This is a genomic window from Micrococcus sp. TCR-5 (assembly GCF_052220525.1).
Lineage (GTDB): Bacteria > Actinomycetota > Actinomycetes > Actinomycetales > Micrococcaceae > Micrococcus > Micrococcus luteus.
This window is the reverse complement of sequence record NZ_JBQPDO010000012.1, coordinates 1-56,347: the sequence shown is the minus strand read 5'-3', so window position 1 is coordinate 56,347 and position 56,347 is coordinate 1. Positions and strand designations below refer to the sequence as shown.

The following is a 56,347-nucleotide window of genomic DNA, read 5'->3' as shown; positions in this document are numbered from 1 at the left end:
CGCCCATGACCTGCTCGATGGTGCCGCCGCCGTCGGGCACCACGCGGTGGCCGTAGCGGACGCCGTCGAAGCGGGCCAGGTTGGAGGAGGCCTCCGAGGGCATGATCAGGTAGTACGCGCCGAGGGCGGCGTCGAAACTCGGGCAGGAGACCTCCACGATCTCCGCGCCGGCCTCCCGCAGGGCGGCGACGTGCTCGTCGAAGCCGGCCCGGATGCCCGGGTGGAACGCGTCCGCCGGCAGGTCCGTCACGACGCCGACGCGCAGCCCCGCCAGGTCGCGGCCGCGGGCCGCGGCGGTCAGGTCCGCCGGCGCGTCGGCCAGGGACGTGGAGTCCTGCGGGTCGTGGCCGCCGATGACCTGCTGCAGCGCCGCGGCGTCGGCCACGGTGCGGGCGGCGGGGCCGATCTGGTCCAGCGAGGAGGCCATGGCGATCAGGCCGTAGCGCGAGACGGCGCCATAGGTGGGCTTCACGCCGACCGTGCCGGTGAACGCGGCGGGCTCACGCACGGAGCCGCCGGTGTCCGAGCCGAGGGCGAAGGGGGCCAGGAAGGCGGCCACGGCGGCCGCCGACCCGCCGCCCGAGCCGCCGGGCACGCGGTCCCCGTCCCACGGGTTGCGGGTGATGCCGAACGCGGAGTGCTCGGTGGAACCGCCCATGGCGAACTCGTCGAGGTTGGTCTTGCCGAGGATCGGCAGGCGGGCCTCGCGGAGGCGGGCCACCACCGTGGCGTCGTACGGGCTGAGCCAGCCCTCGAGCATGCGGGAGGCGGCCGTGGTCGGCTGGCCGCGCGTGACGATGTTGTCCTTCACGGCCACGGGCACGCCGGCCAGCGGGTGCAGGGCGTCGGCCTCGGGGCCGCCGGCGGCGCGGATCGCGTCCACCTCGGCGGCGACGGCGAGGGCCTCGTCCGTGTTCACGTGGAGGTAGGCGCGCACGCCGCGGTCGCCGTCGGCGTCGGCGCGCACGTCGCCGTCGTGGGCCGCGATGCGGTCCAGGTGGGCCTGGACGAGCTCCACGGAGGTGGTGGTGCCGGCGCGCAGGCGCTCGGCCATCTGCAGCGCGGTGAGCCGGACGAGCTCGTCGGCGCCGAGGGTCGCGTTCACGTCGAACGTCTCGGTCATGGGGGTGATCACTCTCCGTCCAGGATGGCGGGGACCTTGAACTGGCCGTCCTCGGAGTCCGGCGCCTGGTCGAGGGCCTCCTCCTGCGTGAGCATGCCGGCGGGCACGTCCTCGCGGAACACGTTCTCCAACGCGATGGGGTGGGACGTCGGCGTCACGTCGTCGCCCGCGGCGGCCTGGACCGCGGAGACGTGCTCCAGGATCTTCTCCAGGTCGCCGGACATCGTGTCCAGCTCCTCGTCGGTCATCCGGATGTGGGCCAGGCGAGCCAGATGCTCCACCTGATCCCGGGTGATCTCAGGCATGGATCTCCTCGTGTGACGGGTCGGGGCGGGGTGGACGACGCCGGCGCGGCGGCGGCCACATCGGGGTCGAGTCTAGTGCCGGGGCCTGGACGGCCGCCGCCACCGCTTCGAGGCGGGAGATCCACCCCACCGCGGCGCTCCGGGCCCGCATGACAGGGATTTCCCGCCCCGAATGGGGTCCCGGTGCCGATGTCCCGCCCGGGGTCAGTCCAGCGCGAGCCGGTAGACGAGGAACGGGCCGGTCTCGTCGGCCGGGTCGAGGTCCGGCACCACGTCCGCGAGGAGCCAGTCCCGCTCCGGGACGCGCACGAAGCCGGCGCGCTCGTACATCCGGTGGGCGCCGGTCATGGAGGGCATGGTGGTCAGCACGACGGCGTCCACGCCCTCCTCGGCGCGGGCCCGCGCCACGATCTCGGCCAGCAGGGCGCCGCCCACCCCGCGGCGGTGGAACCGCGGGTGCACGGCGAGCATGCGGAACTCGTACTCCCCGTCGCCGGAGGTCTCGGCCAGGGGCGAGCCGGGCGGGGTGAGCACCACGGACCCGGCCACCTCGCCGTCGACCTCGGCCACGAGCACCTCCGCGCGGCCGGCCCGGTCGGCCACGTCCATGAGGGTCTTCACGTAGGCGTCGTCGGGGGCGATGTGGCCGCCGTCGACATAGGACGCCAGGGTGAGCTCGGCGACCGCCTCGTGGTCCTCGGGGCGCAGCGGGCGGACGAGGGCGCTCATGCGTCGCCTCCGGCGTGCTGGCGCAGCGTGTCCTTCAGGCGGGCGCGGGTCGCGTCCGTGGCCACGACGTAGTCGCGCCGGCGCAGCCAGGCGGTGGGCACGGCCTGGTGGGGGTGGCCGTCGCGCGACTCGTGCAGCCCTTCGAGGAACGTCGCGGCCGCCGGCTCCTGCCAGATGTTCACCCAGTAGGCGCGATCCCGCTCCTGCGCCGTCAGTTCCTTGACCAACCGCTTCGTGAACGGGCAGCCCGGCCGCCAGAACACGACGACGCCGCCGCCCTCGACGTGCGCCTGCGCGCCGGCGAACGGCCGCGAGCGGACCAGGACAGCCCACCGGTACGTGACCGCGTAGCCGGCCAGGACGAGCCCGGCCACGATCATCCCGACCTGCTGCAGACGCGTCCCCGCGATCATGAACGTCAGGCCGCCGGCCACGAACAGGACCGGGTAGAACCACGGGTCTCCGACGATCCGCCTCATGCCCTCGCCCCCGTCACGGCGGCCAGGGCGGCCGCGTCCACGTCGCCGGCCACCATCCAGTGGGGATGTGCCGTGCCGTCCGCCGAGGCGGGCCGCGTCACCGCGACGCCGGCCTCCTCCGCCACCAGCGCGCCGGCGGCCCAGTCGTACTCCTGCGTGCCGAACTCGGCATAGGCGTCCAGGGTGCCGTCCGCGACCATGCACAGGTCCAGCGCCGCCGAGCCGATCCGCCGCACGTCCCCGAACGCGGGCAGCAGGGCCGCGAGCGCCCGCACCTGCAGGGCCCGGCGGGCGGGGTCGTAGCCGAAGCCGGTGGCGAGCAGCCGCCCGGAGCGCCCCGCCACGGGGCCGGTGAGCTGCACGGGGGCGGCGTCCCGGTCGGGCACGTCCACGCCCGCCATCGTCGCGTCCGCGGTGCTGAAGGCGCCCCGGCCCGCGCTCGCGAACCAGGTGCGCCCCAGCGCGGGCGCCGCCACGACGCCGGCCAGCCAGCGTTCGGTGCCCTCGGCCACCCCCAGCAGGTCGGCGGTCTCGGCGTCCACCGGGCCGGTGACGGCCACCGAGGTGCAGAACTGCGGAAGCCCGCGCACGAAGTTCGTGGTGCCGTCCAGCGGGTCGATGGACCAGCGGTACCCGGACGGCTCGGCCGGAAGGGTGGCGCCGTACTCCTCGCCGGTGATCTCGTCCGAGGGGCGGTAGCCGGCGATGACCTCCCGGACGGCCTGCTCGGCGCGGCGGTCGTAGTCGGTGACCCAGTCGGAGCCGGAGGACTTCGTCTGCGCGCCGATCTCCTCGATGCCCAGCGGGACGGCCGGGTGGTGACCGGTCCAGCGCCGGGCCAGGACGTCCGCGCCGGCGCGCGCGGCGGCCTTGGCGACCACGAGCAGGCCCGGGACCGTGGTGCGCGCGCTCATGCCGAGGCCTCCCCGTCTGCGGCGCCGTCGGTGGCGTCGTCCGTGTCCGCCGGGCGCACCGCGTCCGGGCCGCCGGCCAGCAGCGCCGTGAACCCGGCCTCGTCCAGCACGGGCACACCGAGGGACTGCGCCTTGTCCAGCTTGGAGCCGGCGGCCTCGCCGGCCACCAGGAAGTCGGTCTTCTTGGACACGGACCCGGAGGCCTTGCCGCCGCGCACGAGGATCGCCTCCTTCGCGGAGTCACGGGAGAAGCCCTCGAGCGAGCCGGTGACCACCACGGTCAGGCCCTCGAGCGTGCGCGGGGTGGACTCGTCCTGCTCGTCCTCCATGACCACGCCCGCCGCGGCCCACCGGTCCACGATCTCCCGGTGCCAGTCCTCGGCGAACCACTCGATGAGCGCGTCCGCGATGATCGGGCCGACGCCGTCGATCTCGGCCAGCCGGTCCCGGTCGCCGGCCTCTGCCGCCGCGCGCAGCGCCGCCATCGAGCCGAACGCCGTGGCCAACGAGCGGGCCGCCGTCGGGCCCACGTGCCGGATGGACAGCGCCACGAGGGTGCGCCACAGCGGCTGGGACTTGGCCTTCTCGAGCTCGTCGAACAGGCGCAGCGTGTTGGCCGTGGGCGCGGACGGCCTCTTCGCGGTGCCGGCGGTGAAGAAGTACGGCTTGAGCGTGAACACGCCCGAGGGCACCATGCGGCCGTCCACTTTCGTGCGGCCCTCGCGCCACACGCGCACCGCGCCGAGGGAGCGCTGCAGGTCCGTCAGCCCGTCCTCGCCGCGGGGGCCCGTGATCTCCTCCGGCGTGCCGGAGGCGAGGTCGAAGATCTGCGCCTCCGCCGTGATGGGGCCCGGGCCCTCGGGCCGCACGTGTCCGTCGTGCTCGGCCGGGTCCTCGCCGGGGCCCTGGACGAGCCAGCGGGCTGCCTCCTCGCCGAGCGCCTCCACGTCGAACGCGCCGCGGCTGGCCAGGTGCTCGACGCGACCGGCCAGCTGGGCCGGGCAGGAGCGGGCGTTGGGGCAGCGCAGGTCCACGTCCCCCTCCTTGGCCGGGGCCAGCGGCGTGCCGCACGAGGGGCAGTGCGTGGGCATGACGAACTCGCGCAGCTCCCGGCCCGCCTCGATCGCCTTCTCGCGCAGCGGCAGCACGGGGCCCACGACCTCGGGGATCACGTCCCCGGCCTTGCGCACCACCACGGTGTCCCCGATCAGCACGCCCTTGGCCTTGACCACGTCCTGGTTGTGCAGGGTGGCCAGAGAGACGGTGGACCCGGCCACGGTGACCGGCTCCATCACCGCGAACGGGGTCACCCGTCCGGTGCGGCCCACCGAGACCGCGATGTCCCGCAGCAGCGTGTGCACCTCCTCCGGCGGGTACTTGTACGCCGCGGCCCAGCGGGGCACGCGGGAGGTGTGGCCGAGGTAGCGCTGGTCCGCGAACGCGTCCGCCTTCAGCACGATGCCGTCGATCTCGTGGATCAGCTCGTGCCGGCGCCGGCCGTACTCCTCGATCACCGCGACGACGGCGGCCAACGCCTCCTCGTCCGCACCCTCCACCACGCGGGTGTAGGGGCTCACGGGCAGGCCCCAGCCCGCGAGCGCGTCGTACACCTCGTGCTGGGACTCCAGTCCGAACGCCTCGACCGAGCCGATGCCGTGCACGAACATGGCCAGCGGGCGCTGCGCGGTGACGGCCGGGTCCTTCTGACGCAGGGCGCCGGCGGCGGCGTTGCGCGGGTTCGCGAACGGCGTCTGACCCTCCTCGGCACGACGCGCGTTGAGCTCGGCGAAGGCGGCGGAGGACATGAACACCTCGCCGCGCACCTCGAACTCGGCGGGCCAGCCCTCGCCGGAGAGCTCGTGCGGGATGTCCCCGATGGTGCGCACGTTGGCGGTGACGTCCTCGCCCGTGACGCCGTCGCCGCGGGTGGCGGCCTGCACGAGCCGCCCGTCCCGGTAGCGCAGGGCGACGGCGAGCCCGTCGATCTTCACCTCCACGAGCCAGCGGGGCGCCACGCCCGGTCGCACCTGCGTCAGGGCCTGCGCCGCGCGGCGGAACCAGACCTCGAGCTCCTCGACGGAGAACAGGTCCTCGAGCGAGTACATGCGGGCCCCGTGCCGGACGGGGGCGAACGCCTCCGAGACCTCGCCGCCGACCTCCTGGGTGGGCGAGTCGTTGGCCACGAGCTCGGGGTGCAGGGCCTCGAGGTCCTCGAGGCGGCGGTACAGCGCGTCGTACTCGGCGTCCGAGATCTCCGGGGCGTCCCGCTGGTAGTAGGCGGTCCGGGCGGCGCGGACCCGCTCCACGAGGTCCTCGTACTCCTCCCGCAGGTCCGCGGCGGGGATGTCCTGCGGATCGGGCTGGGCGGCGGATTCCTTGGGGGTGCTCACCCGGCCCAGCGTAGTCGGCGTCCCGGACGGCGCACCCGGGTCAGGGGATGCGCACGAGCACCGCCGTGATGTTGTCCCGGCCGCCGCGCCACAGGGCGGCGCCGATGAGCTTCTCGAGGGCGTCCTCGAGGGTGTCGGCGTCGTCGATCAGCGCGCGGATCTCCTCGTCCAGCAGCTCGCCGGTCAGGCCGTCGCTGCACAGCAGGACGAGGTCCCCGGAGGCGAGGGGGACCTCGGCCACGTCCACCGTGAGCGCCTCGCGCGAGCCGAGCGCGCGGGTGATGACGTTGCGGCGCGGGTGGACGCGGGCTTCGGCGGGGGTGAGCTCCCCCGCGTCGACGAGCATCTGGACCGCCGAGTGGTCCACCGTGAGCTGCTGGAGCACCGGCGAGCCGACGGGCCGCAGGTACACCCGGGAGTCGCCGACGTTGGCCACAGCCCAGCGGCCGCGCTCCGTGTCCAGGCAGGCCAGGACGGTCAGGGTGGTGCCGGAGCGCCCCAGCCCGGCCTCGACGACGGCGGCGTCCGCCTCGTGGATCAGGTGGCCGAGCTCCTGGGGCGTGTGGGCCGTGCCCGGGGCGAGCACCTCGGGGGCGCGGCGGCGCAGGGTCTCGATCGCGGCGGCCGAGGCCACCTCGCCGGCCTCGTGCCCGCCCATGCCGTCGGCCACGGCGGCGAGCACCAGCGGCTCCCCGACGAGGGTCCACGCGTCCTCGTTCAGGTCGCGGACGGCGCCCACGTGGGTGGCGCCCGCGGCCTGGGGCCGCGGCGCGGACGGGGTCTCGGGGCGGGGGTCCACGGGGTCCTCGATCAGTCGGCGAGCAGGGTCTGGGCCGACCCGTCCAAGAGCAGGGAGGGGCGGACCTCTCCGAACCCGCGGACGATCCTGGGCGGCTGCGGGACGAGCACGAAGCGCTCGTCCCGGGACAGGGCCGCAGCGGTCATGGCGTCCACGAGCACGGTACCCGGATCGGCCAGGGACGTCAGCCGCGCGGCGAGGTTCACGGTGGGCCCGTAGATGTCCCCCATGCGGGAGAGCACCCGTCCCCATGTCAGGGCGACGCGCGCCGAGGGCAGCTCCTCGTCCGCGGCGATGGTCTCGGCCAGGGAGAGCGCGATCGCGGCGCCGGCCTCGGGGGTCTCGGCGTTGAACATGACCTCGTCGCCGATGGTCTTCACGAGCCAGCCGCCGCCGGCCGAGATGGTCTCCGCGGCGAGGGACTCGAAGCGCAGCACCATGCGGGCCAGCGTCCGGTCGTCCATGGTCCGGGAGAGCGTCGTGTAGGAGACCATGTCCGCGAAGCCGACGGCGCGGGCCAGCGGCAGCGGCGCATCCGACTCGGAGCCGTCGCGGCCCCGGGCGCTGGCCGCCAGCCCGGCCTCCACGCGCACGGTCAGGCGCTGGACGGCGCGGTTGAGCTGGCGCCGATAGACGATCCGCATGGCCTTCTCGAGCGGTCCGACCATGTCCGGGAGCATGTCGACGACGGCCCGCCGTGCCTCCGGGTCCGTCAGGCCCTCGGAGGCGATCTTGTCCTCCACGAGCGCCTCGATCTGCCACACCACCATGCGGTCCGTCATCTGCCCGATCGAGCGGGCCAGCGAGATGGCGGTGTCCTCGTTCAGCGTCCCCGAGCGTACGAGCGTGAGCACGGACTCGAACGCCTCGATGTCCGCCTCGGTGAAGGCCTTGTGCCCCTCCGGCGACGTCGGATAGCCCAGCGCACGCCAGATCTTCCGGGCGGAGGCCATCGAGACGCCGAGGCGCTGCGCCACCTCCCGCGAGGTGTAGGCGCGCGGGCCCACCACCAAGCCGGCGTCGAGCGTGCGCATCGCGCTCGTCCAGCCGGCGGGCCGTGCCTCGGCGTCGCGGGCGGTCGTGTCCTCGGCCGGCGGGACGATCGGTAGCGGTGCGGTGTCCGGTGTCTCCGGACGGCTCATCGGAGGTCTCCTGTCGGGACGGGGGCGGGCCAGGTCGCGGCGCGGGCCTGGCGGGTCAGGTGAGCCAGGGCCTTCTCGAAGCGCGCGGCCTCGGGGACGTCACGCAGCCGCCAGTGGACCTGGCGGGCGGGCTCCTGGAAGAGGATGTGCAGGTCTCCGGCGCCCGAGCCGCGGCGGCGCCGCTGCACGTCGGCGATGGACACGAGCGGCATGGCGGCCCCGGACCCGCCGACGCCGGCGCGCTGGAGGATGCGGCGGTCGGTGACCACGGTGCGCCGGAAGACCCAGCGCCACAGCGGGCGGACGGTGCCGGGGAGCAGGACGAGCGCCGCGACCACCCACGCGACCGCCTCGAGCACGGCGCGGTTCGCGGCGACGATCCCGGGCAGGTCGGGGCGTGCGAGCACGCCGACGGCCAGGCCGAGCAGGAACGCGACGGCCACGAGGACCGCGGCGGGGCGCAGCAGCGCACGCGGGTGGGTGCGGGTGCGCACCATCACCTGCTCACCGGGCTCGAGTCGCACGGCGGTCACCTCCTGACCGGGACGGATGTGTCATGCGCCGCGATGGACGTCTCCGCGCAGGTGGGCCACGTCCCCCGCACTGACCTCGGTCTCGATTGTGCCATGATCCGGTGTGACGTGCCTCACGCGCAGGGTGCCGCCGGGGCCGAGGCCCACGGCCGTGCCCTCCAGCACGCCGCCGCCGGGCAGCTCGGCGCGCACCGCGCGGCCCAGCGTGGAGAGCCGGTCCGCCACGGCCGCCACGGCCGGGTGACGCCCGTCCACGGCCGCCGTCTGCCCCGCCACGCCCGCCGCGAAGCGGTCCACGGCCGCCACGACGGCGTCGCGCAGCTCGACCGCGAGGTCCCGGGGCGCGGGCACGGCGTCCGCGCCGATCCACTCCGCCAGGTCCGAGGCGGTGTCCACCGGGGCGGCCCCGCGGTGGTCCAGGTTCACGCCCATCCCGACGACGACGCCGGGCCCCTTGCCGTCCGAGGACAGCGCCACCGTGGCCAGCACGCCGCACAGCTTGCGCCCGTCGGTGGCGAGCACGTCGTTCGGCCACTTCACGTGCGTCGGGACGCCCCGGGCCGCGAGGCGCTCGGCGACCGTGGCGGAGGCGACGAGCGAGAGCCAGCTCAGGTGGGCCGGGGAGACCGGCACCCCGCCGGACTCGGGACGCAGGTACACGGACAGGGCGAGCGCCGCACCCGGCGCGGCGCTCCACACCCGGGAGTGCCGTCCCCGGCCGGCCCGCTGGTCCGCGGTGGCCACGGCCGCACCGTGCCGGTGTCCCTCGCGGTCCAGCCGCGCGAGGAGCTCATCCTGCGTGGAGCCGGCGGAGTCCAGCCAGGTCAGATCCGGTGTGGGGGCGTCGTCGGGGTGCATGCCCCTAGATATACACGGCGTCCCCGGGGGCGGGCTGGGCGGGCCGATCCGCTCCCGGGGCGCGCGGAGGGGCGGCCCGGGCCGACGTCCTCGTCGTTTGTGGGCTTCCTCCAACCGAGGGCGTCCGCGGCGGCCCGTAGACTGGCCGACTGAGCCTCCGCATCTGGCGGACCACCACAAGGAGGACGTGTGACCGATCCCGATCTGACCACCACGGCCGGCCGGCTGGCCGACCTGCATCGGCGGCTCGAGGCGACGGCCGCGCCCGGCGGCCCGGACGCCGTCGAGCGCCAGCACGCTCGCGGCAAGCACACCGCGCGCGAGCGGATCGACCTCCTCCTGGACGAGGGCTCCTTCGTGGAGCTGGACGCGCTGGCCGTGCACCGCACCACCGCGTTCGGCATGGACGCCAAGCACCCGGCCGGCGACGGCCTGGTGTCCGGCTTCGGCACCGTGGACGGACGCCAGGTGGCCGTCTACTCCCAGGACTTCACCGTGTTCGGCGGCTCGCTGTCCGAGCGCAACGGCCAGAAGATCGTGAAGGTCCAGGAGTTCGCCGCGCGCAACGGCTGCCCCGTGATCGGCATCCTCGACGGCGGCGGCGCGCGCATCCAGGAGGGCGTGGCCTCCCTCGCCCAGTTCGCGGACATCTTCCGGAACAACGTCCTGGCCTCGGGCATGATCCCGCAGATCTCGCTGATCATGGGCCCCTCCGCCGGCGGCGCGGCCTATTCGCCGGCGCTGACGGACGTCGTGGTGATGGTGGACCAGACCTCGCACATGTTCATCACCGGCCCGGACGTGATCAAGACCGTCACGGGCGAGGACGTGGACATGGAGACCCTCGGCGGCGCCCGCTCGCACAACGCCACCTCCGGCACCGCCCACTACATGGCCTCCTCGGAGGAGGACGCGATCGCCTACGTGCAGGAGCTGCTCGAGCTGCTGCCCTCCAACAACCTCGCGGAGGCCCCGACCTTCGAGGCCACGGACCCGGAGCCCACGGACGAGGACCTCGCCCTGGACGAGATCGTCCCGGACTCCGCCAACCAGCCCTACGACATGCTCGAGGTCATCGCCTCGATCGTGGACGAGGGCCACCTGCTGCAGCTGCAGGAGCTGTACGCGCCCAACGTGATCACCGGCCTGGCCCGCCTGGACGGCATGAGCGTGGGCGTCGTCGCGAACCAGCCGATGCAGTTCGCCGGCACCCTGGACATCGCCGCCTCGGAGAAGGCCGCGCGGTTCGTGCGCTTCTGCGACGCGTTCAACATCCCGATCATCACCCTCGTGGACGTGCCCGGGTTCCTGCCCGGCACGGACCAGGAGTTCAACGGCATCATCCGCCGCGGCGCCAAGCTGATCTACGCCTACGCCGAGGCCACCGTGCCGAAGCTGACCGTGATCACGCGCAAGGCCTTCGGCGGCGCATACATCGTGATGGGCTCCAAGAAGCTCGGCGCCGACCTGAACCTGGCCTGGCCGAGCGCGCAGATCGGCGTGATGGGCGCCCAGGGCGCCGTGAACATCCTGTACCGGCGCGACCTGAAGGCGACGGCGGAGGCGGGCGGCGACGTCGATGCGCGCCGGGCCGAGATCGTGGCCGACTACGAGGCCGAGCTGCTCAACCCGTACCAGGCCGCCGAGCTGGGCTACGTGGACGCCGTGGTGCCCCCGCACGCCACCCGCGGCCAGCTCATCCGCGCCCTGCGCGCCACCCTGCACAAGCGCGAGGCCCGCCCCGCCAAGAAGCACGGGAACATGCCGCTGTGAGCGCCCCGCTGGGTCCGGGCGCCCCGGACGAGAACGACGCGTCCACGCAGGCCACGCCGGCGTCGGCCGACCCGCTGCAGCTCAACGGCCCGGAGTTGGAGCCGGAGGAGATGGCCGCGCTGGCCGCCGTCCTCGAGGCGGCCGCCGCGGCCCGGGCCGAAGCCGCCCGGCTCGCCGCCGAGGCCGCCGACCCCCGCCCCCTGGACCGCACGCTCCGCCGTCGCGGCGACCTGGGCCTGTGGGCCCGGCCCGGCCGCGGCCAGTGGCGTCAGGGCGCGGGCCCGCAGTGAGCCGGGGGCGGGCGCCAGCGCCTAGAGTGCCGGTATGACCCAGCACACCTCCGAGGCCGCCGTCGACGGCGCCCGCACCCCGTCCGCCATCGACGCGCTCGCCGAGCGCTACGTGACCGACCTCCTCGCCCTGCACCCGGACACCGCCACCGAGCTCGGCTTCCCGGGCCGCGAGACCGAGTACACGGACTTCTCCCCCGCCGGCGCCCGCGCCGACGACGAGCTCAACGCCCGCCTGCTCGAGGAGCTGGCCGCGCTCGAGCCGCAGGACGAGACGGACCGCGTCACGAAGGCGGCCATGCAGGAGCGCATCGGCCTCGAGCGGGAGATCCACGCGACCGGCCGCACCGAGCTGAACAACATCGCCTCCCCCGCCCAGGGCATCCGCGCGGTCTTCGATCTCATGCCCACGGACACCGCGGAGCAGTGGGGCCACATCGCCGGCCGCCTCGAGAACCTGCCGGCCGCCCTGCGCGGCTACACGGAGTCCCTGCTCGCCTCCCGCGACGCCGGCCACGTGGCCGCGGTGCGCCAGGTGGACATCGTGGTGGAACAGGCCCGCGCCCACGGCGCCGCGGGCGGGTTCTTCCCGGGCCTGGTCGAGCGGGCCGAGGCGGCCGACGTCGTGGACGACGCCCTGGCCGCCCGCATCCGCTCCGGCGCGGACGCCGCCGCGCAGGCCTACCGCGACTTCGCGGACACGCTCGAGGCCGAGCTGCGCCCGCACGCCCCGGAGGCGGACGGCGTCGGGATCGAGTACTACCGGCTGGCCTCCCGCGTCTTCCTCGGCGCCGAGATCGACCTCGAGGAGACCTACCGCTGGGGCCAGGAGGAGCTGGCCCGCATCATCGCCGCGCAGCAGGCGGACGCCGAACGCATCCGGCCGGGCGCCACGATCGAGGAGGCGCGCGCGATCCTGGACGCGGACCCGGAGCGCACCCTGAAGGGCACCGAGGCCCTGCGCACGTGGATGCAGCGGCTCTCCGACGACGCGGTCGAGGCCATGAAGGAGCACTTCGAGATCCCGGCCCCGATGGACCGGCTCGAGTGCATGATCGCCCCCACCCAGGAGGGCGGCATCTACTACACCGGCCCCTCGGACGACTTCTCCCGGCCCGGCCGCATGTGGTGGTCCGTGCCCCCGGGCGAGGACGAGTTCACCACGTGGGCGGAGACCACCACGGTCTACCACGAGGGCGTGCCGGGCCATCACCTGCAGATCGCCACCGCCATGATGAACCGGGCGAACCTCAACCTGTGGCGCCGCAGCTTCTGCTGGACGTCCGGCCACGGCGAGGGCTGGGCGCTGTACGCGGAGAAGCTCATGGAGGAGCTCGGCTTCCTCGACGACCCGGGCGACCACCTCGGCATGCTGGACATGCAGCGCATGCGCGCGGCCCGCGTGGTGTTCGACATCGGCTACCACTGCGGCTTCGACGCCCCCGAGTCCGAGGGCGGCGGCGCGTGGACCCCGGAGAAGGGCTACGCGTTCCTGACCAAGCACCTGAGGATCTCCGAGGGCCAGCGCCGCTTCGAGTTCACGCGCTACCTCGGCTGGCCGGGGCAGGCGCCGGCGTACAAGGTGGGCCAGCGCATCTGGGAGCAGATCCGCGCCGAGCACGAGCAGGCCGAGGGCGCCGACTTCGACCTCAAGGCCTTCCACACCCGGGCCCTGCGCCTGGGCGGCATGGGCCTGGACACCCTGCGGGAGGCGCTCGCGTGATCCCGCACGACGACGGCGCGGCCGGCCTCGGCACGGGCCTGCGGCTGGTGCTCGGCTCGGCCTCCCCCGGCCGAGCGGAGGTCCTGACCCGGGCGCGGGTGCCGTTCCGCGTCGTCGTCTCGGGGGTGGACGAGGCGGCCGTGGGCGCGGCGGCGGGCGACCCGTCGCCGGCGGAGCTGGCGGGCCTGCTGGCGGAGGCCAAGGGCCGCGACGTGGCCGCCCGGGTGGCGGCCGCCGGCGTCGACGCGCCCACGCTCGTGCTCGGCTGCGACTCCGTGTTCGAGTTCGACGGCCGCGCCCACGGCAAGCCCTATGAGCCCGAGGTCGCCGTCGAGCGCTGGCGCGCCCAGGCCGGCCGGCAGGGCGTGCTGCATTCGGGCCACTGGCTGGGCCTGGTGCTGCCGGAGCCCGGGGTCGAGTCCGGGATGGCCGCGGAGGCGGGCGTGGTGTCCGCCGTCGTGCGCTTCGGCGCCGTCACCGAGGCCGAGATCCAGGCCTACGTGGCCACGGGCGAGCCGCTGCACTGCGCGGGCGCGTTCACGGTGGACGGCGCGGGCGCGGCCCTCGTGGACGGCGTGGACGGGGATCCCAACGCGGTGATCGGGCTGTCCGTGGCGTGGCTGCGGCGGGCCACGGCGGCCCTGGGCCAGGACTTCACCCGATTGTGGGAACCCTCCAACGCGCAGCGCTGATCCGGCGCGACAGGGCCGCGTGCCTCGGAGGGTTCCGCCACAACGAGTAGGGTGCTGGTCAGAGTCGGCGCCGTCCCGCGCCTTTCGCCCCACCGGGTGAGGGGCACGACCCCGGACGTGGCGCCCGCACCCCCAGCCGTGATCGTCCGAGGAGTCCATCGCCCATGAGCATCGCCGACGCACCGCAGGCCTCGGTCGTCCCGCCCGTCGACCCCGCGGCGGAGCGCCGGTTCTCCCGGGTGCTGATCGCCAACCGCGGCGAGATCGCCGTGCGCATCATCCGGGCCTGCCAGGACGAGGGGCTGACCTCCGTGGCCGTCTACGCCGAGCCGGACCGGGACGCCCTGCACGTGACGCTCGCGGACGAGGCCGTGGCCCTCGGCGGGGAGACCGCCGCCGACTCCTATCTGGTGATCGGCAAGATCCTCGACGCCGCCGAGCGCGCGGGCGCGGACGCCGTGCACCCCGGCTACGGCTTCCTCTCCGAGAACGCGGACTTCGCGCGCGCCGTGGTTGACGCCGGCCTCGTGTGGATCGGCCCGCCCGCCGAGGCGATCGACCGGCTGGGCGACAAGGTCTCGGCCCGCCAGCTGGCCACCAAGGTCGGCGCCCCGCTGGCGCCGGGCACCACCTCCCCCGTGACCGGCACGGAGGAGGTCGTCGCGTTCGCGGATGAGTTCGGCCTGCCGGTGGCCATCAAGGCGGCCTACGGCGGCGGCGGCCGCGGCATCAAGGTGGCCCGCACGCGCGAGGAGATCCCGGAGTTCTACGAGTCCGCGGTCCGTGAGGCCGTGGCCGCGTTCGGCCGGGGCGAGTGCTTCGTGGAGCGCTTCCTGGACAAGCCGCGCCACGTGGAGACGCAGTGCCTGGCGGACGTGCACGGCGACGTCGTCGTGATCTCCACCCGCGACTGCTCGCTGCAGCGCCGCAACCAGAAGCTCGTGGAGGAGGCCCCGGCGCCGTTCCTCACGGACGAGCAGAACGCCCGCCTCGTGGAGTCCTCCAAGGCGATCCTGCAGGAGGCCGGCTACGTCGGCGCGGGCACGTGCGAGTTCCTCGTGGGCCAGGACGGCACCATCTCCTTCCTCGAGGTGAACACGCGTCTGCAGGTGGAGCACCCGGTCTCCGAGGAGATCACCGGCATCGACCTCGTGCGCGAGCAGTTCCGCCTGGCCCGCGGCGAGGCCCTCGGCTACACGGACCCGCAGCCCCGCGGCCACTCGATCGAGTTCCGCCTCAACGGCGAGGACCCGGGCCGCAACTTCCTGCCCGCCCCCGGTCGGCTCACCACCTTCCGCATGCCCAGCGGCCCGGGCGTCCGCGTGGACTCCGGCGTGGTGGAGGGCGAGACCGTCTCCGGGGCCTTCGACTCCATGGTCGCCAAGCTGATCGTCACCGGCGCGGACCGCCGCCAGGCCCTGCAGCGCGCCGCCCGCGCCTTGCGCGAGGCCGAGATCGTCGGCATGCCCTCGGTGCTGCCCTTCCATCGCGCCGTGGTGTGCGACCCCGCCTTCGCCCCCGAGATCGCCGGCTCGGAGGAGCCGTTCTCGGTGCACACCCGGTGGATCGAGACGGAGTTCGCGAACCACATCGAGCCGAGCGCCCTCACCCCGGCCGAGCCGGCCCCCCGCGAGGCGCGCCACACCGTGACCGTGGAGGTCAACGGCAAGCGCGTGGACGTCACCCTGCCCACGTGGGGCGAGGCCCTGCACACGATCTCCGGCGCCGCCCAGCGGGCCGGCGCGGGACGACGCCGGCCCCGCGGCAAGCGCGGCGCACCGGTGGCCGCGGCCGTCAGCACGGGCGCGCTGACCGCCCCGATGCAGGGCACCGTGGTGAAGGTCGCCGCCGAGAACGGCCAGACCGTGGCCGAGGGCGACCTGATCGTGGTCGTGGAGGCCATGAAGATGGAGCAGCCGCTCGCGGCCCACCGCGCGGGCGTGGTCAGCGGTCTCGAGGTCGAGCCGGGCCAGACGGTCACGGCCGGCACGGTGATCGCCACCATCGCCGACGCGGAGTGAGCCGCCGGCGACGACGGCGGGGAGCGCCGGCGTCGTGGGCTGGTTCCACATGGTGGACGACGGGGACATGACTCTCGCAGATCGGCGCGACGAGGCTTAACCTGGCACGCATCTTCGTCTCACATCGTGGTCGCTCGCGACCCCCTGTGCCCGTCATACCAGGGAGACACCATGTCCCACTCCACCCCGCCCGTGAACCCGGGCGCCCCCACCGATCTCACGTCGGACGCGGCCGCCACCGCGGAGGAGGTGCCCCGCTCGCGGGTCATCATCGCCTCGCTGGTGGGCACCTCGATCGAGTTCTACGACTTCTACATCTACGCCACGGCCGCCGTCTCGGTGTTCCCGCTGATCTTCTTCGCGGGCGGCGACGACAACACGGCCCTGCTGGCCTCCATGGCCACCTTCGGCGCGGCGTTCGTCGCCCGGCCGCTGGGCGCCGTCGTCTTCGGCCACCTGGGCGATCGCGTGGGCCGCAAGACCACGCTCATCGGCTCGCTGCTGACCATGGGCATCGCGACGTTCCTCATCGGCCTGTTGCCCACGTACTTCCAGATCGGCCTGTGGGCGCCGGCCATGCTGACGCTGCTGCGCTTCTTCCAGGGCCTGGGGCTCGGCGGCGAGTGGTCCGGCGCCGCCCTGCTGGCCACCGAGTACGCCAAGGACGGCAAGCGCGCGCAGGCGGCCATGTGGCCGCAGCTCGGCGCGCCGATCGGCTTCCTGCTGGCCAACGGCCTGTTCCTCGCGCTCGTGCTCGGCTTCAGCCACGACTCCACGAGCCCGGTGCTCGACGGCCCGTTCCTCACGTGGGTGTGGCGCGTGCCGTTCCTGCTCTCGATCGTGATGGTGGCCGTGGGCCTCTACGTCCGCGTCAAGCTCGAGGAGACCCCGGTCTTCCAGCGCGCCCTCGACCGCGACCAGCGCGTGAAGGCGCCGCTGGGCGAGGTGTTCCGCCGCAACTGGTGGGAGCTGATCCTGGGCACCTTCGTCATGTACGCCACCTACGTGCTCTTCTACCTGATGACCACGTGGATCCTCTCCTACGCGATCGGCAAGCCGGCCAACGGCTTCCTGGGTGTCCCCTACGCCGAATTCCTCGTGCTGCAGCTGGTCGGCATCCTGTTCTTCGCGGCGTTCGTGCCGGTCTCCGGCCTGCTGGCGGACCGCTTCGGCCGCCGCCCCACCCTGATCGTGATCTCGGTGCTCATGGTGCTGTTCGGCCTCTCGTTCGGCCTGTGGCTCTCGCCGGAGAACATGGGCGTGGGCGCGGAGCTGAACGTGCCGCTGATGCTGGCGTTCCTGGCCACGGGCATGACGCTCATGGGCCTGACCTTCGGGCCGATGTCCGCGGTGCTGCCTGAGCTGTTCCCCACGAACACGCGCTACACCGGCTCCGGCATCGCGTACAACGTGTCCTCGATCCTCGGCGCGGCGTTGACCCCGTTCATCGCCGCCTGGCTCGTGCAGAAGTTCGACGTCTCCTACGTCGGCTACTACCTGGCCGCCGCCTCGGCGATCACCGTCATCGCGCTGGCGCTCTCCCCCGAGACCCGCCACACGGACCTCGACACCGTCACCTCGGCCCGCGAGCGTCGCGCCGCGCGCTGACCCCGCCCGCCCGGGCCCCCGCCCGCACTGTCGAACGTGACATCGGGGGAATGGACGCTTTCGGTCGTGAGATAGGCCCTATCTCACGACCGAAAGTCGTCTCTGGGTCAGATGCGCACGTGCAGGCGGCGTGCCGCCTCCGCGATCGACCCGGACATGGACGGGTACACGGTGAAGGTGTCCGCGAGGTCGTCCACGTGCAGCTTGTGCGTGACCGCGAGCGCGAGCGCGTAGATCAGCTCGGAGGCGCGCGGCGAGACCACCACGCCGCCGATCACGGTGCCGGAGCCCTGACGGGCGAAGATCTTCACGAACCCCTCCTCCGCGCCGGACATCTTGGCGCGAGGGTTGGTGTGGAAGTCCAGGCGCAGCACGTCCGCCTGATACTGGCCGGAGTCCACCTGCGCCTGCGTGACGCCCACGGTGGCGATCTCCGGCGAGGTGAAGATGTTCGAGGCCAGCAGGTGCGGGCGCAGCGGCTTGAGGGCGTCGCCGAGCAGGTGGGCGACGGCGATGCGCCCCTGCATGGCCGCCACCGAGGCGAGGGCGAGCTTGCCCGTGCAGTCGCCCGCCGCGTAGATGCTCGGCACGGACGTGCGGGAGACGCCGTCCACGATCACGTGGCCGGAGTCGGCCAGCTTCACGCCCACGTCGTCGAGACCGAGGCCCGCCGTGTTCGGCACGCCGCCGACGGCGACGAGGGCGTGGGAGCCCTCGATCGACGGGGTGTCCTCGGCGCCCTCGCCGGAGAGGTGCACGCGCACGCCGGTCTCGGTCCGCTCGACGGCCTCGGCGCGGGAGCGGGCGATCACCCTGAGGCCGTTGTCCTCGAAGACCTTCTCGAGCAGCTCGGCGGCGTCGGCGTCCTCGCCGGGGAGCACGCGGTCGCGGGAGGAGACGAGGGTGACCTTGGCACCGAGGCGGTTGTAGGCCGAGGCGAACTCGGCGCCGGTGACGCCGGAGCCCACGACGATCAGGTGCTCGGGAAGCTCCTTGAGGTTGTAGACCTGCTTCCAGTTGAAGATCCGCTCGCCGTCCGGGACGGCGGTGGGCAGCTCGCGGGGGCTCGCGCCGACGGCCACGAGGATCGCGTCCGAGGTGATGATCTCGGGCTCGGCGCCGGCGTCGGCGTCGTCGAGGGCGCGGACGGACACCTCGTGGGGGCCGACGACGCGGCCCACGCCGTCGATCACCCGGACGCCGACCCGCTCGAGGCCCGCGCGGATGTCCGAGGACTGCTCGTGGGCCAGGTTCAGGATGCGGCGGCCGACCTGGCCCATGTCCGCGTGGACCTCGGCCCCGCCGAGATCGACGCCCAGGTCCACGGAGGCGCCCACGCGGCGCATCGAGTCGGCGGCGGCGATCAGCGTCTTGGAGGGGACCACGTCCGTGAGGACGGCCGCGCCGCCCAACCCCTGGCGCTCGACCAGGGTCACGCGGGCGCCCAGCTTCGCGGCCACCATGGCGGCCTCGTAGCCGCCGGGGCCGCCGCCGATGATGGTCAGGGACGGGATGAAGGTGCTGTTTTCCTCGGTCACGGGCTCCATTGTGTCCGCCGCGGACGGGAAAGTCCTAGCCCGCGCCCACGGGACACCGCCTAGACTCCACGACGTGACCGACCAGACCAGCATCCCCTCCCCCGACTCCCCCCTGACCGGCGACCATCCGGGCTTCGCCGAGGCCCGCGCGGCCGCCGACACCATCGCCCGGGCGACGGGCGTGGCGGAGCACCGCGTCGCCGTCGTCCTCGGCTCCGGCTGGGGCGAGGCCGCCGGCCTGATCGGCGACGAGGTCGCCGCCGTGCCGCTGGCCGAGGTGCCCGGCTTCCACGCCCCGAAGGTGCCCGGCCACAACGCGGTGATCCGCTCGGTCCGACTGCCGGACGGCACGCACGCCCTCGTCTTCGGCTCGCGCACGCACTTCTACGAGTCCCGCGACGCCCAGGCCGTGGCGCACACCGTCCGCACCGCCGCCGCCGCCGGGGCACGCACCGTGGTGCTGACCAACGGCTGCGGCGGCCTGGACCCGGAGATCGCCCCGGGCACCCCCGTCCTGATCGCGGACCACATCAACCTCACCGGCGCCACCCCGCTCGCCGGCGCCACGTTCGTGGACCTGACCGACCTCTACTCCCCGCGGCTGCGCGCGATCGCCCGTGAGGTGGACCCGTCCCTGCGCGAGGGCGTGTACGTCCAGTTCGCCGGCCCGCAGTACGAGACCCCCGCCGAGGTGCGGATGGCGCGCACCCTCGGCGGCGACCTCGTCGGCATGTCCACGGCACTGGACGCGATCGCGGCCCGTCACGCCGGGCTGGAGGTGTTCGGCATCTCGCTGGTGACCAACCTCGGCGCCGGCATCTCGGAGACGCCACTGTCCCACGCCGAGGTCGTCGAGGCCGGCCAGGCCGCCGGCCCGCGCATCGCGCGCCTGCTCGCGGACATCGTGGGGCGGCTCTGATGCCCGCGCATCCCCCGCACGACGACGTCGCCGCGCTCCCGGAGGACGTCCTCGCCCGGGCTGAGCGGTGGGCGGCGGAGGACCCCGATCCCGCGCACCGGGACACCCTGCGCGCCGAGCTCGACGCGGCCGCCGGCGTCGGCCCGGAGGCCGCGGCCGCCCGGGCGGTGCTCGCCGCCCGCTTCGCCGGGCCGCTCGTCTTCGGCACCGCCGGCCTGCGCGCCGAGGAGGGCCCGGGCGAGTCCCGCATGAACCGGCTCGTGGTGCGCCGCACCGCGGCGGGTCTGGCCGCCCACCTGTGGGACGGCGTCGGACGGGACGCGGCCCCGCCGCTGGCCGTCGTCGGGTACGACGCGCGACGCGGCTCGGCCGCCTTCGCCGCGGACACGGCCGCCGTCCTGACGGCCGCGGGCGTGCAGACCGTCCTGTTGCCGGACCCGCTGCCGACGCCGGTGCTCGCCTTCGCGGTGCGCCATCTCAGCGCGGACGCGGGCGTGATGGTCACGGCCAGCCACAACCCGCCCGCGGACAACGGCTACAAGGTCTACCTCGGCGGGCGGCTCACGGACGAGGCGGGCCGGGGGGCGCAGATCGTCTCCCCCGCGGACGCGGAGATCGCCGCCCGCATCGACCACGCGGCGTGGGCCGCGGACATCCCGCTCGCCGACGACGGCTGGACCGTGGCCGGGCCGGACCTGCTGGAGGCCTACCGCGCGGCGGCCCTCGGCGTGCTCGACGACGGCCGGCACGGCCACCGCGACCTGCGCGTGGTCTACACGCCCCTGCACGGCGTGGGCGGCGCCGTGGTCCCGGGCCTGCTCGAGGACGCCGGCTTCGGCCCCGTCCACGTGGTGGCCGAGCAGGCCGCCCCGGACCCGGCCTTCCCCACGGTCGCGTTCCCCAACCCGGAGGAGCCGGGGGCGATGGACCTCGCCCTCGCCCTGGCCGCCGAGGTGGACGCGGACCTGGTGATCGCCAACGACCCCGACGCCGACCGCCTGGCCCTGGCCGCGCCCGTCACCGACGCGCACGGCGTCCGCACGTGGCGGATGCTCTCGGGCGACGCCGTCGGGACGCTGCTGGGCGCGCACGCGATGCCGGCCCTGCACGCGGCCGGCCGCAGCGCCGCGAACTCCGTGGTCTCCTCCCCGCAGCTGGCCGCCCTGGCGGAGGCGAAGGGGGTGAGGCACCACGTCACGCTGACCGGCTTCAAGTGGATCTCCCGCGCCCCGGACCTCGGCTTCGGCTACGAGGAGGCCCTCGGCTACTGCGTGGACCCGGACATGGTGCGGGACAAGGACGGCATCACGGCCGCCCTCATGGCCGCGGAGCTGGCCGCCGCCCTCACGGCGCAGGGACGCGGCCTGACGGACGCCCTGGCCGACGTCGATGCGGTCACCGGCGCCATGCCCAGCGCCCAGGTCTCGGTCCGCGTGGCGGACCTGTCCCTGATCGCCCGCACCATGACCGCCCTGCGTCAGCAGGGGCCGGCCACGCTCGCGGGCGAGCCGGTCACCGTGCGCCGGGACCTGGCCGCCGGCGGGGACGGGCTGCCGCCCACGGACGCGCTGCTGTTCGCCACCGACTCCGGCACCCGCGTGCTCGTGCGTCCCTCCGGCACCGAGCCGAAGCTCAAGTGCTACCTCGGCACCCGGGACGCCGACCCGGCCGCGGCCGCCGAGCGGCTCGAGGCGCTGCGCGCCGAGGTGACGGCCCTCGTGGGCGGCTGAGCCTCGGTAGGCTGGCGGACATGACCGTCTCCCTCACCACCGCCGAGCTGGCGAAGTACATCGACGCGACCGCCCTGAAGGCCGACACCTCGGAGGCGGACGTGCGCCGCCTCGTGGCCGAGTCCCGCGAGGCCGGGGTCAAGAGCGTCTGCATCAACCCCGTGTGGGTGCCGCTGGTGGCCGCCGAGCTCGCGGGCTCGGACGTGCTGACCTGCACCGTGATCGGCTTCCCCCTCGGCGCCAACGCCTCGGAGGTCAAGGCCTTCGAGGCCCGGCAGGCGATCGACGCCGGCGCGGACGAGGTGGACATGGTCCTCGACGTCGCCGCGGCCCGCGCCGGGGACCGCGACCGGCTCGTCGCGGACGTCCGCGCCGTGGCCGAGGCCGCGCACGCGGACGGCCCCGCAGGCGACGGCGGGGCGCTGCTCAAGGTGATCGTGGAGACCGCCCTGCTGGACGACGACGCGATCGTCCTGGCCTGCGAGGCCGCGGTCGAGGCCGGGGCGGACTTCGTGAAGACCTCCACGGGCTTCTCCACCGCGGGCGCCACCGTCGAGCACGTCGCGCTGATGCGCCGCACCGTGGGCGAGCGCATCGGCGTGAAGGCCTCCGGCGGGGTGCGCACCCGCGCGGACGCCCTGGCGATGATCGAGGCCGGCGCCACCCGGATCGGGGCCAGCTCCGCGCTTGCTATCCTGGGATCCGACTGACTCGCATCACTTCGGCCGGGCGTCCGCCCCGGCCGGGACCGCACCGAAGGAGCATCACGTGATCCGCAACGGCAAGGCCATCGACCACTCCAACGTGGGCGGCGTCTGGGGTTCCCTGATCGCCTTCATCGTCGCCTTCGGCGCGTTCCTCGGCTGCCTCTACGCCATGGGCTTCTGGTCGCTCGAGTCGGTCTGGATCCCCGGCCTGATCGCGCTGGCCCTGGCCACCGTGGCCTTCATGATCCCCAAGGCGTTCCTGGGCCGCAGCGACACCGTGGACACCACCGCCATCCACACCCGCCCCGCCGTCGACCACGCCGCCACCGGTGCCCACGCCGTCGAGACCGGCGCCGCGCACCGCTGAGCCAGCCCGGAGCCGAGGATCGCTGACACCGGTCGTCCGGCCGCCGCGCGCCGAAGGGCGTCCACCCGCAACACGGGGGTGGACGCCCTTCGGCTTGTCTCCATCGCGGCGGTGGTGCTGGGTCACGCATACCTGACGGACCTCACCTTCAGCCGGTACCTGGAGATCTGGCGGATGCCGCTGTTCTTCTTCCTCACCGGCTACTTCTGGACGCGCGGCCGCCCCTGGGCCACGGACGTGCGGGGCCGCTTCCGGAGCCTGATGGTGCCGTACCTGGTGTGGGCGGCGCTCATGTCCGTGGCCGCGTTCGCGTGGTTCGCCGACGACCCCGACCTCCTGCGGCGCCTGATGCTCACCGGCTGGTACGGGGGCGCGGACCAGGAGCCCCCGTGGTGGGCGTTCTGGTTCATCTCCGTCCTGTTCTTCACCACGGTGCTGCGCCGATTCCTCGAGCGCTTCCCGTCCGCCGTCGCCTGGGCGGTGGGCCTGGCCGGGCTGGCGTGGGCCCACCTCGTGCCGGACTCCGCGATCGCCCGCACGCCACTGGGCGTCGGGCTGGCCCTGCCGTGCCTGCTGTTCGTCCTCAGCGGCGAGATGTTCCGCCGCCGCGTCCAGCCGCACGTGCGGCGCCATCGGACGCTCATCGGCGTCGGCCTGGTGCTGCTCGGGCTGGTCGCGGTCCGGCTGGGCCTGGAGCCGCCCAACATCAAGTTCGGCGGCTTCGGCACGCCGGTGCTCACCCCCGTCGTGGGCGTCCTGACGTCCGCGGGGATGGTGCTCGTGTTCGGTTCCACGGTGGAGGGACTGCTGCGCTCCTTCGCCCGACGCACCGGGACCGGTCAGGCCCTGCGCCTCGCCATCACCGCCCTGGTCCGGACGGGCACGGTGGTGGTGCTGCTGCACGGCTGGGTGCTGATGTGGGTCACGCGCCACGGCGTGGAGAACAACGCCGCCAAGTTCGCCCTCGCGCTCGCCCTCAGCTGGCTGGCAGGCCTCGCCCTGCTCGCCACCCCCCTGTCCAAGCCGTTCACGGGGGCGCGCCGCCGCTGGCACCCGGTGCACCGCCTGCGACGCATGGAGCCCCCGCACCCCGTCACGTCCGCGCTGCCGCGCGTCACGACCGCCTCGGAGAGGACACACCCATGAGCAGGGATCATCGCCCCCCGATCCGCAACCCGTTCCTGCCGCCGACGCCGGAGGAGCCCGAGGTGTCGACCCGCGACGGCGGCCACCCGGCGGGTGACGGCGGCGACGCCGACGCCCCGGCGGCCTCCCCGGCGCGGGAGGATCGCCTCGCCGAGTTCCGGCTCGGCCCGGCGTTCCTCCCCCACCCGGCCGACCGTGTCCCCGGCCCCCTGCCGAGCGCCCGCGTCCTCGTCGTGTGCACGGGCAACATCTGCCGCTCCGCCTACGTGGAGTACGCGCTGCAGGCGCAGCTCAACGCCCTGCTCGGCGACCGGGGCCGCGCGGTGGTCACGAGCGCGGGCACGGAACCGAACCAGGCGCTGACCGTCCCCGGCCCGCTGCTCGACCTCGCGCCGAGCCGCCGCGTCCGCGCCGCGTTGACGCAGCATCGACCGCAGCAGCTGACCGGGCGTTCGCTGGCGGACCAGGACCTCGTCCTGACCGCGACGGACGACCACCTGGACGAGGTGCTGCGCGAGGACCCCGCGGCAGTGCGCCGGACCTTCACGATCCTCGGCATGGGCACCCTCCTGCGCGACCACGGCGAGGAGCTCGCCGCGTCGGTCCCTCCGGGCGCGGGCGTCACCGCGCTCGTCACGGCGCTGGCGGAGCTGCGCTCCCGCCTGATCGCCCAGGGGGAGCGACCGGACGCGGATCTGCCGGACCCGTTCCGCGGCCCCGCCGAGGGCTACGCCGCGATGGCGCAGACCGCGCAGCCGATCGTCGAGCTGCTGGCGTGGGAGATCGCCCGGGCCCTCGACGGGGACCTCGTGGAGGAGGAGCCGACGGGCGCCTGACCGGCCGGCGTCAGAGATCGGGGACGGCGTGCCCACCGGAGGACGGGGCGTGCTGCCCCCGGCGCGCCGCGGCCAGCACCCGACGACGGCGCCGCTCGAGCACCTCGCTCTCGAGCGGGGCGTCCCGCTCGTCGAGCCAGAGGGTCACGCCGGCGGCGACGACGAGCATGCTCGGGATCGTGATGAACACCTCGCCCAGCTGCGTCGCGGAGACGAACACGACGACGGCCGCCGCCTCCACCGCCGCGCGCGAGGGGGTGCGCAGCCGGGCGCTGAACAGGCGCAGCCCGAAGACTGCGTAGGCGCCGAGGACGGCGAGGAGGAGCACGACACCGCCCTCGGTGTAGAGGCCCGCGTAGGAGTTGTGGTAGTGCCACGTGGCACCGCCGAAGTCCACGTACGCCGTGGTGAGGCCCCGGCCGTACCACGGCGTCTCCGCGACGCGCACGGCCGTCTCGGCCTGGATGTTCGAGCGCAGCCAGTCCGTGCCGGTGCGGTCCGCGAAGACGGCGATGCGGGCCAGGTTCTCCTCGGCGAACGCGACCGCCCAGGCGAGGACCGCCAGCAGGACCAGGCGCAGACCCGCCCCCATCCGCGGCGTCAGCCAGAGCCACAGGACGGCGCAGGCGAAGCCCGCCATGGAGGTGCGGGAGCCCGTGAGGACGACGCACACCGCTGCCGCGACGAGCAGGATCAGCTTCCACCGCCGCGTCCGCACGAGGGCGAGCGCCAGGACCGGCATGGCCGCGTAGTAGAGGCCCGCCACGTTCTTGTCCGCGAGGACACCGGTCAGGAAGCTGCCGTAGGGCGCGGGCACGAGGCCGGCATAGAAGAGGGGCACGTTCAGGGCCATGGCGGCGCCGAGCCCGACGGCCAGCGAGCGCAGGCTGAGCCGGCCGCCGGCGATGCAGCCGACGAGCCCGACGAGGGCCGCCATCCGCACCCACCGGCGCAGCCACTCCAGGTCCGGGATGCCCTGGGACACGGAGACGATCGCGAGGAACAGCAGCACGGCGGCGGCGAGCACGGCGGTCAAACCGAGGGCGGAGACATCGCGGCGGGACCGTCGGCACAGCGCCAGGGCCAGCAGCAGGAGCATGCCCGCCTCGTTCAGCGGGAGCGCCACGGGGCCGAGGGGAACGCCGAACGCCTCCATGGCCAGCAGGGCGCCGAGCAGCAGTTCGGGGATGCGCAGGGGCTCGCGGGGGACGACGGCGTCCTGGTCGGCCGACCACACGGACGTGCCGCGGGCGGCGGCGCGGGCGTGCTTCTCCCGCTCCGCCTGCAGGGCCACGTAGCGAGGATCGGAGGATCGCGACCCCCGCGCGTCGTACCCCACCGTCATGACCGCTCCTCCGTCGTCATCCCGGGGCACGTCTCCGCCCCACGCCCAGCGTAGACGAGTGCGAAGGAATGGGCTGTCCCCCTTGTTAGAGTGAGCTGAGCCGATGCCCTCCGATCCTGGGACACCATGAACATCATCGATTTCCTCCGTGTGCTGCGCGCGAACCGCCTGGTGATCCTGGGATGCGCCGCGCTGGGCCTGGCGATGGGCCTTGTCTACTCGCTGCTGCAGCCCACGCTGTACACCGCCACCTCGTCCGCGTTCGTCACGGTGGAGGGGGAGGCGAGCATCTCCGGCACGGAGACCGCCCAGACCCGCGCCCAGTCCTACATCCCGCTGATCAACAGCCGCACGGTCCGCGAGCGGATCGCGTCCGAGGGCTTGGACACCGCCGGCGCGACCATGAGCGCCGCCCTGGTGCCGAACTCGAACCTCATCACGGTGTCCGCCGTGGCCCCCGATGCGCAGCAGGCCGCCGCGCTGGCCAACGGGGCGCTCGTGGCGACCGCCGACGTGGCGAACGAGCTCGATCCGACGTCCAACGTCAAGGTCACGGCCATGGAGGACGCCCTCGCGCCGGCCACGCCCTCGAGCCCGGACCGCGTCCGCCACCTGCTGTACGGCCTGGGCGCAGGCCTCGTCCTCGGCCTGATCGTCGCGCTCCTGCGGCGGCTGCTGGACGTCAACGTGCGGACGACGACGGACGCCCAGGTGGCGGGCGGGGCGGGCCTGCTCGGCGCCATCCCCCTGGACCCCAGCATGAAGGCGGAACGCACGGCGCCGATGGCGCCCCTCTCCCCCCGCGCGTCGGAGGCGGTGCGTCAGCTGCGGACCAACCTGCGGTTCGCTGCGGTGGACGATCCGCCCCGCACCATCGCGTTCACCAGCTCCAACCCCGGCGAGGGCAAGTCGACGGTGATCGGCAACCTGGCCCTGACCGTGGCGGCCGCCGGCCAGCCGGTGATCCTCATCGACGCCGATCTGCGGCGCCCCCGTCAGGCCCTGCAGTTCGGCGTCGACGGCCGTGTGGGCCTGTCCGAGGTCCTCAACGGGGACGTCGCCCTCCAGGACGTGCTGATCCCCGTGGGCGAGGACGGGTTGCTCCTCCTGCCTGCCGGCCGCACTCCCCCGAACCCGTCCGAACAGCTCGGCTCCGAGCGGATGAGGGACCTGCTCACCGCCCTCGCCGAGACGCACATGGTGCTCGTGGACGCCCCGCCCGTGCTGCCCGTCACGGACTCCACCCTGCTCGCCACGGCGGTGGACGGCACCGTCCTGGTGATCCGCCACGGCAAGACCCGCAAGGAGCACCTCGAGGTGGCCCGGGACATGCTCGCGGGCGTCAACGCCCGGGTGCTCGGCGTCGTGCTCAACGGCACCCCGGCCTCCGGCGTGGGCTCGGACTACTACGGCGGGGGCTACGGCGCGGACGGCGGCAGCTACGACGCCTACTACCAGGCGCCCCGGGACGCCGCCGAGGCCGCGGCCGGGACCGCGGGCGACACGTCACGACGCTGACCGCGCCCGGCCGCAGGGCCAGGTCGTCGCAATGACGACGCGGGCACGGGGATGCAGAAGGGCCCCGCCTCTGAGGAGGCGGGGCCCTTCACGGTGGTGCTCAGACGATCAGCAGCGCGCCGTGGGCGGGGTGGTCTCGAAGCAGTTGCTGAACTCGACGACGCCGTCGTTGCAGAGATCGGCACCCTCGGGAGCGCCCTTCGGCAGGGCCAGCTGCAGCTTGCCCTCGACGCAGCCGGACTCGTTGGCCGAGTTGCCGGTGTTGTTCACCACGTAGTAGTAGGTCTTGGACTGGCCCGACTGCAGGAGCAGCGCGGGGTCCATGGCGGCCAGTCGCTTGCCTCCCCTGCACGGGTTGGCGGTGTAGAGACGCGCCTCGCCGTTTCGGGTGGTATGACCGCCGAACACCACGGTCACCGTGCCCGGGTCGACGTACACGGGGGTGGGCGACGTGTTGGTGATGGTGATGGTGAAGCCGTAGGCCTGCTTGATGCCATCGGGGTGGCCACCGCCCGGGAACTTCTCGGCGGTTCCCGTGGTCACGGCGGCGCAGCCGGTCGGGGAGGCGGCGGCGAACGGGGCGGCGGCGACGGCGGCGACGGCCGGGACCGACCACGCGATGCCGGCGGTCACCTTGCGACGGGAGAGGGTGGAGGTGTTCTTCTGCATGGCTTCACTCGTTTCGAGTCGAGGTGTGGCTTTCGCGCCCGAACGGGGTCACGCGAGTGGACGGAGCACCGCGGGATACTCGGTGAGCATCGGCTGTGGAGCTCTCCAGCTGAGTGTAGATGGGCCGCACAGCTCATTGCCAGCATCCCTGTGCGTCCGTGTGGATGAGGGGCCCTCCTTTCGGTCGGCTAAGCTCGCGGCCATGGGGGAACGTGCGACGGGACAGCGACCGGCCGCCCCGCCGTCCCTGGACCTCGAGATCCGCGTCCGCCTCGCCCACGCCCGCATCGCGCACCTGCTGGGCCGGGCCGACATCCGCGCCCTGCACCTCAAGGGCTACGCCACCGAGCCCGGCGTCTACCCCGATCACCGCCGCAGTTCGGACGTGGACCTGCTGGTCCATCCCACCGATGCCGCCGCCGTCATCGCACTCCTGGACTCCCACGGCTGGGAACCGGTCGCCACCTTCTCGGAGGGATCGATCTTCCAGCACGCGGCCACGCTCTGGCATGACCAGCTGGGGTATGTGGACGTGCATCGGCTCTTCCCCGGACTCGGCCCGTCCCCCGAGGCGGCCTTCGACACCCTGTGGAGCGAGCACACCCACCTCGTGATCGCCGGCCGGCCCGTTCCGGTGCCGAGCCCGTGCCACCAGCGGCTCGTCGTCATCGTCCACGCGGCCCGCGATCCGTATCGCGGCGCGCACGACGTCCGGCACATCCGGGAATCCCTGCCCGCCGAAAGCTGGGCAGCCCTGCGCGAGGAAGCCCACCGGCTGGACGCGGGCGCGGCCTGGCACGTCGCCACGGGCGAGGCCGCCGACGGCGTCGACTCCAGGCAGCTGACCCTCTTCGCGGCGCTGCACGAGAGCCAGAGCGGTCTGGAGCTGTTCCGCACCCGGTGGCAGTCGGCCGCCACGGCGCGGGAGCGGGCCGTCCTCGTGGCCCGCACGATCCCGGTGAACCGCCCCCATCTGCAGATGCGCCTGGGCCGGCCTGTCACCCGCGCGGACCTGTGGCGCGAGCAGCGCGCCCGGCTCGGCGCACTCGCCGGCTGGGCCTGGAGGAAGGCGGTGCGCCGTGACCGTTGAGACCACCGAGGGCTGGGCCCTGGCCCCCGACATCGCGTGGGCCCGCACCGCCGGCGGCCAGGCCGTCGTCATGACGCTCGAGGCCGGTCAGCCGCTGCTGTTGAGCGCCTCGGGCGACGTGATCTGGGACGTCCTCGTGGGCGGCCGCACGCCGGAGGACGACCTGGTCGCGGATCCGCCGGCGCCGCTGTCGACGACGGACGTCACGGTCCAGGTGGCGGAGGCGTTCGGCCTCGCCCCCGCCGACGTCGCGGCCGACGTCCACGCGTTCCTCGAGATGCTCGAGGCGCACGGCGTCCTCGTCCGCATGACGACGGCCTGACCTGTCTCAGCCCTCCGGCGCGAAGATCGCGTCGACCACCTGCTGCGCCCACTCGAGCAGCGGGACGTCCACGAGATCCTGGCCCATGACCGGCTTGGTCTTGGGCCGCGGGATGAGGACGCCGTTCAGGGCCGGCTTGACCTGGGCGCCCTTGTACATGCGGGTCAGGCGCATCTGACGGGACTCCGGCAGGTCCGCGGCGGGGCCGAACTTCACGTTCTGGCCCAGCAGCATCACCTCGGTGACGCCCGCGGCCCGCGCCCGGTTGCGGAACCGGGCGACGGCGACGAGCGCCTCCACCGGCTCCGGCAGCGGGCCGTAGCGGTCCTTGAGCTCCTCCACCACGGCGTCCACGGCGGCGTCGTCCGCGGCCTGGGCGAGGTTGCGGTACATCTCCAGGCGCAGCCGCTCCCCCGGCACGTAGTCGTGCGGCAGGTGGGCGTTGACCGGCAGCTCCACCTTCACCTCGGCGGGCGCGGTGTCCTCCTCGCCCTTGAAGTCGGCCACGGCCTCGCCCACCATCCGCAGGTAGAGGTCGAAGCCCACGCCGGCGATGTGGCCGGACTGCTCCCCGCCCAGCAGGTTGCCGGCGCCGCGGATCTCGAGGTCCTTCATGGCCAGCTGCATGCCCGCGCCGAGCTCGTTGTGGGTGGCCACGGCCTTGAGCCGTTCGAGGGCCACCTCGCCCAGGGGCTTCTGCGGGTCGTACAGGAAGTACGCGTACGCCCGCTCGCGGCCACGGCCCACGCGGCCGCGCAGCTGGTGCAGCTGCGAGAGGCCGTAGCGGTGGGCGTCCTCCACGATCAGGGTGTTGGCGTTGGCGATGTCCAGGCCGGTCTCGATGATCGTGGTGGAGACGAGCACGTCGAACTTCCGCTCCCAGAAGTCCACCATGATCTGCTCGAGCCGGGCCTCGCTCATCTTGCCGTGGGCGACGGCGATCCGCGCCTCCGGCACCAGCTCGGCGATGCGCTTAGCCACCTTGTCGATGGTGGTGACGCGGTTGTGCACGTAGAACACCTGGCCCTCGCGCATCAGCTCGCGGCGGATGGCCGCGGTGACCTGCTGGTCCGAGTACGGGCCCACCGAGGTGAGCACGGGGTGGCGCTCCTCCGGGGCGGTGGCCAGCGTGGAGGTCTCGCGGATGCCGGTGAGGGACATCTCGAGGGTGCGCGGGATGGGCGTGGCGGACATGGCGAGCACGTCCACGTTGGTGCGCATCTTCTTCAGCGCCTCCTTGTGCTCGACGCCGAAGCGCTGCTCCTCGTCCACGATCACCAGGCCCAGGTCCTTGAACTGCACCTGGTCGGAGAGCAGCCGGTGGGTGCCGATCACCACGTCCACCTCGCCGTGCGCGAGCCCCTCGATGACCTCCTTGGACTCCTTGGCGGTCTGGAACCGGGAGAGCGCGGCCACCTTCACGGGGAAGCCGGCGAACCGGTCGGAGAACGTCTGGTGGTGCTGGCGGGCGAGCAGCGTCGTCGGGACGAGCACGGCCACCTGCTTGCCGTCCTGCACCGCCTTGAACGCGGCGCGCACGGCCACCTCGGTCTTGCCGAAGCCGACGTCGCCGGAGACGAGCCGGTCCATGGGGACGGCCGCCTCCATGTCCTTCTTGACGTCCTCGATGGTGGTCAGCTGATCGGGCGTCTCGATGAACGGGAACGCCTCCTCCAGCTCGCCCTGCCACGGGGTGTCCGGGGCGAACGCGTGGCCGCGCGAGGCCATACGGGCCGAGTACAGGCGGATGAGCTCGCCGGCGATCTCGCGGGTGGCGCGCTTGGCCTTGGACTTGGTCTGCGCCCAGTCCGAGCCGCCCATCTTGGACAGCGACGGCGTCTCCCCGCCCACGTAGGTGGAGATCAGGTCGAGCTGGTCGGTGGGCACGAACAGCCGGTCGCCGGGGGCGCCGCGCTTCGAGGGCGCGTACTCCAGCACGAGGTACTCGCGGTAGGACTCCTCGGCGCCGGGGGCGGTGCGCGGGCCGCCGGTGACCTTGCGGCGCTGCAGCTCCACGAAGCGGGCGATGCCGTGCTGGGAGTGCACCACGTGGTCGCCGGGCTGCAGGGTCAGCGGGTCGACGGCGTTGCGCCGCTTCCGGGCCAGCCGCGCTCCGGGGGCGCGCGTGCCCGCGGTGCGGTGCCGGCCGAAGAGGTCGTGCTCCGTGATCAGCGCGATCTGCGCGTCCGGGATCGTGAAGCCGGAGCCGACGGGCGCCGCCGCGATGGAGACCCGCCCCGGGGCGAGGTCCGCGGGCAGGGGCCCGTCCGCCACGGAGGCCGTGAGGCCGGCCTCCGTGGTGAGCTCGGCGAGGCGGCGGGCGGAGCCGGGGCCGTCGGTGAGGACCACGGCATGCCACCCTTCCGCGAGCCGGACGCGGGTGTGCGCGACCATGGCCTCGATGTCGCCCGAGAAGGTCTGCGGGACGCCGAGGGTGGCGCGCAGGGTGGCGGCGTCGGGCAGCAGCTCGGCGTCCGAGACCAGCGCGGTGACGGACCAGAACCCCTGGTCCTGCTCGAGGGCGGCCGCGCGGAGTTCGGCCACCGTGAGGAAGCCTCCCGCGGCGGACTGGTCCGCCCCGGCCACGTCCACCGGGGCGACCGCGCCCTGCGCGGCGCCGGCCCACGCGGCCTGGAGGAACTCCTCGTTGGTGGCCAGCAGGTCGTCGGCGCGGCCGCGCAGGCGCTCGGGCTCCACGAGGACGGTCAGCGAGCCGGTGGGCAGCATGCGGGGCAGCGAAGTCATGGCCTCGGCCAGCAGCGGGGAGAGGGACTCCATGCCCTCCACGGCCACGCCCTCGGCGATCCGGTCCAGCATGTCCGCGGCGGCGGGCATGGCCGGGATCAGCTCTTTGGCGCGCCGGCGCACGTGGTCCGTGATCAGCAGCTCGCGGCACGGGGGCGCGTACAGCTCGGAGGGGTGGCCCGAGCCGTCCTCCGTGGTGTCCTCGAGGGAGCGCTGGTCCGCCACGGAGAACCAGCGCATCTGCTCCACCTCGTCGCCGAAGAACTCGATGCGCACGGGGTAGTCCTCGGTGGGCGGGAACACGTCGATCAGCCCGCCGCGCACGGCGAACTCGCCGCGTCGGCTGACCATGTCCACGCGCGAGTAGGCGGCGTCCGCGAGCGCGGCCACCACGCCGTCGAAGTCCCGTTCCTCCCCCGTCCGCAGGGTCACGGGGCTCAGCTCGCCGAGCCCGGCCACGAGGGGCTGCAGCACGGCGCGCACGGGGGCGACGACGATGCGCAGCGGGCCCTCCGCGTGCTCCTCCGGGTGAGCGAGGCGGCGCAGCACGGCCAGGCGGGCGCCCACGGTGTCCGAGCGCGGGGACAGTCGCTCGTGGGGCAACGTCTCCCAGGACGGGAACAGCGCGGCGGCACCGGCGGGGGCCCAGGCGGCCAGGTCGGTCACGAGGTCTTCGGCCTCGCGGGTGGTCGCGGTGACCACGAGGACGGCGGCGCGCTCGCCGTGGCCCTCGGCCAGCGCCTCGGCGAGGACGGTCAGCAGGGGCGCGCGGGCGCCGTCGGGCAGGCCGATCTCCAGTTCGACGCCCCGGGACTCGAGCGGCCGGGCGGCGGAGGCGGCGGCCGCCTCGATGGCGCGTTCGGCGCGCAGGCGCGGCAGCAGCGGGGCGAGGACGGGGGTGGTCTCGGGGGCGCTCATGCGCGGACCTCCGGGGTGGCGGTGGAGCCGTCCGTGGCGGCGGGCAGTTCGGTGGTCATGATCTCCCGGATCTCTTCGAGGAAGGCGAGCACGTCGTCGGCGCCGCCCACCGGGCCGCCGGCGGTGAGCCGGTCCGTGCCGAGCAGCACCGCGGTGGGGAACGAGTGCAGGCCGAGGGCCTGCGAGGCGGCGCCGGCCGGGTCGGCGAGCACGAGGGACGCGTCGACGGCGCCGCTGTGGATCGCCCCGTCGGCGCCGGGGGCATGCTGGGGCATCAGGACCCGCAGCCGGACCGGCCCGAGCGCGTCCTTGAACTCGTCCAGCCGCTCGATCACCCGCGCGCAGGAGCCGCACCCCGTGGACAGGCGCAGAGCCACCACGGCCCCGTCCGCGACCAGCCGGTGCAGACCGGTGTACTCGCCGTCCGCGACCACGACGGCGTCCGGGAACGGGTGGCGTTCGGGTTCGGCACCGTCGGCCGGGTCGACGGCGGCCGGGGCCTCGGGCGTGGGCGTCGCCGGGGCGGCGTCGGGTGCGGCCGGGACGGACTCGCGCCCGGCCAGGAACGCGGCGGTCGCGAGCAGCACGGACACGAGCAGGGCCCACGCCCACGCCCCGGCGCCGAAGGCGGTGAGCGGCTGCCAGGCCAGGCCCGCGCCGTGCACCGCCAGCGAGACGATCCCCTCGGCCACGGCCAGGACGGCGAGGGCCAGGAAGACGACGTTGCGGACCACGGTGGTGCGGGAGATCGGGGCGGCCGAGGCCTCGCCGAAGCAGCCGCACGAGACGCCGTCGTCCTGGGCCCGGACCACGAGCGCGAGGAAGGCGGCGAAGAGGGCCACGGCCACCAGGCCGACGACGGGACGCAGCAGGGTGAAGGGCTGCAGGAGGGCGACGGCGAGCAGCAGCTCGAGCCAGGGGAACGCGCGCGCCAGGGCGGGGGCCGCGAACGGGCGGGGCACCCTGAGTCGGGTGAACGTGGCCTGCACGTCCTCGCCGGAACGGAGCTTCACCGTCCCGCTCAGGAGCATGATGAGGGCCACGGCCCAGAGTGCCGACATGGCGGACACACCTTCCAGGGGGTTCACGAGGGGTCGCGCGGCCGGTCCCGGCACCGTGCACGGGACCCGGGTCGCGGAGGCCAGCATATAAGGTGAGGGATGGACGCCCATCGCCGTCGGCGAACCGGTGCCGGCCCTCTCACGGCCCGCCGGGCGCGGTCCGACTTGACCCCGAGGAGACACCGTGGCCTTTTCCGCCCAGCAGCCCATCCCGCACCCGCCGTCGGCCGTGGCAGCCGCCCTGGCGTCCGAGGACTTCCACCGTTCCGTGGTCGAGTCCTTCGGCGGCTCCCTGGTCTCGTTCTCCGTGGAGGGTTCCCCGGAGGGCCCGATGACCGTCACCGCCGTGCGCTCCCTGCCCGCGGACCGCATCCCGGACCGTGTCCCGGACATGGCCCGCAAGCTCATCGGCTCCGCCCTCCAGGTGGAGCAGGTGGAGCGGTGGGACGCGCCCGCCGCGGACGGCTCCCGCACCGGCACCACCACCATCACCGTGCCCTCCGCCAAGGCGACGGCGGACGGCTCCCTCCGCCTGACCGCCGCCGGTGAGGGTTCCCAGTTCTCCGTGGACGGCACCCTCGTCTGCCGGATCCCGCTGGTGGGCTCGAAGCTCGCCGCGAAGGCCGAGCCGATGGTCGGCAAGGTCGTCAATCGCCAGGCCCGGGCGCTGTCCTCGTGGCTCGAGCGTGACGGCGGAGCCGCGCGCGGTTGATCTCGTTCTCCCGTCGCCCGGCGCTGTCGAGCTCGGCTCCGCCTGCCCGGCGGGGGCGCCGGGCCCTTCCCTCGCCGGACGCCGTGCTCATCGTGTGCACCGGCAACGTGTGCCGCTCGGCCTATGCGAGCCGGGCCCTGCAGGGCCGGCTGGCGGTCCTGGCCCCCGGCCGGGTGGAGGTCGGCAGCGCCGGCTCCCAGCCGAACCAGGCACTGACGGTGCCGCCGCCGCTCGTGCGGCTCGGCGCCGAGGCCGGCGTCACCGGGCTGGAAGGCCACCGTCCCGCCGCGTTGCAACCGTTCATGGTGGCGGAGGCAGATCTCGTGTTGGCCGCGGCTCAGGAGCACATGCGCTTCGCACTCCAAGAAGTGCCGCAGGCCGTCGCGCGGGTGTTCACCGTGCTGGAGCTCGCGGCGCTGGTCCGCGCGATGGACCAGCGGGACGGGCGGGACTGGATCCCCGCCGGTCGCGGGGTGCGTGCGTTCGCGGCGGAGGCGGCCCGCCACCGGGCCCTCGCGCGGTCGACCGCCCAGCCCCTCGACGTCGTGGACCCGTTCCGCGGGCCGGTGGAGGGGTACGCGGAGATGATCCAGATCATGGATCCTGCACTGGAGACCATCGCGGATGCCCTGGCCCGTGCCGTGAGCCCGACCCCCTGAGCGTGGGGCTGAGCCCCCGTCGAGGACGTCCGCCCGGGGCGGGAGGCTCAGTGGAACGCCTGCTGGGCGGCCTCGAGCCCGTCCGTGACGAGCTTCTCGACGGCGTCCGCCGCGCGGTCCACGTGCAGCGGCAGGACGTCCTGCTCGGGCTTGGTGAAGGGGCGCAGCACGAAGTCAGCCACGTCCATGCGGCCCGGGGGGCGGCCGATGCCGACGCGCACGCGGGCGTAGTCCTTCGTGCCGAGCGAGGCGGTGATGGACTTCAGGCCGTTGTGGCCGCCCTCTCCCCCGCCGCGCTTGAGGCGCAGGGTGTCGAACGGGATGTCCAGCTCGTCGTGGACCACCACGAGGTCCTCGGGTCCGATCCCGTAGAAGGACGCCAGCGCGGAGACGGGGCGTCCAGAGACGTTCATGTAGCCGGTGGGCTTCGCGAGCACGACGCGCGGTCCCCCGATGCCGAGGCGACCCGTGGCCACCACGGCGCCGGCCCGGTGGCGGGTGAACCCGACCCCCATGCGGGAGGCGAGCTCATCCGCCACCATCTGGCCGACGTTGTGACGGGTGCGCTCGTACTCGGGCCCGGGATTGCCGAGCCCGACGATGAGCGGGGTCCCCGTCGTCATGGCGTGATCAGTCCTCGGAGCCCTCGGACTCGCCCTCGGCGGACTCGGCGGCCTGCTCCTCCTGCACGGACTCGTCGCCGAGGTCCTGCTCGACGACCTCGTTGACGGTGGCGATGACGATGTCGTCCTCGAGCTGCAGGGTGGTGCCGGCGGGGACCTGCACGTCCGGGGCGTACACGTGGTCGCCGGCCTCGCGGCCCTCGACGGAGATGGTGACGGCCTCGGGCAGGTCGGTGGCGTCGGCCTCGACCGGCACGGTGACGTAGTCCAGCACGTAGTCGTTGCCGGGGGCGACCTCGCCCTCGACATGCACGGTGACCTCGACGATGACCTTCTCGCCGCGGCGGACCTCGATGAGGTCCAGGTGCTCCACGGTGTCCTTGATGGCGTGGCGCTGGATGTCCTTGGGCAGGACCAGGTGCTCCTCGCCGGCCTCGCTCACGACGGTGAGCAGGGCGTTGGGGTTGCGGACGGCCAGGGTGGTCTCCTGGGCCGGCAGCAGCAGGTGCACGGGATCCTGGCCGTGGCCGTAGACGACGGCGGGGATCAGGCCGGCGCGGCGGGCCTGGCGGGCGGCACCCTTGCCGAAGTCGGTGCGGCGGGTGACCTTGATCTTGAGCTGGTCAGACATGATGCGTCCTCCTGTGGGGGTCTCGGCCGCGCAGCCGGGGGCGGCGCGGGATGCGGCCAGGAGGGGGCTTCAGTGCCGCAGCGGGCCAGCATGCTGACACGCGGCGGCGGCCTCGTCGATCACGGAGCGCGCGCTCCCTCGCCTGGGCAACCTGGACAGGATAGCACCGACGCCGGCGGGCCGGCTCAGACGCCTGCGCGCCGGGACCGCTCCACGATGCGGTCCAGCTTGCGGCGGTGAGCCCGCTCACCCGCAGACACGCCGTGGGATTCGTCGTCCTCCTGGGCGCTCAGCAGCAGGCCGCAGCCGAGCACGATGGCACCGAAGATCGTGATGAACACCTCACCGAGCTGAAGGGAGGTGACCAGGATGATGACCGCGGCGGCCTCGACGGCCACCCGCGACGGCGATCGGTGCGTCCGGGCGAAGGGCCGCAGGCACAGCCACAGGTAGGCGCCCACCACCACGATCAGGAACGGCCAGCCGCCCTCCACCAGCAGCCCCAGATAGGAGTTGTGGAAGAACATGGACACGTTGTCCAGCTCCACGAATGCTGTGGAGAGGCCCTGGCCGAAGAACGAGGTGTCGGCCACCTTCTCCGCGGACGCCTGCTGGATCTCGGCCCGGAACCAGTCCGTGCCGGTGCGGTCTCCGAAGATGCCGAGGTCGGCCAGGTTCTCCTCGGCCCAGCTGACGAACCAGCCCATGACGACGGCGAGTGCCATACGGAGGACCCGCCCCAGGTAGGGGCTCACGAGGATCCACACGACGGCGCAGAGCAGACCGGCCATCGAGGTCCGCGAGCCGGTGAGGAACGTCAGGGCGGAGCCGGCGCCCAGCACGAGGAGCTTGGGGCCCATGCGCTGCATGGTGGCCACGAGCAGCACGGGCAGGAGCGCATAGAAGAGGCCGGAGACGTTCTTGTCCCCCAGGAACCCGGTGAGGTAGCCGCCGTAGGTGTCCGGGGCCAGGCCCGCGTAGAAGAGGGGCACGTTGATCAGTGCTCCGGCCGTCATCCCGTAGAGGACGCCCTTGATGTCGATCCTCTCGCTGGCGATGGCGTAGATCAGCAGGATCAGGAGCGTGATCCTCGTGGCGCGACGCGTGGGGTCGAGGTCGTTGTGCACGGTCACCGCGACGAGATACGCCACCAGGGCCAGTGCGACGAGGGCCAGCACGCCGTAGTGGGAGAGGTCCCGGCGGGGCTGCCGGAATGAGGCGAGGAGCAGCAGAAGGATGGCGGAGAACTCCGCGAACGGGATCGGCAGGCCGGGAGCGGTGAACGCATCCATCACCAGGCCGATGGCCAGCACGGCCTCGAACAGCCGCGGTGAGGCCGGCGTGACCAAGGGGTTCCACGGAGAGCGGGTCCACGCGGCCTGACCGTCCGGGACGAGGCCGAGTGAGGCGTGACGCCTGGCAGGCCGGGCCTCGGGTGGCACCACGGCCCTCACAGCGCGGGCAGCCGTCCGGTCACGGGGCGTGCTCGAGCGCATGGTGCGGAACCTTTCGTGGACGCCGGGCGATACTCGGCTCAGCGTAGCGCGGTGGCGTGCCTCGTCCTCGGGCCCGGCAGACCGCACGGCGGGTGTTGGTACCGTGGACCTGTGCGTTTCCTGGCCACAACGGCCCGCGCATCCCCGTCCATGACCCCCGAGGTGCTCCGTGACGATCGTCGACTTCTTCCGCCTCCTGCGCGCCAACCTCCTGCTGCTCCTGGCAGCAGCCCTTGTGGGGGGTCTGTTGGGTTGGGGCTACTCCGCACTGCAGCCCCGGATCTACGCATCCGAATCTCAGGGGTTCCTCGCCGCCCGGGCTGCAGATCAGAGCCTCATCACCAGCAACCTGCCCGCCGAGAGCCGGGCTCAGGCCTACGTCGCCCTGATCAACAGCGAGGCCGTGCGTGAACGCGTGGCACAGGACACGGGGCAGGACGGCGACGGCTCGCTCTCCGCGGTGCTCGTCCCCGAGTCCAGCATGATCAAGGTGACCGCCACCTCGACCGATCCCGAGACCGCCGCGCAGCTGGCGAACAGTGCACTGCAGGCGACGGCGGACGTGGCGGCGGACGTGGACAAGAACAGCCCGCTGGAGGTCGTGCCGCTGTCCGATGCCCGCGTGCCCTCTGCCCCCGTGAGCCCTGACACCCGGCGCAACGTCCTCTTGGGCGCGGTGGCCGGACTGGGTGCGGGACTCGCCATCGCCGTGCTCCGTCGTCTCCTGGACGTGAAGGTGCGCAGCCGCGCCGACGTGAAGGAGATCACCGGCGCCGGCGTCATCGGGGCCGTCCCGGAGAACGCGTCCCTGACCCGCACGGGCGAGGAGGCCGTGGACCTCGACCCCCGGGCCGGCGAGGCCATCCGGGCGCTGCGCACCAATCTCAAGTTCGTCTCCGTCGACGAGCCGCCGCGCGTCGTCTCGTTCACGAGCGCGGACCCCTCCGAGGGCAAGTCGACGGTCGCGTCGAACCTGGCCCGCGCCCTGGCCCTGGCCGGCGAACGGGTGCTCGTGGTGGACGCCGACCTGCGGCGGCCCCGGCAGCACGACCTCTTCCAGGTGGCGGGCGACGTGGGCCTGTCCGAGGTGCTGGCCGGTGAGGTGCAGCCGGACGACGCCCTCGCGGCGACCGGCATCCCGAACCTCACGCTGCTTCCCGCCGGCCGGACGCCCCCGAACCCGTCAGAGTTGTTGGGCTCGAAGCGCATGCGGGCCCTGCTGAAGCTGGCGTCGGAGGACTTCTTCGTCATCGTCGACTCCCCTCCCCTGCTGCCCGTCACGGACGGTTCCCTTCTGGCCACGGCCGTGGACGGGACGGTGCTCGTGGTGCGTCAGGGGCGGACCCGCAAGGACCACCTGGAGGCGGCTGTGGAGAATCTCGCCGCGGTGGACGCGCATCTGCTGGGCGTCGTCATGAACGGCGTCGCGCGCTCCCAGCGCGGCGGCGGCTACTCCTATGGCTATGGGTACGAGAGCACGTACCACAAGTCCCACGAGAAGTACCTGAAGGGAACCGGCGCGGCCGGCAAGGGCGGAAAGAAGTCCCGTCGGGCCGCACGCGCGAAGAAGGGCTGACGCCAGTCCCCTTCACGCGCTGGGGCCCCGCACCTTCCGGTGCGGGGCCCCACTACGTCTGTTCGCGCCGGCCAGTGCTGGCTGCGGCCCCGTCGATCACGGCGCGCGCTCCCTCGCCTGGGCAACCCCGGCAGGACGCCACCCGCACGACGGGGGCGGGTGGCCCGGTTCAGCTGCTCAGCTGCTGCAGATTTGCTGTGGCTTCGGCGTCCGGCGTGACCGCCATGCGCCCCTGAGCGCCGGGAACGTAGGGTCCGCTCGGCCCGTTGCGGCGTTCGAAGCTGAGTGTCATCGGCTGCTGCGGCCCGGTGGGCCCGTCCGGGTCCACGACGATCTCCCGGTACGTCCAGTAGTCCAGGGGCAGGCAACGGAAATTCTCCGACATGGAGAACTCGGCGGCCTTCACATGGAAGGTCTCGAGGTAGAGCCGCCCGTCACTCTTGACGTTGGCCGGATTGATGGTGCCGGTGTACGTCCAGGTATAGGGGGTGTACTCGAAACCGTCGGCCTTGGTCTGCGGCCTACCCGTCTCAGGACGCCCCCACTTCGCGGAATGCCCCGTGGCCGTCTGCCAGGTGATCGGGTTCTGCTTCACGTGGTTGCCGCGCACCCAGTAGACGAGCTTGGCGTTGCTGTAGCTGGCGTCCTTGGAGACGTCGTAGAGGTAGAGCCCGAAGGGCGCACCGTCGGGAGTGGTGCCCGGGTTGGAGGGCGCCGAGTTCACCTCGAGAGAATAGCGGCAACCGCCATGATTAGTCGGCGAGTTCAGCACCCAGCCGTTGATGCCGGGATCCTTGCGCAGCGAAGCGGCGAAGGACGGTGCCGCCGAGACCATGGCGACGGCGGGGACGGACCAGGCCAGACCGGTGGCGACGGCGCGCCGGCCCGGGCCTGACGCGGGGGTGGAAGCGGAGCGAGCAGTCATGAGGGGCCTTTCGGGGAGACAACGCGTGCCTGATTCAGGAGGACTACGTGTGCCTGATGTATTTCCGCTGTGCAGACACGTCCAGGGCAAGAGTATCAGCGTGTGCCACCCGTCATTTCTGACAGGTGGTCTCGTAGCCGTTCGCGCTGGTCCGGGGCGGTGTAGCCGACGGCGGCCAGGGGTCCGAGGTCGAGGGCGCTGTTGGTCGGCCGCGGGGCCACGCCCTCCTTGCCGGCCATGTACGCGGCGGTGGTCGTGGCGGAGACGCGCCCGGCGTCGTGGCCGGTGTCCTCGAAGACCCACCGGGCGACGTCGTGCCAGGTGACCACGTCGCCGCTGTTGGTCATGTGGAACGTGCCCGTGGGCGCGTCCGTGGTGACCAGGTGCAGCAGGGCGTCGGCGAGGTCGTCGGCGAAGGTGAGGCGGCCGTGCTGGTCCGCGACGACGGCCGGGTCGATCCCGCGCTCGGCGAGGGAGGCCATGGTGGCCACGAAGTTCTTCCCCTCCCCGATCACCCAGGAGGTGCGCACGATCCAGTGCCGCGGCACGGTGCGCACCGCGGCCTCGCCGGCGGCCTTCGACTGGCCGTAGACGCCCAGCGGCGCGAGCGGGTGGTCCACCGGGTGCTCCTGCCCCACGGGGAGGGCGCCGTCGAACACGTAGTCCGTGGAGACGTGCGCCAGGGGGACGCCGGCCTCGGTGCAGCGGCGCGCGAGCTCGGCGACGGCGGTCGCGTTGACGGCCCACGCCTGGGCCCTCCCCTCGGGCGTCTCGGCGGCGTCCACCGCGGTCATGGCGGACGCGTTGACCACGGCGCGCAGGCCGCGGAAGTGCTCCCGCGGCCAGGACGCCGGATCGGTCATGTCCCACGTGTCCCGGCCATGGGCCTCGACCGGGATCCCCGCGGCCTCGGCGCGGGCCACGAGGGCACGGCCGAGCTGGCCGCCGGCGCCGAGCACGAGGATCGGGGCGGGCGGCATGGGGGTGACGTCCGCGAGCATCGGGTGGGCGCGGTCCTTGGCCGAGAGCTCGGCGTCCTCGAGCGGGATGGGCCAGGCGATGGCCGCCGTCGGGTCCGCGAGGTTGAGGAACGTGTACCGGCCCTGCGCGTCGGCGGACCAGTGGTCGTTCACCAGGTAGGTGTAGGCCGTGTCCGGCTCGAGCGTCTGGTAGGAGTTGCCCACCCCGCGCGGCACGAAGACGGCCTTCTCCGGGCCGAGCTCCACGGTGGCGACGGCGCCGAAGGACGGCCCTTCGCGCAGGTCCACCCAGGCGCCGAAGATCCGGCCGTGGGCGACGGCCACGTACTTGTCCCACGGTTCGGCGTGGATGCCGCGGGTGGTGCCGACGGCGTCGTTGAAGGAGATGTTGTTCTGCACCGGGGCGAGCGCGGCCAGGCGGGGGTGCTCGGCGGCGAGGGCGCGGATCTTCTCCCGCTGCCAGTTCTCCTTGAACCAGCCGCGGTTGTCCCCGTGGACGTCGAGGTCGAGGACGAGCAGGCCGGGGATGGCGGTCTCGGTGATGCGCATCAGCGGTGCCCCCTCACTGGCCCTGGGCGCGGTAGGTGGCCTCGACGGCGGCCTTGGCCGGGCGCCACCAGGCCTCGTTCTCGCGGTACCAGCGGACCGTGTCCGCCAGACCGGCGCGGATGTCCGTGAACTGCGGCTCCCAGCCGAGCTCGGTGCGCAGGGCGGTGTTGTCGATCGCGTAGCGCAGGTCGTGGCCGGGGCGGTCGGCGACGAGGTCGTAGTCGTCCGTGGGGCGGTCGAAGAGCTCGAGGAGGATCTCCACGATCTCCTTGTTGTTCCTCTCGCCGTCCGAACCGATCAGGTACGTGCGGCCGATCTCGCCGCGTTCGAGGATGCGCAGCACGGCCGAGGAGTGGTCCTCCGTGTGGATCCAGTCCCGGACGTTGACGCCCTGGCCGTAGAGGCGGGGGCGGACGCCGTCGATCAGGTTGGTGATCTGGCGCGGGATGAACTTCTCGATGTGCTGGTACGGGCCGTAGTTGTTGGAGCAGTTGCTCAGCGTGGCCTGCACGCCGAAGGAGCGGACCCACGCGCGCACCAGGTGGTCCGAGCCGGCCTTCGAGGCCGAGTAGGGACTGGAGGGGTTGTACGGGGTGGTCTCGGTGAACTTCGCCGGATCGTCCAGTTCGAGGTCGCCGTAGACCTCGTCCGTGGACACGTGGTGGAACCGCTTGCCGTGCTTGCGCACCGCCTCCAGGAGGACGAAGGTTCCGACGATGTTCGTCTGGATGAACGGCGAGGGATCGTTCAGCGAATTGTCGTTGTGGGACTCCGCCGCGTAGTGCACGACGGCGTCCGACTCGGCGACCAGGCGGTCCACCAGGGCCGCGTCGCAGATGTCCCCGACCTCGAGAGTGACGCGGTCCTCCGGCAGGCCGGCGAGGTTCTCCCGGTTGCCGGCGTAGGTCAGCTTGTCCAGGACGACGACGTCGTGCTCCGTCTCGCGGACGAGGTGATGGACGAAGTTCGAGCCGATGAAACCGGCGCCGCCGGTGACGAGGATGCGCATGGGTCCAGGGTAGCGATCCCTGCCTGTTGCCCCTCACCTCCGGTCACGGGCCGGTTGCTGCCCAACCGCCAGGTATGTCTCGCACAACATGCCAATGAGGTCGAAGCTGATGAGCGCGACCGTCGTTCATCCCTCGGCCAAAGAATATCGGCGCGACCACCTGACGCCCCGGTCGCAACTCATCGCCGATGTATCCGCCCCAATATGAGAACGTAGAATTCGGCACGATGAGCCGTGGAGCGTGGACGAGCGCTTGAAGGTCTTCGACCACTCCGCCGTCCATCAGACTCACCGGAGCGATGTCATCCAGAACGGGCCGGAGATTCTGCGCGCACCAGAACAGGTCGTCTGAGACGATCACCAACCGAGTCGGCGTGCCGGCTTCCGCGATCGCCTCCTCGACGGCCTGCAGGGTGTAGGCCACCGTGTTCATGCCGTACTCGGACTGGTGGGGTGTTCCGAAGTAGTCTCCGCGTCGGACATTCACCACCAAATCCCCGCCACGTACCCATTCCGGGGCGCGGAGCACAGGCGACTCCGGCAAAAGCATTTCGCGGATGTACGGGCCCAACTCCCCCGGATCGAAACCGACGTCGGGATTCCGCGATTCAGACCGCCACGGGAGTTCGCGGCGATCTGTCATCCGCACCTCCGACCGCTCGATGAAGAGAGATCTCCGGAGCATCGGGAACATCTCGACCGATTGACGCCGGGACGCGTGAAGCAGAACTCGTCGCTCACGGCCCGAAAAAGCCCACAGGCCTACGTATAGGAGGTTGCCCAGCCTCATGAACTCCGGCGTCCACGCCACGCGCCGCCCCCGTCGGACGACCTTCGCAACAGACGACTTGACGATACCGATTGTCCCCACAGCTTGATCGTACCTTCACCCAATCTGGGTGTGTTCGCCATCCGCGGAGTCGTAGGGTGACGTCAACCGCGCCCGTCACATGGAAAGAGGTGTGCCATGGACCAACAGCCCACTCTCACCGTCGTCATCCCCTGTTACCGCAGTGGCGTAGGGCTGACCTGGCAGCTCGAGTCACTTATCCATCAGCGTTCGGCCCCCCGCCGGGAGATCCTCCTCTGTGACAACGGCGCCAACCCGGGGCTGGCGGACCGCGTGCGGGACCTCGGAATCCTCCCGAACGACGTCACCATCCGAGTCATCGACGCCACCGACCACCGCGGCGCGGCCTACGCCCGCAACCGGGGCATCGCCGAGGCGCAGGCAGACCTGCTCGCCTTCTGCGACGATGACGACCTCGTCCACCCCGACTGGTGCCGCCTGGCCGTCGACCTCCTCGCGGATCACCCCGTGGTGACAGGCGGCATCGTGGTGATGGACGACATCGAGATGGCGAAGCTGGACCCTGCGGAGCGACGCGCAGTGCTGGAGGAGCGGACAATCGCAGCCCCCGTGCGCCCGGCCGGACGCGGTTCCCTCGGGCCGGCGCTCATGGGAGGGAACTTCGCCGCGCGCCGGGGCGCACTCCTCGCGGTGCGCGGCTTCGACGCGGCCCTAACCTTGGGCGGAGAGGACAACGACCTCGCCTACCGGCTCGACCGGGCCGGGGTCCCGGTGGTGGATGCCGGAGGGATGTCCATCATCTACGCCCGTCCCTCCGCCCTGCGGGACCGGGTGCGCGTGCGTCGACTCGCCGGACGGGCCCTGGTGGAGGCCACCTCGGCGCGTGAGGCATGGACACAGGCCGCCGAGCTGCGCCGGCCACCAGTCGCCGAGCTGGCCAGAGCCGGAGGCGCCCTCGCGGCCATGGCGCTGGGCGCGAAGAGGCGGGACTGGGCCGGGGCCGCCGACCGCGCCGCGACCGCCTGGGGCCTGACCCAAGGGTGGGTGCACCGGCGTCTCCTGGGTCGGCGGGCGCCGTCATCTGTCGGCCTGGGCCTTGAGCAGGAGGCTCAGGCGTCAGAGGGGTCGAACTCGTCGTCCGGGATCGCCCGCCACTGAGGCAGCAGCAGGGGCGATTCACCGCGGGCGTAGAGCCGGGTGAAGTGCAGCGGGGCCTGGACTGACCGGGCGCGCACCTGCGGCGGCAGCGCACTGGAGAGGTAGCCGCCCCAGTAGGAGAACGTGGAGTTCGCCAGGATCAGGTGGCGCCCCCCAGCGATCTGCGCCAGGTCGTCGAACATGTCGTGCGGTCCGGGGAGGGTGTGCACGGAGGCGTGGTCGGCCAGGAATCCGAGGTTCCGTTGGCACCAGTCGACGTCGTCCGAGACCAGGACGATCCGCTCGAGGTCTGCCTCGGGAACGCGGGAGACGGCGGCGCGGACGTAGCCGGGGATGTCGAACCCGTAGTTGGCCCGGTGCACCGGATCGGAGTAGTAGTCACCCCGGCGCACGTTCACGACGACGGCCCCGCGGTCTACCTGCTTCAGACGCGCCTGAAATCCGTTGCTCGTCAACAACCTCTCGCGCGTGAAGTCCAGGAGGTCACGAAAGAACCAGTCCTGGTAGGTCTGCTGGCCCCACTCGACCGTGCGCTCTTGCCGGAAGGACACATCGTCTTCCCGCACCGTGAGATCCCTGAGGGCGGGGAACTCTGTCAACCACGGCTCCATCGTGGGCTTGTAGCGCACCAGCCACGGACGTCCCGTTTCCCGGCGGCGCGCCCAGGCCGTGGCCCACAGGTAGAGGAAATTGCCACCGTTCATCGGCTCTGCCCCCCAGATCACTGGAGGGTCGGCGCGGCGCACCGTGGCCAGCACGCCGGCAGCAATGTCCTGGGGCGTCCTCATCCTCATCAGGCTTCGCATGGGTGGCCTCCTCAATTCCGCCGCCACAACAGACGTACTCGACCTCAGCGTACTGGCGAGGACCTCGCCCCCGACTGGATCGCGCGACGCCTAGGCTGGCCGTATGACCATCGACGTCCTCTACGTCCGTCCCGGCGGCAGCGGCTGGGGTCCCGTCGACGTCCTCGCGCGCCTGGCCGCCCGCCTGCTCGACGGCCGACTGGTCGAGGTCGAGGACCGCGGCGCCGCCTCGTGGGCCCAGCGCGCGTCCGTGCTCCTGCCGCGCGGCCGGCGGGCCCGCGGGCGCCGCCTCCTGGTGCTCGCCGGCAACCCCGCCGCCCTCGCCCTGGCCGCGCGCCGGGACCTGTGGTGGCCCGGGCACGAGTCCACGGCGGCCTGGATCGTCGACTCGTTCTGGACCGACCGGATCGCCGGGATCGCCCGGCACCGGCCCCACTTCGACCGACTGTTCGTGACGGACCCGGACCTCGTCGATGAGTGGAGCGCGCTGACCGGCCGCCCCGTGGACGCGCTGCCGTGGGGTTCGGACACCCTCGCCGTCGCCGCCGACGACGGCCCCCGCCCGGTCGACCTGCTGCGTCTGGGCCGCCAGCCGGAAGCCTGGGACGACGACGCCCGCACCGCCCGCGAGGCGCAGGACCACGGCCTCGTGTTCCGGGGCCGGCCGCCGTCGGCGCCCGATCCGCTGCAGAACCAGGAGGCCGTCCGCACCGCGCTGGCGCAGGCGCGCCTCGTCCTCGCGTTCTCCAACCTCGTCAGCCCTGCGCCGTACACGCACCCGACCCGCGACTACCTCACGGGCCGGTGGACGGACGCCCTCGCGGCGGGATGCCGTGTGGCCGGCGTCGCCCCGCGGTCCGCGGCCACGCTCCTGTGGCCGGAGGCCACGCTCGAGGTCTCGCCCGACTCCCGCGCCGAGGCCTGGCCCGTGCTCGCGGAGGCCGCCGCCGCCTGGACGCCGGAGCGGGCCGCCGAGCAGCGGCGCCGGGCCCGCCGGGAGCTGGACTGGCGGCTGCGCCTGCAGCGGCTCTGCACCGCGATGGGTTGGCCCCTCCCCCCGACCCTCGACGCGGAGCTGGCCGCCCTGGGCTGAACGTCGTCCGCCCCGGACCGCACCCGTCTGACCCTCCGGCCCGCCCCGACACCGCCCTCCCCGCCGCACCCGACAGGAGACCCGATGCCCTCCCCCCTCGGCCTCGCCCGCCAGGCCAAGCACCGCCTGTTCCTCCTTCGCCGGGCCCGGGAGGTGGTCCGCCAGGCGGCCGCCGTCCGCGGATCGGAGCGGTTCGCCCGCGAGTACGCCCTCGCCTCGGCCGGGTTCGACCTGCCGGAGCTGCCGGCGATGTCCGGCCCGTGCGCCGTCGCGATGGTCCGCGACGAGGCGGACGTGATCGAGCGCTCCGTGCGCCACCTCGCGGAGCAGGGGATCCCGCACATCGTCGTCGTGGACAACGGGTCGAAGGACGCGACGCCGGGCATCCTGCGCCGGCTGGCCGGGGAGATCCCGGGGCTCGTCGTCGGCGCGGACCGGGAGCCGGCCTACGTGCAGTCGGCCAAGATGACCCGGTTGGCCGACCTGGCCTCCGCCGCCGGCGCCACGTGGGTGGTCCCGTTCGATGCGGACGAGCTCTGGTTCGGCGCCGAGGGCACGCTCGCCGAGGCCCTGGCCCGCACCGACGCACCCGTGCTGCGCGCCGTCATGCACAACGCGTTCCCGGCGGCGGACGGCTCCGGCCCGATGCTGGACACGACCGCGCACTTCGACGTCAAGGTCGCGTTCCGCCCGCGCTCCGGGGCCGTCCTCGAGATGGGCAACCACGAGGTCCTGCGTCCGGGCGTCCGCGCGGAGGGCCTGCGGATCCTGCACCTGCCGTGGCGCTCCTTCGAGCAGTTCGCCCGCAAGAGCCGCACCGGCGCGCAGGCGATCGCGCTCGCCGACACCTCCGAGGACAAGGCGTACCACTGGCTCCGGCTCGGGGCCCTCGACGACGACGCCCTGCGCGCCGCCTGGGAGGCCCTCCTGGCCGGGCAGCCGCTCACGGACGCGGCCTGGTACCCGCGCGGCACGCTGCGCCCGCTGCGCGCGGACGCCCCAACCCGCTGGGACGAGGTCTGAGCCTCAGCGCGTCTCGGGCGGCCGCCGGGCCTCCCACGCGGAGCGGACCATGTCCTCGACCGTGTGGCGGTTCTCCCACCCGAGGTCGCGCGCGGCCAGGGAGCCGTCCGCCACGATGCGCGCGGGGTCCCCGGGACGGCGCGGCTCCACGACCGGGTCGACGTCGCGCCCGGTGACCCGGCCGACGGCCTCCATGATCTGCCGGACTGACGTGCCGGCCCCGGAGCCGAGGTTGTAGACCGGGGCCAGGGCGCGGCCCTTCGCGAGCGCCCGGGCGGCGGTCACATGGGCCCTGGCGACGTCGGCCACGTGGACGTAGTCCCGCACGCACGTGCCGTCCGGCGTGGGGTGGTCGGTGCCGAACAGCCGCGGGCGCTCGCCGCGGTCCAGGGCGCGGAACACGAGCGGGAAGAGGTTGTGGGGGCTCATGTCGGGCAGCGCCAGATCCGCGGAGCCGACCACGTTGAAGTAGCGCAGGCTCGTGTGCCTCAGTCCCGTGGCCCGGCCCTGGTCCGCGAGCAGCCACTCCCCGATCAGCTTGCTCTCCCCGTAGGGGGACTCCGGGGCGGTGGGGGTGGCCTCGGTGACCCGGTCATCATGTGGCGTGCCGTAGACGGCCGCGGACGAGGAGAACACAAGGCGGCGAATACCGGCACGGTCCATCGCTTCCAGGACGCTCATCGTGCCCTGGACGTTGACGCGGTAGGTGTGGAGAGGCATCCGCACGGATTCGCCCGCGAACTTGTAGCCGGCCACGTGGATGACCCCCGTGGCGTCATGGTCCCGGAGGAACTCGGCGAGACGATCCGTCTCCAGGATGTCGGCCTGGAGGAACGGCACGCGGGCGGGCACGACATGTGCATGCCCGGTGGACAGGTCGTCCACCACCGCCACCGACAGACCCTCATCACTGAGGGCCCGGACCACGTGAGCGCCGATGTACCCGGCCCCGCCGGTCACCACCCAGGTCATGCCACGGTCCCGCCGTCGGAGCCGGGACGTCGGGTGCGGAGGAGGGCCGGGCGGCGGTAGCGCGCCATGCCCTCGAGCGCCCCGACGTGGGCACCGACGGTGTACGCCCAGGCGAGGGCCCGCCCGCGGTCGCGCCGAAGGAACGGCCACATCGGCATGTGTCGCGAAATCGCGGAGACCGACGCCTTCACGCTGGGGCCGCTCATTCCCCGGTCTCGGTACCGCGTCCACAGATACATGCGACCACGCTGTTGGTTTCGTTGCTGCCGGAAAATCGCGGCAGGAGTCGTCCGAAGGCGGTAGTACACGACCGCACCGGCAGCCTGAACGACGGCGAAACCAGCTTCCTGAGCCCGCCAGACGAAGTCGGTCTCCTCCGACCCACCGGGATACGCGGGATCCATGCCGCCGAGTTCGAGGTAGTCATCTCGGCGGATGGCAAAGTTGTTGCCCGGGACCGTCGCAAGGTAGCCGGCGAATCCGTCGGAGGCCGCCTCTATTCGAGGGGTGTCCTCGGTGTCGTGGAGATCCTGTGCCGGGTCAATCCGATAGGCCGCCAAGACGTCCACATCATTGAATCGACTGTGCTCCAGGACGCCGCGGGCGACCAGCTGAGGCCCCGAGGTGACGGCCCGGTAGAGCTCACCCACCCAACGATCGCCGACAAAGCCATTGGCGTCGCAGAACAACACCACAGGGCCTCGGGCCAGACGTGCCCCGACATTCCTCGCGTGCGATGCGCTGGGGACACCGGATGCGTCGACAACCCGGACCTGGAACGGTGCCGGGTGAGAGAGGGCGATCTGCGCGGTCCGGTCGGAGCTGCCATTGTCGGCCACGACGACCTCGAAGAGCGGGGCGTCACACTGGGCGGCGAGAGAATCGAGCTGCTCGGCGATCCGCCCCTCAGCATTGCGGGCCGGGATGACCACGCTGGCCGCGAGGACCTCTTCGCTGTTCTCCCGGGCCCCTGCCGCGTCTGCCTGTGGGAACGGAGACGAATCAGCTCGCCTGTAGCCCAGCCCGATCTGCGGTTGGGGGCCGCGTCTCATCCACCGGTACTCCACACGACCCGCCGCAGCTCCGGCCGCGGTCTGCGCGCGAAGCCGCACCCCTTCCCAGTCCGGAGTCTTGCAGCCGAGGGTCATCAGGGCAGCGCTGGCCCCCGTTCGTACGAATTCCACCCACGGGTTGGGGAAATGGGACTGCCGCCCGAGCTCGTATCGAGTGGTGACGAGGCTGTGAGCCTTGGCCGATTGGCGAACCAGGCGGGTCCGGAACCGCATGTCCCACTTGCCTCGGTAAGCGATCCGGACGGCTGCGGCCTCGTCCACGCGGATGCCCTTGAGGTGCGCTCGCACGCCGAAGTCGTTGTCTTCATAGACGGCTCCCAGGGAGTGATCGAATCCACCGACCCGTTCGAACACCTCCCGCGTCACACCGAAGTCTCCCCCCCCCCCCCCCCCATCAGCACGGGAAACGCGTTCCGGAGATCCCCTGGCACCGGCGCATGCCATTCATCGCTGTCATCGAAGGCGCGCCGGGCGCCTTCGACGCCCTCGCGCATCTGCTCATCGGTCATGAACGGTGCGCCGCCGGACCAGAGGTCCAGGATTCGAAGGCCCGAGCGCCGTTGCGCACCCACCACCGGGACACCACATCGTCGGCGTCGGCGAACATGAGGAGATCCGCGTGAGCATGCGCCGCCCCCACATTTCGTGCGAATCCCGGGCCTTGGTGCTCGGGTGCGCTCACCAGACGCAATGGGTATGAGACCTCCCGAGCCAGCCGGTGGACCACGGAGGCAGTTCCGTCGGTGGAGGCGTTGTCCACGACGACGACCTCGTAGGAAGGAGCTCCGCTCTGGGCATCCAGGGCCTCCAACTGCAGAAGGAGGAAGCGCTCTGCGTTGAACGCGGGGATGATCACGCTGATTTCTGGCAGCGCGCTTGTCTGGCTCACATCTCGATCCTATCCCGGTAGGGTGCCCGGTAGACACGCACTCACCGAGCGTTGAAGGGACGTCGAAGTCGCGTATGAAAGGCATCATCCTCGCCGGCGGCACCGGCTCCCGCCTGCATCCCATCACCCATGCCATCTCGAAGCAGCTCGTGCCCGTCTACGACAAGCCGATGATCTACTACCCGCTGTCCACGCTCATCCTGGCCGGAATCAGCGACATTCTGGTGATCACCACCCCGCACGACGCGGAACAGTTCCAGCGGCTCCTGGGCGACGGCTCCCAGTTCGGGATCTCGCTCAGCTACGTCCAGCAGCCCTCCCCCGACGGCCTGGCACAGGCGTTCATCCTGGGAGAGGACCACATCGGCGACGAGCATGTCGCGCTCGTCTTGGGGGACAACATCTTCTACGGCCCCGGCATGGGCCAGCAGCTGCGCCGTCACGCCCAGGTCGACGGTGCCACCGTGTTCGGCTACTGGGTGGTGGACCCCAGCGCCTACGGCGTGGTGGAGTTCGACGACGCCGGCAAGGCCATCTCACTGGAGGAGAAGCCCGCGGAGCCGAAGAGCAACTATGCGGTGCCGGGCCTGTATTTCTACGACAACGACGTCGTCGAGATCGCGAAGAGCCTCAAGCCGTCGGCGCGCGGCGAGCTGGAGATCACCGACGTGAACCGCACCTATCTGGAACGCGGCACCCTCAACGTGGAGGTCCTCCCCCGGGGCACCGCATGGCTGGACACCGGCACCTTCCATGACCTGAACGACGCGTCCGCCTTCATCCGCACCATCGAGTCCCGTCAGGGCCTCAAGGTCGGCTCCCCCGAGGAGGTCGCCTGGCGTGAGGGCCTTCTCACCGACGACGAGCTGCGCGAGCGCGCCGAGCCGCTCGTGAAGTCGGGGTACGGACGGTACCTCCTGGAGCTGCTCGAGTCCGGGCGGTGAGCGCGCAGGACCGGGCCGGGCGGGGCCGGCCGGAGACCGTTCCCGAGCCGTCCGACGGCGCGAGCGTCCGGCACGTCGTCTTCGCCTGCCGCTCCACGGCCCTGGCCGGGGGCATCACGACGGTCGTCGACGAGCTGGCGGCCGAGTTCGTACGGCGGGGCCTGACGGTCTCCTACCTGTCGATCCACCCGCCCTCCGGAGCGCCGCGCGTCCCTGGGCCGGTGTTCGAGGTCGACCGGTTCCGGCACTGGACCGCGGACCATCCCCTGGCGGCGGACCACCCGGGACCGCTCGGGGCGAAGCTGGCGGTCAAGACGGTTCTCACCCCGCTGTGGCGGCGGTGGCGGTCCCGGCGCCTCCGCCGGCACCTCGCGCGGTTCGGCGGGGACACGGCGATCGTCTTCGCGAACCCCGACACGCTGACCTGCCTCAGCGAGGCCAGCCACGTCCGGCCCGAGGCGGACGCCCCGTTCCTTGTGGCCCACGTCCACACCAGTCCGGAGGGCCTGGAGCAGATGGGTTGGGACGTCCCCTTCCCGGCCCTCGACGTGGTCGATGCCGTGGTGGCCCTCCACCCGTCCTACATGCAGCCGATCGCCGACACGCAGGGCGTGCCCGTGGGCGCCATCCCGAACCCGAGCGGCACCGTACCCGCGGCCGCGCCGCGGGAGGACGCAGACGGCAGGAGGCGGATCGTCTCCTTCGGACGTCTGTCTGCCGAGAAGCGCGTTGATCTGGCGATCCGGGCGTTCGACGCCCTCGCGGCGGACGTGCCCGACATCGTGCTCGAGATTTGGGGCACCGGGAACCAGGAGGAGGCCCTCGCCCGCCTGGCCGACGAGTCGACCCACCGGGACCGCATCCGCTTCTGCGGCTGGTCAGACGACCCGGCGGCCGTATTCACGGGCGCAACGCTGCACCTCGTCGCCTCCGACTTCGAGGGCCTCTCGATGTCGACGGTCGAGGCCCTGCGCTGCGGCGTCCCGACTGCTGGCCGGCCTGTGTCCGCCGGGCTGTCGGACATCCTTTATCAATGTGGTGTCCCACTCCCCAGCGCCGATCCCTCCAAGATCGCGGACGCCCTCCAGGCCCTCCTGGACAGCCCGGACCGGCTCGCCGGGCTGGTCGAGGCCTGCGGGCGCGTCGGCGCGGACTTCGAGCCCTCGATCGTCGCGGACGTGTGGCTCGACCTCTTCTCCGCGCGCGACATCACCGCCATCCCCCACGCCCGCCCCCGCGCGGCAACCGCGGCATCTTGAGCGATAGCTGTATCGACTACCACGTGCGCATCCGCGCACAGGCGGCCCTCACTCCAACGCGCCCGGCATGCGCCGCGTCGAGTACGACCGTCTGCGTCAGTGCCCGAACGCCAGCGAACGGGGCACGTCTGTGAGAGTGGCGATTCGCTCCCGCGTCGCTTCATAGCCGCGTCCGGTGAGGTGGACTCCGTCACGACGGAGCTTGCCCGGTGAGGAAAGCGCCTCGGTCGGATCCCACCATTCGTCCCCAGCAGCGTCTGGGAGCCCATCGAACTGCCCTGCCGCGTACGTGTCATACGCCGGACGGCGTGAAGCGCACTGGGTTTCGTTCCGATCCAACTGAAGGAGAATCGGAACATGCCCAAGAAGTTCAGCCCCGAGCTGCGTGAGCGCGCGATCAGGATGGTCCTGGAACGCCAAGCCACGCAGGGAGGGCCTCGTTCGCATTCCATCCGAGCCATCGCCCCGCAGGTCGGAGTCGGTGAAGAGACGCTGCGGATGTGGTGCCATCGCCACGGCCACGAGGTAGCACCAGTGCCTGCTGGCGAGAGTCCGGCCGAAGAGATCCGCAGGCTCAAGCGAGAGCTTGCCGAGGCCCGGCGGGCGAACGAGATCCTCAAGGCCGCCTCGGCTTTTTTCGCCAGGGAACTCGACCGCCCCACGACGAGATGATCGCGTTCATCGACGAACACCGCGATCGTTTCGGGGTCGAGGCCATCTGCCGCACCCTTAGTGCGACAGCGTGTGGGTTCATCACCTCCCGGGCCTACCGTGCCGCGAAGACACGGCCCACCTCCGCGCGGGCGCTGCGAGATGCGATCCTCATCGAGGAATTCCGGCGGATCCACGCGGAGAACTACAGCGTCTACGGGGTCCGGAAGATGCACCACGCGATGGTCCGGGCCGGCTGGCAGATCGGCCGGGACCAGGTCGCCCGGCTCATGCGGGCCGCCGGTCTGCAGGGAGTGCGGCGGGGCCGCAAGCCGGTCACCACGAAGCCCACTGGCGAGCCGGATACCCGCCCTGACTTGGTGGAGCGGCAGTTCACCGCGGATGGCCCGCATCAGCTCTGGGTCGCTGACATCACCTACGTGCGCACGATCTCGGGGTTCTGCTATGTCGCTTTCATCACCGACGTGTACTCCCGGCGCGTCGTGGGATGGGCGGTCTCGGGCAGCCTGCACACCGCAGGCCTGCCCCTGCTGGCCCTGGAGCACGCGCTGGTCTCCACCGGCGCTACCCGCGGGCGGCAGGGCCTGATCCACCACTCGGACCGAGGCGCCCAGGGTGGATTCAATCGGTCGTCGCAACACCCTCTCGGAATCACTGGAGGTATGGGCGATGGCAAGCAAGGACTGGGCGAGGAAGATCAGTGACGTGCCCGAGGGGACACGTCGGCAGTGGAGAGCGGATCGGGCCTTGCGGGCCCCGATGCGCTCTCCTGGCAGGCCGCAGCCCTCACGGGAGGTCCAACGCCAGTTCTGGCGTGTGATCGCCACCGGTGTCACCACGGTCGAGGCATCCCTGACTGTGGGCGTGTCCTGGCCCGTCGGGGCGCGCTGGTTCCGTCACGCTGGCGGGATGACCCCGCTGTCCTTAGCCGAGCCCACCGGCCGGTATCTGTCCTTCGCTGAGCGTGAAGAGATCGCAATCCTCCATGCCCAGGGCCACGGGGTCCGTCAGATCGCACGCACGCTGGGACGTGATCCCGGCACGATCAGCCGTGAGCTGCGCCGTAACTGCGCCACTCGTTCCGGGAAGCAGGAGTACCGGGCCACGGTGGCGCAGTGGAAGGCCCAGGAAGCTGCCAGGCGGCCCAAGCCGGCGAAGCTGGCCACGAACCAGCGACTGCACGACTACGTCCAGGCACGCCTGAACGGGGTGGTCCTGGGCCCCGATGGCGTGGCCGTGCCGGGACCGGTCGGGCCCGGTTTCAAGGGGCGGAAGATGAAACCGCGCCGGGCGGACCGGCGGTGGTCCACGGCGTGGAGCCCTGAGCAGATCAGCCACCGGCTGCGCCTGGAGTTCCCGGATGATGTGTCCATGCGGATCTCTCATGAAGCGATCTATCAGTCCCTGTTCATCCAGGGGCGTGGGGCGCTCAAGCGTGAACTCGTCGCGTGCCTGCGTACCGGGCGGGCTCTGCGCGAGCCGCGGGCACGTACCCGGAACAAGCCCCAGGGCCACGTCACCGAGGACGTGGTGTTCAGCAAGCGCCCACCCGAGGCCGCTGATCGTGCTGTGCCCGGGCACTGGGAAGGGGACCTGATCATCGGGACCGAGCGTTCAGCGATCGGGACTCTGGCCGAGCGCAAGAGCCGGGCCACGATCCTGGTCCACTTGCCCCGCCTGGAGGGATGGGGTGAGCGGCCGCCGGTGAAGAACGGGCCGTCGCTGGGTGGGTACGGGGCTGAGGCGATGACCGCGGCCCTGATCAAGGCGATGGCGACGGTGCCGGAGCAGCTGCGTCAGAGCTTGACGTGGGATCGGGGCAAGGAGCTGGCCGGGCATGTCCAGTTCACGATGGCCACGGGCACGAAGGTGTTCTTCGCTGACCCCCACTCGCCGTGGCAGCGGCCGACGAACGAGAACACGAACGGGGTGCTGCGGCAGTACTTCCCCAAGGGCACGGACCTGTCGAGATGGTCGGCCGAGGACCTCGCAGCAGTCGCGTACACGCTGAACAACAGGCCCAGGAAGGTCCTGGACTGGAAGACTCCCGCGGAGGTCTTCGCCGAGCAGCTACGCTCGCTCTCAACGCACGGTGTTGCAACGACCGGTTGAACCCGCCCAGTACGTCAGCCTGGCCTACTCGGACGCGCTCATCACCGCCGGGGTGAGCGCCTCGGTCGGAACCGTGGGCGACTCT

The 56,347-nt window shown here is 72.7% G+C and carries 52 protein-coding genes (1 of these 52 cut by a window edge); 26 read left to right on the top strand and 26 right to left on the bottom strand.

From position 1 onward, the window contains the following. From gatA to ACTSKS_RS08075, 10 genes are all read right to left on the bottom strand, one after another. Positions 1 to 1,123, bottom strand: partial view of an Asp-tRNA(Asn)/Glu-tRNA(Gln) amidotransferase subunit GatA gene (gene gatA, locus ACTSKS_RS08120; RefSeq protein WP_186299330.1) — the 5' portion only. The gene continues 494 nt to the left of window position 1, outside the view; 1,123 of the gene's 1,617 nt are visible here — the first part of the coding sequence; the start codon lies at positions 1,121 to 1,123; its stop codon lies off the left edge, out of view. Positions 1,124 to 1,131: 8 nt separating this feature from the next. Then, a complete protein-coding gene (gene gatC / locus ACTSKS_RS08115) occupies positions 1,132 to 1,428 on the bottom strand; it encodes an Asp-tRNA(Asn)/Glu-tRNA(Gln) amidotransferase subunit GatC (RefSeq protein ID WP_002854348.1) in 297 nt (98 codons plus the stop codon). Positions 1,429 to 1,632: 204 nt separating this feature from the next. Next, entirely contained in the window at positions 1,633 to 2,157 is a 525-nt protein-coding gene (locus ACTSKS_RS08110) for a GNAT family N-acetyltransferase (RefSeq protein WP_002854352.1), read from the bottom strand. Further along, on the bottom strand, positions 2,154 to 2,636 hold the full coding sequence (locus ACTSKS_RS08105; protein WP_049146885.1) for a hypothetical protein: 483 nt from the start codon (positions 2,634 to 2,636) through the stop codon (positions 2,154 to 2,156). Before ACTSKS_RS08105 ends, ACTSKS_RS08110 begins: the two co-directional genes overlap by 4 nt. After that, positions 2,633 to 3,550, bottom strand: a complete 918-nt coding sequence (locus tag ACTSKS_RS08100; RefSeq protein ID WP_049146883.1) for an inositol monophosphatase family protein — start codon at positions 3,548 to 3,550, stop codon at positions 2,633 to 2,635. The genes ACTSKS_RS08105 and ACTSKS_RS08100 overlap by 4 nt, the downstream gene beginning before the upstream one ends. Further along, positions 3,547 to 5,940, bottom strand: coding sequence for an NAD-dependent DNA ligase LigA (ligA, locus tag ACTSKS_RS08095; protein WP_442927452.1), 2,394 nt, complete (start codon positions 5,938 to 5,940; stop codon positions 3,547 to 3,549). The genes ACTSKS_RS08100 and ligA overlap by 4 nt, the downstream gene beginning before the upstream one ends. Positions 5,941 to 5,980: 40 nt before the next feature. Continuing rightward, the gene (locus ACTSKS_RS08090) at positions 5,981 to 6,739 is read right to left on the bottom strand and encodes a PP2C family protein-serine/threonine phosphatase (RefSeq protein WP_020625514.1); all 759 of its coding nucleotides are present in this window, start codon (positions 6,737 to 6,739) and stop codon (positions 5,981 to 5,983) included. Between the two features lie 11 nt (positions 6,740 to 6,750). Further along, the gene (locus tag ACTSKS_RS08085) at positions 6,751 to 7,881 is read right to left on the bottom strand and encodes an adenylate/guanylate cyclase domain-containing protein (RefSeq protein WP_230282699.1); all 1,131 of its coding nucleotides are present in this window, start codon (positions 7,879 to 7,881) and stop codon (positions 6,751 to 6,753) included. Next, positions 7,878 to 8,405: a PH domain-containing protein gene (locus ACTSKS_RS08080; protein WP_442927451.1), complete on the bottom strand. Its 528-nt coding sequence runs from the start codon at positions 8,403 to 8,405 to the stop codon at positions 7,878 to 7,880. Before ACTSKS_RS08080 ends, ACTSKS_RS08085 begins: the two co-directional genes overlap by 4 nt. 30 nt (positions 8,406 to 8,435) lie before the next feature. Beyond that, complete coding sequence (locus ACTSKS_RS08075) at positions 8,436 to 9,272, bottom strand: biotin--[acetyl-CoA-carboxylase] ligase (protein ID WP_170079798.1); 837 nt, start codon at positions 9,270 to 9,272, stop codon at positions 8,436 to 8,438. Positions 9,273 to 9,461: 189 nt separating this feature from the next. On the opposite strand from ACTSKS_RS08075, the gene ACTSKS_RS08070 reads away from it, so the two are divergent. The 6 genes from ACTSKS_RS08070 to ACTSKS_RS08045 all read left to right on the top strand — a co-directional run bounded on the left by ACTSKS_RS08070 (position 9,462) and on the right by ACTSKS_RS08045 (position 17,379). Beyond that, positions 9,462 to 11,045 (top strand): acyl-CoA carboxylase subunit beta, encoded by a 1,584-nt coding sequence (locus tag ACTSKS_RS08070; protein WP_210079207.1) that lies wholly within the window; start codon positions 9,462 to 9,464, stop codon positions 11,043 to 11,045. Continuing rightward, positions 11,042 to 11,335, top strand: coding sequence for a hypothetical protein (locus ACTSKS_RS08065; protein ID WP_084776561.1), 294 nt, complete (start codon positions 11,042 to 11,044; stop codon positions 11,333 to 11,335). The genes ACTSKS_RS08070 and ACTSKS_RS08065 overlap by 4 nt, the downstream gene beginning before the upstream one ends. A 34-nt stretch (positions 11,336 to 11,369) precedes the next feature. Continuing rightward, complete coding sequence (locus ACTSKS_RS08060) at positions 11,370 to 13,058, top strand: DUF885 domain-containing protein (RefSeq protein ID WP_442927450.1); 1,689 nt, start codon at positions 11,370 to 11,372, stop codon at positions 13,056 to 13,058. Then, positions 13,055 to 13,750 carry a Maf family protein gene (locus ACTSKS_RS08055; RefSeq protein ID WP_442927449.1) on the top strand — a complete coding sequence of 232 codons (696 nt, stop codon included), beginning with the start codon at positions 13,055 to 13,057 and terminating at the stop codon, positions 13,748 to 13,750. Before ACTSKS_RS08060 ends, ACTSKS_RS08055 begins: the two co-directional genes overlap by 4 nt. 164 nt (positions 13,751 to 13,914) lie before the next feature. Beyond that, positions 13,915 to 15,771 carry an acetyl/propionyl/methylcrotonyl-CoA carboxylase subunit alpha gene (locus tag ACTSKS_RS08050; protein ID WP_442927448.1) on the top strand — a complete coding sequence of 619 codons (1,857 nt, stop codon included), beginning with the start codon at positions 13,915 to 13,917 and terminating at the stop codon, positions 15,769 to 15,771. Between the two features lie 171 nt (positions 15,772 to 15,942). Continuing rightward, positions 15,943 to 17,379, top strand: coding sequence for an MFS transporter (locus tag ACTSKS_RS08045; RefSeq protein WP_324701495.1), 1,437 nt, complete (start codon positions 15,943 to 15,945; stop codon positions 17,377 to 17,379). Between the two features lie 107 nt (positions 17,380 to 17,486). On the opposite strand, the gene ACTSKS_RS08040 is transcribed toward ACTSKS_RS08045, so the two are convergent. Further along, entirely contained in the window at positions 17,487 to 18,917 is a 1,431-nt protein-coding gene (locus ACTSKS_RS08040; RefSeq protein ID WP_141843179.1) for an NAD(P)H-quinone dehydrogenase, read from the bottom strand. 73 nt (positions 18,918 to 18,990) lie between these two features. Between ACTSKS_RS08040 and ACTSKS_RS08035 the strand changes: the two genes are divergently transcribed. The 6 genes from ACTSKS_RS08035 to ACTSKS_RS08010 all read left to right on the top strand — a co-directional run bounded on the left by ACTSKS_RS08035 (position 18,991) and on the right by ACTSKS_RS08010 (position 24,622). Next, complete coding sequence (locus ACTSKS_RS08035) at positions 18,991 to 19,836, top strand: purine-nucleoside phosphorylase (protein WP_002854392.1); 846 nt, start codon at positions 18,991 to 18,993, stop codon at positions 19,834 to 19,836. Then, positions 19,836 to 21,566: a phospho-sugar mutase gene (locus ACTSKS_RS08030; protein ID WP_324701496.1), complete on the top strand. Its 1,731-nt coding sequence runs from the start codon at positions 19,836 to 19,838 to the stop codon at positions 21,564 to 21,566. Before ACTSKS_RS08035 ends, ACTSKS_RS08030 begins: the two co-directional genes overlap by 1 nt. Before the next feature lie 20 nt (positions 21,567 to 21,586). Next, entirely contained in the window at positions 21,587 to 22,276 is a 690-nt protein-coding gene (gene deoC / locus ACTSKS_RS08025) for a deoxyribose-phosphate aldolase (protein ID WP_036340586.1), read from the top strand. Between the two features lie 58 nt (positions 22,277 to 22,334). Continuing rightward, a complete protein-coding gene (locus tag ACTSKS_RS08020) occupies positions 22,335 to 22,640 on the top strand; it encodes a hypothetical protein (protein ID WP_324701497.1) in 306 nt (101 codons plus the stop codon). Between the two features lie 78 nt (positions 22,641 to 22,718). After that, positions 22,719 to 23,786 carry an acyltransferase family protein gene (locus tag ACTSKS_RS08015; protein ID WP_442927447.1) on the top strand — a complete coding sequence of 356 codons (1,068 nt, stop codon included), beginning with the start codon at positions 22,719 to 22,721 and terminating at the stop codon, positions 23,784 to 23,786. Further along, positions 23,783 to 24,622, top strand: coding sequence for an arsenate-mycothiol transferase ArsC (locus ACTSKS_RS08010; RefSeq protein WP_442927446.1), 840 nt, complete (start codon positions 23,783 to 23,785; stop codon positions 24,620 to 24,622). Before ACTSKS_RS08015 ends, ACTSKS_RS08010 begins: the two co-directional genes overlap by 4 nt. Positions 24,623 to 24,632: 10 nt before the next feature. Here the strand turns inward: ACTSKS_RS08010 and ACTSKS_RS08005 are convergent, their stop codons facing one another. Next, positions 24,633 to 25,967 (bottom strand): O-antigen ligase family protein, encoded by a 1,335-nt coding sequence (locus tag ACTSKS_RS08005; RefSeq protein ID WP_324701500.1) that lies wholly within the window; start codon positions 25,965 to 25,967, stop codon positions 24,633 to 24,635. 126 nt (positions 25,968 to 26,093) lie between these two features. Between ACTSKS_RS08005 and ACTSKS_RS08000 the strand changes: the two genes are divergently transcribed. Beyond that, positions 26,094 to 27,485, top strand: a complete 1,392-nt coding sequence (locus tag ACTSKS_RS08000; RefSeq protein ID WP_101965785.1) for a polysaccharide biosynthesis tyrosine autokinase — start codon at positions 26,094 to 26,096, stop codon at positions 27,483 to 27,485. A 108-nt stretch (positions 27,486 to 27,593) separates the two neighbouring features. Here the strand turns inward: ACTSKS_RS08000 and ACTSKS_RS07995 are convergent, their stop codons facing one another. Continuing rightward, positions 27,594 to 28,154, bottom strand: a complete 561-nt coding sequence (locus tag ACTSKS_RS07995) for a hypothetical protein (RefSeq protein WP_155933526.1) — start codon at positions 28,152 to 28,154, stop codon at positions 27,594 to 27,596. A gap of 202 nt (positions 28,155 to 28,356) precedes the next feature. Here ACTSKS_RS07995 and ACTSKS_RS07990 point away from each other — a divergent pair, with 202 nt between their 5' ends. Continuing rightward, positions 28,357 to 29,244, top strand: coding sequence for a nucleotidyltransferase family protein (locus ACTSKS_RS07990; protein WP_127435218.1), 888 nt, complete (start codon positions 28,357 to 28,359; stop codon positions 29,242 to 29,244). After that, positions 29,234 to 29,566 (top strand): PqqD family protein, encoded by a 333-nt coding sequence (locus ACTSKS_RS07985; protein WP_442927445.1) that lies wholly within the window; start codon positions 29,234 to 29,236, stop codon positions 29,564 to 29,566. The genes ACTSKS_RS07990 and ACTSKS_RS07985 overlap by 11 nt, the downstream gene beginning before the upstream one ends. Before the next feature lie 6 nt (positions 29,567 to 29,572). Here ACTSKS_RS07985 and mfd read toward each other — a convergent pair whose 3' ends face one another. Beyond that, positions 29,573 to 33,229 carry a transcription-repair coupling factor gene (mfd, locus tag ACTSKS_RS07980; protein WP_442927444.1) on the bottom strand — a complete coding sequence of 1,219 codons (3,657 nt, stop codon included), beginning with the start codon at positions 33,227 to 33,229 and terminating at the stop codon, positions 29,573 to 29,575. Further along, positions 33,226 to 34,290, bottom strand: coding sequence for a MauE/DoxX family redox-associated membrane protein (locus tag ACTSKS_RS07975; RefSeq protein ID WP_144825359.1), 1,065 nt, complete (start codon positions 34,288 to 34,290; stop codon positions 33,226 to 33,228). The genes mfd and ACTSKS_RS07975 overlap by 4 nt, the downstream gene beginning before the upstream one ends. Before the next feature lie 184 nt (positions 34,291 to 34,474). Between ACTSKS_RS07975 and ACTSKS_RS07970 the strand changes: the two genes are divergently transcribed. Together ACTSKS_RS07970 and ACTSKS_RS07965 are read left to right on the top strand one after the other, a co-directional pair. After that, positions 34,475 to 35,002 carry a DUF2505 domain-containing protein gene (locus ACTSKS_RS07970; protein WP_145950476.1) on the top strand — a complete coding sequence of 176 codons (528 nt, stop codon included), beginning with the start codon at positions 34,475 to 34,477 and terminating at the stop codon, positions 35,000 to 35,002. 83 nt (positions 35,003 to 35,085) lie between these two features. Next, complete coding sequence (locus ACTSKS_RS07965; RefSeq protein WP_144825361.1) at positions 35,086 to 35,661, top strand: arsenate-mycothiol transferase ArsC; 576 nt, start codon at positions 35,086 to 35,088, stop codon at positions 35,659 to 35,661. A gap of 47 nt (positions 35,662 to 35,708) precedes the next feature. On the opposite strand, the gene pth is transcribed toward ACTSKS_RS07965, so the two are convergent. From pth to ACTSKS_RS07950, 3 genes are all read right to left on the bottom strand, one after another. After that, a complete protein-coding gene (gene pth, locus ACTSKS_RS07960) occupies positions 35,709 to 36,284 on the bottom strand; it encodes an aminoacyl-tRNA hydrolase (RefSeq protein WP_442927443.1) in 576 nt (191 codons plus the stop codon). A gap of 7 nt (positions 36,285 to 36,291) precedes the next feature. Then, the gene (locus ACTSKS_RS07955; RefSeq protein WP_036317372.1) at positions 36,292 to 36,915 is read right to left on the bottom strand and encodes a 50S ribosomal protein L25/general stress protein Ctc; all 624 of its coding nucleotides are present in this window, start codon (positions 36,913 to 36,915) and stop codon (positions 36,292 to 36,294) included. Between the two features lie 185 nt (positions 36,916 to 37,100). Next, positions 37,101 to 38,264 (bottom strand): O-antigen ligase family protein, encoded by a 1,164-nt coding sequence (locus ACTSKS_RS07950; RefSeq protein ID WP_233263250.1) that lies wholly within the window; start codon positions 38,262 to 38,264, stop codon positions 37,101 to 37,103. A 316-nt stretch (positions 38,265 to 38,580) separates the two neighbouring features. On the opposite strand from ACTSKS_RS07950, the gene ACTSKS_RS07945 reads away from it, so the two are divergent. Beyond that, positions 38,581 to 39,987, top strand: a complete 1,407-nt coding sequence (locus tag ACTSKS_RS07945; protein WP_442927442.1) for a polysaccharide biosynthesis tyrosine autokinase — start codon at positions 38,581 to 38,583, stop codon at positions 39,985 to 39,987. 169 nt (positions 39,988 to 40,156) lie between these two features. Here the strand turns inward: ACTSKS_RS07945 and ACTSKS_RS07940 are convergent, their stop codons facing one another. The 4 genes from ACTSKS_RS07940 to ACTSKS_RS07925 form a co-directional block, all read right to left on the bottom strand. Beyond that, positions 40,157 to 40,912 (bottom strand): hypothetical protein, encoded by a 756-nt coding sequence (locus ACTSKS_RS07940; RefSeq protein WP_442927441.1) that lies wholly within the window; start codon positions 40,910 to 40,912, stop codon positions 40,157 to 40,159. 95 nt (positions 40,913 to 41,007) lie between these two features. Beyond that, a complete protein-coding gene (locus tag ACTSKS_RS07935) occupies positions 41,008 to 42,441 on the bottom strand; it encodes a sugar nucleotide-binding protein (RefSeq protein WP_442927440.1) in 1,434 nt (477 codons plus the stop codon). A 13-nt stretch (positions 42,442 to 42,454) separates the two neighbouring features. Then, the gene (gene rfbB / locus ACTSKS_RS07930; protein WP_323663037.1) at positions 42,455 to 43,450 is read right to left on the bottom strand and encodes a dTDP-glucose 4,6-dehydratase; all 996 of its coding nucleotides are present in this window, start codon (positions 43,448 to 43,450) and stop codon (positions 42,455 to 42,457) included. A 43-nt stretch (positions 43,451 to 43,493) separates the two neighbouring features. Continuing rightward, positions 43,494 to 44,144: an alpha-1,2-fucosyltransferase gene (locus ACTSKS_RS07925; protein WP_442927439.1), complete on the bottom strand. Its 651-nt coding sequence runs from the start codon at positions 44,142 to 44,144 to the stop codon at positions 43,494 to 43,496. A 273-nt stretch (positions 44,145 to 44,417) separates the two neighbouring features. On the opposite strand from ACTSKS_RS07925, the gene ACTSKS_RS07920 reads away from it, so the two are divergent. Further along, on the top strand, positions 44,418 to 45,419 hold the full coding sequence (locus tag ACTSKS_RS07920) for a glycosyltransferase family 2 protein (protein WP_323663039.1): 1,002 nt from the start codon (positions 44,418 to 44,420) through the stop codon (positions 45,417 to 45,419). Here ACTSKS_RS07920 and ACTSKS_RS07915 read toward each other — a convergent pair. Next, the gene (locus tag ACTSKS_RS07915; RefSeq protein ID WP_323663040.1) at positions 45,371 to 46,207 is read right to left on the bottom strand and encodes an alpha-1,2-fucosyltransferase; all 837 of its coding nucleotides are present in this window, start codon (positions 46,205 to 46,207) and stop codon (positions 45,371 to 45,373) included. The two genes, ACTSKS_RS07920 and ACTSKS_RS07915, sit on opposite strands and share 49 nt — an antisense overlap. 121 nt (positions 46,208 to 46,328) lie before the next feature. Between ACTSKS_RS07915 and ACTSKS_RS07910 the strand changes: the two genes are divergently transcribed. Beyond that, positions 46,329 to 47,318, top strand: coding sequence for a hypothetical protein (locus tag ACTSKS_RS07910; RefSeq protein ID WP_323663041.1), 990 nt, complete (start codon positions 46,329 to 46,331; stop codon positions 47,316 to 47,318). Between the two features lie 84 nt (positions 47,319 to 47,402). Next, positions 47,403 to 48,341, top strand: coding sequence for a glycosyltransferase family 2 protein (locus ACTSKS_RS07905; protein WP_323663042.1), 939 nt, complete (start codon positions 47,403 to 47,405; stop codon positions 48,339 to 48,341). 3 nt (positions 48,342 to 48,344) lie between these two features. On the opposite strand, the gene galE is transcribed toward ACTSKS_RS07905, so the two are convergent. The 3 genes from galE to ACTSKS_RS07890 form a co-directional block, all read right to left on the bottom strand. Beyond that, positions 48,345 to 49,313, bottom strand: a complete 969-nt coding sequence (gene galE / locus ACTSKS_RS07900) for a UDP-glucose 4-epimerase GalE (protein WP_323663043.1) — start codon at positions 49,311 to 49,313, stop codon at positions 48,345 to 48,347. Next, positions 49,310 to 50,752, bottom strand: a complete 1,443-nt coding sequence (locus ACTSKS_RS07895; RefSeq protein ID WP_442927438.1) for a glycosyltransferase family 2 protein — start codon at positions 50,750 to 50,752, stop codon at positions 49,310 to 49,312. The genes galE and ACTSKS_RS07895 overlap by 4 nt, the downstream gene beginning before the upstream one ends. Positions 50,753 to 50,891: 139 nt before the next feature. Continuing rightward, positions 50,892 to 51,275, bottom strand: a complete 384-nt coding sequence (locus ACTSKS_RS07890; protein ID WP_323663045.1) for a glycosyltransferase family 2 protein — start codon at positions 51,273 to 51,275, stop codon at positions 50,892 to 50,894. A gap of 74 nt (positions 51,276 to 51,349) precedes the next feature. Here ACTSKS_RS07890 and rfbA point away from each other — a divergent pair, with 74 nt between their 5' ends. The 5 genes from rfbA (at position 51,350) to ACTSKS_RS07865 (ending at position 56,262) form a co-directional block, all read left to right on the top strand. After that, entirely contained in the window at positions 51,350 to 52,219 is an 870-nt protein-coding gene (gene rfbA / locus ACTSKS_RS07885) for a glucose-1-phosphate thymidylyltransferase RfbA (RefSeq protein WP_442927437.1), read from the top strand. Then, on the top strand, positions 52,216 to 53,478 hold the full coding sequence (locus tag ACTSKS_RS07880) for a glycosyltransferase family 4 protein (RefSeq protein ID WP_323663047.1): 1,263 nt from the start codon (positions 52,216 to 52,218) through the stop codon (positions 53,476 to 53,478). The genes rfbA and ACTSKS_RS07880 overlap by 4 nt, the downstream gene beginning before the upstream one ends. A 357-nt stretch (positions 53,479 to 53,835) precedes the next feature. Beyond that, on the top strand, positions 53,836 to 54,150 hold the full coding sequence (locus ACTSKS_RS07875; protein ID WP_010080025.1) for a transposase: 315 nt from the start codon (positions 53,836 to 53,838) through the stop codon (positions 54,148 to 54,150). Then, positions 54,147 to 54,854, top strand: a complete 708-nt coding sequence (locus ACTSKS_RS07870) for an IS3 family transposase (protein WP_442927436.1) — start codon at positions 54,147 to 54,149, stop codon at positions 54,852 to 54,854. The genes ACTSKS_RS07875 and ACTSKS_RS07870 overlap by 4 nt, the downstream gene beginning before the upstream one ends. Further along, positions 54,820 to 56,262 (top strand): IS30 family transposase, encoded by a 1,443-nt coding sequence (locus ACTSKS_RS07865; protein ID WP_425271280.1) that lies wholly within the window; start codon positions 54,820 to 54,822, stop codon positions 56,260 to 56,262. The genes ACTSKS_RS07870 and ACTSKS_RS07865 overlap by 35 nt, the downstream gene beginning before the upstream one ends. The last annotated feature ends 85 nt before the right edge of the window (positions 56,263 to 56,347 follow it).

Bases quoted from the DNA above. Each gene is read 5' to 3' on its own strand.
- ACTSKS_RS08085 (WP_230282699.1), bottom strand. From the start codon at position 7,881: ATGAGCCGTCCGGAGACACCGGACACCGCACCGCTACCGATCGTCCCG.
- ACTSKS_RS08005 (WP_324701500.1), bottom strand. From the start codon at position 25,967: ATGACGGTGGGGTACGACGCGCGGGGGTCGCGATCCTCCGATCCTCGC.
- ACTSKS_RS07870 (WP_442927436.1), top strand. From the start codon at position 54,147: ATGATCGCGTTCATCGACGAACACCGCGATCGTTTCGGGGTCGAGGCC.
- ACTSKS_RS08050 (WP_442927448.1), top strand. From the start codon at position 13,915: ATGAGCATCGCCGACGCACCGCAGGCCTCGGTCGTCCCGCCCGTCGAC.
- mfd (WP_442927444.1), bottom strand. From the start codon at position 33,229: ATGAGCGCCCCCGAGACCACCCCCGTCCTCGCCCCGCTGCTGCCGCGC.
- ACTSKS_RS07905 (WP_323663042.1), top strand. From the start codon at position 47,403: ATGCCCTCCCCCCTCGGCCTCGCCCGCCAGGCCAAGCACCGCCTGTTC.
- ACTSKS_RS07940 (WP_442927441.1), bottom strand. From the start codon at position 40,912: ATGACTGCTCGCTCCGCTTCCACCCCCGCGTCAGGCCCGGGCCGGCGC.
- galE (WP_323663043.1), bottom strand. From the start codon at position 49,313: ATGACCTGGGTGGTGACCGGCGGGGCCGGGTACATCGGCGCTCACGTG.
- ACTSKS_RS07990 (WP_127435218.1), top strand. From the start codon at position 28,357: ATGGGGGAACGTGCGACGGGACAGCGACCGGCCGCCCCGCCGTCCCTG.
- ACTSKS_RS07915 (WP_323663040.1), bottom strand. From the start codon at position 46,207: ATGAGGACGCCCCAGGACATTGCTGCCGGCGTGCTGGCCACGGTGCGC.
- ACTSKS_RS08030 (WP_324701496.1), top strand. From the start codon at position 19,836: ATGCCCGCGCATCCCCCGCACGACGACGTCGCCGCGCTCCCGGAGGAC.
- ACTSKS_RS07935 (WP_442927440.1), bottom strand. From the start codon at position 42,441: ATGCGCATCACCGAGACCGCCATCCCCGGCCTGCTCGTCCTCGACCTC.
- pth (WP_442927443.1), bottom strand. From the start codon at position 36,284: ATGACGACGGGGACCCCGCTCATCGTCGGGCTCGGCAATCCCGGGCCC.
- ACTSKS_RS08000 (WP_101965785.1), top strand. From the start codon at position 26,094: ATGAACATCATCGATTTCCTCCGTGTGCTGCGCGCGAACCGCCTGGTG.
- ACTSKS_RS07920 (WP_323663039.1), top strand. From the start codon at position 44,418: ATGGACCAACAGCCCACTCTCACCGTCGTCATCCCCTGTTACCGCAGT.
- ACTSKS_RS08075 (WP_170079798.1), bottom strand. From the start codon at position 9,272: ATGCACCCCGACGACGCCCCCACACCGGATCTGACCTGGCTGGACTCC.
- ACTSKS_RS08100 (WP_049146883.1), bottom strand. From the start codon at position 3,550: ATGAGCGCGCGCACCACGGTCCCGGGCCTGCTCGTGGTCGCCAAGGCC.
- ACTSKS_RS08110 (WP_002854352.1), bottom strand. From the start codon at position 2,157: ATGAGCGCCCTCGTCCGCCCGCTGCGCCCCGAGGACCACGAGGCGGTC.
- ACTSKS_RS07910 (WP_323663041.1), top strand. From the start codon at position 46,329: ATGACCATCGACGTCCTCTACGTCCGTCCCGGCGGCAGCGGCTGGGGT.
- ACTSKS_RS07875 (WP_010080025.1), top strand. From the start codon at position 53,836: ATGCCCAAGAAGTTCAGCCCCGAGCTGCGTGAGCGCGCGATCAGGATG.
- ACTSKS_RS07925 (WP_442927439.1), bottom strand. From the start codon at position 44,144: ATGTTCCCGATGCTCCGGAGATCTCTCTTCATCGAGCGGTCGGAGGTG.
- deoC (WP_036340586.1), top strand. From the start codon at position 21,587: ATGACCGTCTCCCTCACCACCGCCGAGCTGGCGAAGTACATCGACGCG.
- rfbA (WP_442927437.1), top strand. From the start codon at position 51,350: ATGAAAGGCATCATCCTCGCCGGCGGCACCGGCTCCCGCCTGCATCCC.
- ACTSKS_RS08010 (WP_442927446.1), top strand. From the start codon at position 23,783: ATGAGCAGGGATCATCGCCCCCCGATCCGCAACCCGTTCCTGCCGCCG.
- ACTSKS_RS07865 (WP_425271280.1), top strand. From the start codon at position 54,820: ATGGCAAGCAAGGACTGGGCGAGGAAGATCAGTGACGTGCCCGAGGGG.
- ACTSKS_RS07955 (WP_036317372.1), bottom strand. From the start codon at position 36,915: ATGTCTGACCAGCTCAAGATCAAGGTCACCCGCCGCACCGACTTCGGC.
- ACTSKS_RS08060 (WP_442927450.1), top strand. From the start codon at position 11,370: ATGACCCAGCACACCTCCGAGGCCGCCGTCGACGGCGCCCGCACCCCG.
- ACTSKS_RS08045 (WP_324701495.1), top strand. From the start codon at position 15,943: ATGTCCCACTCCACCCCGCCCGTGAACCCGGGCGCCCCCACCGATCTC.
- ACTSKS_RS07995 (WP_155933526.1), bottom strand. From the start codon at position 28,154: ATGCAGAAGAACACCTCCACCCTCTCCCGTCGCAAGGTGACCGCCGGC.
- gatC (WP_002854348.1), bottom strand. From the start codon at position 1,428: ATGCCTGAGATCACCCGGGATCAGGTGGAGCATCTGGCTCGCCTGGCC.
- ACTSKS_RS07975 (WP_144825359.1), bottom strand. From the start codon at position 34,290: ATGTCGGCACTCTGGGCCGTGGCCCTCATCATGCTCCTGAGCGGGACG.
- ACTSKS_RS08105 (WP_049146885.1), bottom strand. From the start codon at position 2,636: ATGAGGCGGATCGTCGGAGACCCGTGGTTCTACCCGGTCCTGTTCGTG.
- rfbB (WP_323663037.1), bottom strand. From the start codon at position 43,450: ATGCGCATCCTCGTCACCGGCGGCGCCGGTTTCATCGGCTCGAACTTC.